This window comes from Pseudomonas sp. LF-5 (assembly GCF_037626295.1).
Classification (GTDB): Bacteria; Pseudomonadota; Gammaproteobacteria; order Pseudomonadales; family Pseudomonadaceae; genus Aquipseudomonas; species Aquipseudomonas monsensis.
Genome location: NZ_JARKMT010000001.1, coordinates 1 through 53777 on the forward strand (window position 1 = coordinate 1; position 53777 = coordinate 53777).

Genomic DNA, 53777 nt, shown 5'->3' on the forward strand with positions numbered 1-53777 from the left:
ATTTGAGTCAATCAATAAGGGCGACAGGTAGCCTGACACGGAGGGAAACGCCTAAAAAAAGTAAGCAAAAAAACGCTTGCTCCTACGTGCGGCCCGCTCGCTGGGGCTCGGGGTTCCTTCGCTCCGGGATTGATCCGGGCGCAGCGCCTACGGTTTGCTTCGCTGCACCTCCTCTCGCTGTGTTTGGCTGCGCCAAACGGTCGCTGCGCTCCCACCCCCGGATCAATCCCTCCACTCAGCCTTCCGATGTCGCCCGTGGATCAAGATCAAAAGCAGGCGAGCTGACACTCGGCCTATTGAGTGGTGAAGAGCGGGTGTTTGGCTTTGGATTTGTGGTGGATTTACCCCTCACCCCAGCCCTCTCCCTAGGGAGAGGGAGCCGATTTGTGGGCTTTTCAAAATCTGAGTTCGACTCGATATCGCACGTCGGCGTAGCTCTCCCAAACACTTCGATCAGTCCTTTCTCTGGGAGGGTGAGGGGCCGATTTGTTTGCTTTTTAGAGCCTGAGTTCAACGCGGTATCGCACGTCGGCGCAGCTCCCCCAAACACCACGGTCAGTCCCCTCTCCCTCCGGGAGAGGGCTAGGGTGAGGGGCTCTTGATCCGGCTTTTGATCTGGCTTCGGCTTTTGATCTTTTGCCCCATCGGCAGGCCGAGCGTAGGTGTTCATCCGGGGGTAGGCGCGCAGCGCCGTGCGGCGAAGCCGCATTCATCGAGAGGAGGTGCAGCGAAGCAAACCGTAGGCGATGCCCCCGGATGGACTCCGTAGCGAGGGAACACTGAGTCTCAGCGAAGTGCCGTACGCCGGGGCAAAGCCTTTTGGGTTACCTTTTCGGCGTTTGGAAAAGGTGACTCGCTGTAAGAGCGAAACCGCCAGCGGCAGCACCCGCAGCTACGGATATGCCCACAAAACCCAAATCCCAGACAAACAAAAACGCCCGGCATAAACCGGGCGTTCTGTATTGACTTGATTAACGAGCGCGGTAAGTAATGCGCCCTTTGCTCAAGTCATAGGGCGTCAGCTCGACGCGCACTTTGTCACCGGTAAGAATACGAATGTAGTTCTTGCGCATCTTGCCGGAAATATGCGCGGTTACGACGTGCCCATTTTCCAACTCCACGCGAAACATGGTGTTGGGCAGGGTGTCGACGACAGTGCCTTCCATTTCGAAGCTGTCTTCTTTCGACATGCAGTAAAGCCCTCGGTATCCAATGAATGGCCCGGTGCAACTGCGCCAGGCAAAAGCGGCGTGCATTGTGCCCGAAAAATGGGGTTTACGCCAAGGGGTTTAGGGCTTGGGTTTAGTTCAGGACAACCCAGCGCTGATTAATCAGCAATTCGATGGGGCGATATTGCGTCTTGTAGTTCATCTTTTTGCAGTTTTTGATCCAGTAACCGAGGTACACCGCCTCAAGCCCGAGGCGATGGCTTTCGGCGATCTGCCACAAGATGGCAAAACGGCCAAGGCTGCGGCGTTCTTCGGCGGGTTCGTAGAAGGTGTACACCGCCGACAAGCCGTTTGGCAGTAAATCGGTGACCGCCACGGCGAGCAACCGTCCGTCGAGACGGAACTCGTAAAAGCGCGAGAAGGGCAGGTCGCGGACCAGAAATGTCGAGAATTGATCACGGCTGGGCGGGTACATGTCGCCGTCGGCGTGACGTTGTTCGATATAGCGCTGGTACAGATCGAAATATTCTTCGCTGAACTTGGGCTTGGCCGGACGCACCTGCAGGTCGGCGTTGCGTTTGAAAATGCGCTTCTGCTGACGATTGGGGATGAACTGCGCCACCGGAATGCGCGCAGGCACGCACGCATTGCAGTTCTGGCAATGCGGCCGATACAGATGATCGCCACTGCGACGAAAGCCCATTTCCGACAGGTCTGCGTAGACATGCACATCCATGGGCTGGCTCGGGTCGAGAAACAGGGTCGTCGCCTGCTCCTCGGGCAGATAACTGCAAGAGTGGGGCTGAGTGGCATAGAACTTGAGGCGTGCCAACTCGGTCATGATCAACCCTCGGGATAAGCTGGTGAATTAAGTGTAAGCCACGCGCGCAAAAGTCGCTCAGCAAACCCAGGTGGCACGTTGAGGTTGATCCAGATGATTGGCCAGATAGCGCGCGAATTCACTGCGGGGAATCGCCCGGGCGCCGAGGCTGTGCAGATGATCGGTCGGCATCTGGCAGTCGATCAGCACAAAACCCGAATCTTTCAAGTGTCGCACCAGTGTGGCAAAGCCATATTTGGAGGCGTTGTCGGCGCGGCTGAACATTGATTCGCCGAAAAACAGTTGGCCCATCGCCAGGCCATACAGGCCACCGACCAGTTCGCCCTGATCCCAGACCTCCACCGAATGGGCAAAGCCGCGGCGGTGCAATTCAATGTAGGCATCCTGCATGGCTTGCGTGATCCAGGTGCCATCGGCGTAATCCCGTGGCGCGGCGCAGGCGCGGATGACGGCATCAAAATCCTGGTCGAAGGTCACCTGATAGCGCGTCTTGCGCAGTAATTTGCCGAGACTGCGCGAGACATGCAGTTCGTCGGGAAATAGCACCGTGCGCGGATCCGGCGACCACCAGAGAATCGGCTGGCCTTCGGAAAACCACGGAAAGCAGCCATGGCGATAAGCCTGAATCAAACGATCGGCGGACAGGTCGCCGCCGGCGGCGAGTAATCCGTTGGGGTCGCGCATGGCCTTTTCCAGCGGCGGAAAAGTCAGTGAGTTGCGTTGTAACCAAGTCAGCATGGCATCCAGGCTTGCAGAAGGGGAGGGCGGTGCGGGCCGTGTGGCCCGCGATAAAGTGTGCCGTTAAATGACAGGAATGTCGTCCAGATACTTCTCCGCATCGAGCGCAGCCATGCAACCGGCGCCGGCGGACGTCACCGCTTGCCGGTAGACGTGGTCGGCCACGTCGCCTGCGGCAAACACGCCGGGGATCGCGGTGGCTGTGGCATCGCCCTCGCTGCCGCCCTTGATCACCAGATAGCCATCGCGCATCGGCAGCTGACCCTGAAACAGGTCGGTGTTGGGTTTGTGGCCAATGGCAATGAACACGCCCGCCAACGACAGTTCGCGGGTTTCGCCGGTGTGGCTGTCGCGCAGGCGGGCGCCGGTTACGCCGCTGGCGTCGCCGAGCACTTCGTCAAGGTTCTCGTTCCAGTGCAGGCGCACGTTACCGCTGGCGGCTTTGTCGAACAGCTTGTCCTGAAGGATTTTCTCCGAGCGCAACTTGTCGCGACGGTGGATCAAGTGCACTTCTTTGGCGATGTTGGAGAGGTACAGCGCTTCCTCGACGGCGGTGTTGCCGCCACCGACCACCGCCACCACCTGATTGCGATAAAAGAAGCCATCACAGGTCGCACAGGCGGAAACACCCTTGCCGGCGAAGGCTTCCTCCGAGGGCAGGCCCAGATACTGCGCCGACGCGCCGGTGGCGATAATCAGTGCGTCGCAAGTGTAAGTGCCGCTGTCGCCGATGAGTTCAAACGGGCGCTGCTGCAACTTGGCCGTGTGGATGTGGTCGTAAACGATCTCTGTGGCAAAGCGTTCGGCGTGCTTTTGCATGCGCTCCATCAGCACCGGGCCGGTCAGGCCTTCGACGTCGCCGGGCCAGTTGTCGACCTCGACCGTGGTGGTGAGCTGGCCACCGGCCTGCAATCCGGTAATCACGACGGGTTTGAGGTTGGCGCGGGCGGCGTAGACGGCGGCGCTGTAGCCGGCCGGGCCGGAGCCGAGAATGATCAGGCGTGAATGCTTCGCTGCGTTCATCAAATACACCTCATAAGCCTTTGTCACAAAAGACAATGCATGCTCAAATTGAACCGCAGGTTTCGTGCGCTTGGCTATGCTCAATGCTGGGCTTTGAAGCATGGCATCAGACGCACAAACCCGTACAATGCCGGGCTGTAACAGAATATTCGCTGCGCACCGTGTTTATAAAAGCCGCAGCGCAGTGTTAAAAGTAGTCTCAGTTGTGCCCGTTCACTTTTTCACCTGCCTGGATTGGGCAGTTTTTTATCGTCATTCAATAGATGGACGCGCCTCGGGCGCAGGAAAAGAAGCGTTTTGAAGAAATCCACCGCAGCACCAAAAACAGTCGTTCCGCTCTGGCGCCAACAGTTGCACTACCGGCTCAAGGAAGGTGCATTGATCGCCATCGGTGCCTTGTGCCTGTTCCTGATGATGGCTTTGCTGACCTACGGCAAGGACGATCCGGGCTGGAGCCACAACAGCAAGATCGACGACGTGCAGAATTTCGGCGGCCCGGCGGGTTCCTACAGCGCCGACATCCTGTTCATGGTGCTCGGTTATTTCGCGTACATCTTCCCGTTGCTGCTGGCGATCAAGGCGTATCAGATCTTCCGTCAGCGTCACGAACCGTGGCAGTGGAGCGGCTGGCTGTTCTCCTGGCGCCTGATCGGCCTGGTGTTTCTGGTGCTGTCCGGCGCGGCACTGGCGCATATCCATTTCCATGCCCCGACCGGTCTGCCGGCGGGCGCCGGTGGCGCATTGGGCGAGAGCCTCGGCGATCTGGCGAAGAACGCGCTGAACATTCAGGGCAGCACGCTGCTGTTCATCGCCCTGTTCCTGTTCGGCCTGACGGTGTTCACCGACCTGTCGTGGTTCAAGGTGATGGACATCACCGGCAAGATCACCCTCGACTTGTTCGAGCTGTTCCAGGGCGCGCTCAACCGCTGGTGGTCGGCCCGCACCGAGCGCAAACAACTGGTCGCGCAACTGCGTGAAGTCGACGATCGCGTACATGACGTGGTGGCGCCGACGGTCACCGACAAGCGTGAACAAGCCAAGGTCAAGGAACGCCTGATCGAGCGTGAGCAAGCCCTGAGCAAGCACATGTCCGACCGTGAGAAGCAGGTGCCGCCGGTCATCGCCCCGGCCCCGGCCAAGGCCCCGGAACCGAGCAAGCGCGTGCAGAAAGAGAAACAGGCGCCGTTGTTCGTCGACAGCGCCGTGGAAGGCACCTTGCCGCCGATCTCGATTCTCGATCCGGCGGAAAAGAAACAGCTCAATTACTCGCCGGAGTCCCTGGCAGCGGTCGGCCACTTGCTGGAGATCAAGCTCAAGGAGTTCGGGGTCGAGGTCACGGTGGACTCGATCCATCCGGGCCCGGTGATTACCCGTTACGAGATCCAGCCCGCTGCAGGCGTGAAAGTCAGCCGCATCGCCAACCTGGCGAAAGACCTGGCGCGTTCGCTGGCCGTGACCAGCGTGCGCGTGGTCGAGGTGATTCCGGGCAAGACCACCGTGGGTATCGAGATTCCCAACGAAGACCGGCAGATCGTGCGCTTCTCCGAAGTGCTGTCGACCCCCGAGTACGACAACTTCAAATCGCCGGTCACCCTGGCCCTGGGCCACGACATTGGCGGCAAACCGGTCATCACCGACCTGGCGAAGATGCCGCACCTGCTGGTAGCCGGTACCACCGGTTCCGGTAAGTCGGTGGGGGTGAACGCGATGATCCTGTCGATCCTGTTCAAGTCCGGCCCGGAAGACGCCAAGCTGATCATGATCGACCCGAAAATGCTTGAGCTGTCGATCTACGAAGGCATTCCGCACCTGTTGTGCCCGGTGGTTACCGACATGAAGGACGCCGCCAACGCCTTGCGCTGGAGCGTTGCCGAGATGGAACGCCGCTACAAGCTGATGGCGAAGATGGGCGTGCGTAACCTGTCCGGCTTCAACGCCAAGGTCAAGGAAGCCCAGGATGCCGGCGAGCCGTTGAGCGATCCGCTGTACAAGCGTGAAAGCATTCACGATGAAGCGCCGCTGCTGCAGAAGCTGCCGACCATCGTCGTGGTGGTCGACGAATTCGCCGACATGATGATGATCGTCGGCAAGAAGGTCGAAGAGCTGATCGCGCGTATCGCGCAGAAGGCCCGTGCGGCAGGTATTCACTTGATCCTCGCGACCCAGCGGCCGTCGGTGGACGTGATCACCGGTCTGATCAAGGCCAACATCCCGACCCGTATGGCGTTCCAGGTTTCGAGCAAGATCGACTCGCGGACCATCATCGACCAGGGCGGCGCCGAACAATTGCTCGGCCACGGTGACATGCTCTACATGCCGCCGGGCACCAGCCTGCCGATTCGGGTTCACGGCGCATTCGTGTCCGACGATGAAGTCCACCGTGTCGTCGAAGCGTGGAAACTGCGTGGCGCACCGGAATACAACGATGACATCCTCAACGGTGTCGAAGAAGCAGGCAGCGGTTTTGAAGGCAGCAGCGGTGGCGGCGACGGCGATGATCCGGAAGCGGACGCACTGTACGACGAAGCCGTGCAGTTTGTGCTGGAAAGCCGCCGCGCCTCGATTTCCGCTGTACAGCGCAAGTTGAAGATCGGCTACAACCGTGCCGCGCGGATGATCGAAGCCATGGAAATGGCCGGCGTCGTCACCTCCATGAACACCAACGGTTCGCGTGAAGTGCTGGCCCCGGGCCCGGTACGCGACTGATCCCAGAAGCAAGAGGTGGCACAATGACGTGCCGCCGCTCTCCCACGAGTATTCAAGAGGACTCCCATGCGTCTGATCCGCATGCTGTTGCCAGTACTGGCACTGACCACATTCACGGCCCACGCCGATGACAAGGACGTGGCTCGTCTGACCCAATTGCTGGAAACGTCCAAGACCCTGAGCGCGAACTTCTCGCAGTTGACCCTCGACGGCAGCGGCACGCAGTTGCAGGAAACCACCGGCGACATGACCCTGCAGCGTCCGGGCCTGTTCTACTGGCACACCAATGCGCCGGCCGAGCAGACCATGGTCTCCGACGGCAAGAAAGTCACCTTGTGGGACCCGGATCTGGAACAGGCGACGATCAAGAAGCTCGACGAGCGTCTGACCCAGACCCCGGCGTTGTTGTTGTCCGGTGATGTGTCGAAGATCAGCCAGAGTTTCGACATCACGGCGAAAGAGGCAGGCGGCGTGATCGACTTCACTCTGAAGCCGAAAACCAAGGACACGTTGTTCGACAACCTGCGCCTGTCGTTCCGCAACGGTCTGCTCAATGACATGCAACTGATCGACAGCGTCGGCCAGCGCACCAACATCCTGTTCACCGGGGTCAAGGCCAACGAGCCAGTGCCGGCCTCCAAGTTCAAGTTCGACATCCCCAAGGGTGCCGACGTGATCCAGGAATAAACCCCGGATCCTGAACTGGGCCTTTGTGGTTTGGAGCTTTTGTGGCGAGGGGATTTATCCCCGTTCGGCTGCGCAGCAGCCGCCAAAACCATTGCACTTGGTAGGCCTGATACAACGAAATTGCTGGTTTAAGGGCCGCTCCTCAGCCCAACGGGGATGAATCCCCTCGCCACAGGGTCACCCACAGAGTTCAGAAAATTCGAGGTTTCAACGCTACGTGATGGATCTGTTTCGCAGTGCACCGATTGCCCAGCCACTGGCCGCGCGTTTGCGCGCGACCAATCTGGATGAGTACGTCGGTCAGGAGCACGTGCTCGCTCGCGGCAAGCCTCTGCGTGAAGCGCTGGAGCAGGGTGCCCTGCATTCGATGATTTTCTGGGGCCCGCCTGGCGTGGGTAAAACCACCCTCGCGCGATTGCTCGCGGAAGTCTCGGACGCGCACTTCGAAACGGTCTCGGCGGTGCTTGCCGGGGTCAAGGAAATCCGTCAGGCGGTTGAAATCGCCAAACAGCAGGCCGGCCAGTACGGCAAGCGCACGATTCTGTTCGTCGATGAAGTGCACCGGTTCAACAAGTCGCAGCAGGATGCGTTCCTGCCTTATGTTGAAGACGGCACACTGATCTTCATCGGCGCCACCACCGAAAATCCTTCGTTCGAACTGAACAACGCCTTGTTGTCGCGGGCCCGCGTCTATGTGCTGAAAAGCCTCGACGAAGCGGCGCTGCGCAAACTGGTGCATCGCGCACTCACCGAGGAGCGTGGGCTGGGCAAGCGCAACCTGACGCTCAACGATGAAGGCTTCCAGATGTTGCTGTCCGCCGCCGATGGCGATGGTCGACGGCTGCTCAACTTGCTGGAAAATGCCTCGGACCTCGCCGAAGACAACAGTGAGATCGGCACCGAACTGCTGCAAAGCCTGCTCGGCGACACCCGTCGGCGCTTCGACAAAGGCGGCGAAGCCTTTTACGACCAGATATCCGCGTTGCACAAATCGGTGCGCGGCTCCAATCCCGACGGCGCGCTGTACTGGTTTGCGCGGATGATCGACGGCGGTTGTGATCCGCTGTACCTGGCCCGGCGCGTGGTGCGCATGGCCAGCGAAGACATCGGCAACGCCGACCCGCGTGCCCTCAGCCTGTGCCTGGCGGCGTGGGAAGTGCAGGAACGCCTCGGCAGCCCGGAAGGCGAACTGGCCGTGGCCCAGGCCATTACCTACCTGGCCTGCGCCCCGAAAAGCAATGCGGTGTACATGGGGTTCAAGACCGCCCTGCGCGCCGCCGCTGAAAACGGTTCGCTGGAAGTGCCGCTGCACCTGCGCAACGCGCCGACCAAACTGATGAAACAATTGGGCTACGGCGATGAGTATCGCTACGCCCACGATGAGCCGGACGCCTATGCCGCCGGCGAAGACTATTTCCCTGAGGAGCTTGAGCCGATCCCGTTCTACCAACCGGTGCCCCGAGGCCTGGAATTGAAGATCGGCGAGAAGCTCAATCACCTCGCTCAACTCGATCGTTTAAGTCCAAGACAGCGGAGAAAATAGTGCTTCCATTGATTGTTGCAGTCTCCGCCGGCGGGATTGCCGGCACCCTGTTGCGCTTCGCCACCGGCAATTGGGTCAATGCCAATTGGCCGCGGCACTTCTATACCGCGACGCTGGCCGTTAATATCGTGGGCTGTTTGCTGATTGGCGTGTTGTACGGCCTGTTTTTGATACGCCCGGAGGTGCCGATCGAGGTGCGCGCCGGGTTGATGGTCGGCTTCCTCGGGGGGCTGACGACTTTTTCATCCTTTTCACTGGATACGGTGCGCCTGCTGGAAAGTGGGCAAGTGCCGCTGGCCCTGGGCTATGCGGCACTCAGCGTATTCGGCGGGCTGCTCGCGACGTGGGCCGGCCTGTCCTTGACCAAACTTTGATAACGAGAAACCGACATGCTCGATTCCAAACTGTTACGTAGCAACCTTCAGGACGTAGCGGACCGCCTGGCTTCCCGTGGCTTTGCCCTGGATACCGCGCGCATCGAAGCGCTGGAAGAACAGCGCAAGACCGTCCAGACCCGCACCGAAGCACTGCAGGCTGAGCGTAACGCGCGTTCCAAATCCATCGGTCAGGCCAAGCAGCGCGGCGAAGACATCGCACCGTTGATGGCGGACGTCGAGCGCATGGCGGGCGAGTTGAGTGCCGGCAAGGTCGAGCTGGACGCGATCCAGACCGAACTGGACTCGATCCTGCTGGGTATCCCGAATCTGCCGCACGAATCGGTGCCGGTCGGCAAAGACGAAGACGACAACGTCGAAGTGCGCCGCTGGGGCACCCCGACCGCCTTCGACTTTGAAGTGAAAGACCACGTTGCCCTGGGCGAGAAGTTCGGCTGGCTCGACTTTGAAACGGCCGCCAAACTGTCCGGCGCGCGTTTCGCTCTGCTGCGCGGGCCGATCGCTCGTCTGCACCGCGCCCTGGCGCAATTCATGATCAACCTGCACGTCAACGAGCACGGCTACGAAGAGGCTTACACGCCTTATCTGGTTCAGGCTCCAGCGCTGCAAGGCACCGGGCAACTGCCGAAGTTCGAAGAGGACCTGTTCAAGATCGCTCGCGAAGGCGAGGCCGATTTGTACCTGATCCCGACCGCCGAAGTGTCGCTGACCAACATCGTGGCCGGTGAAATCGTCGACTCGAAGCAACTGCCGATCAAATTCGTCGCCCACACCCCGTGCTTCCGCAGCGAAGCCGGCGCATCGGGTCGCGACACTCGCGGCATGATCCGTCAGCACCAGTTCGACAAAGTCGAAATGGTCCAGATCGTCGAGCCGTCGACGTCGATGGAAGCGCTGGAAGGCCTGACTGCCAACGCCGAGAAAGTCCTGCAACTGCTGGGTCTGCCTTACCGCACTCTGGCGCTGTGCACCGGCGACATGGGCTTCAGTGCCGTGAAGACCTACGACCTGGAAGTGTGGATCCCGAGCCAGGACAAATACCGGGAAATTTCGTCGTGCTCCAACTGCGGCGACTTCCAGGCCCGCCGCATGCAGGCGCGTTTCCGCAACCCGGAAACCGGCAAGCCTGAGCTGGTGCACACCCTGAACGGCTCGGGTCTGGCTGTCGGTCGTACCCTGGTGGCCGTGCTGGAAAACTACCAGCAGGCTGACGGCTCGATCCGCGTACCGGACGTGCTGAAACCGTACATGGGTGGCCTTGAGGTCATCGGCTAAATGAAATATCTGCCGCTGTTTCACAACCTGCGCGGCAGTCGTGTGTTGGTTGTCGGTGGGGGGGAAATTGCCTTGCGCAAATCCCGCCTGCTGGCCGATGCCGGTGCGCTGCTGCGGGTGGTCGCACCTGAAATCGAACCGCAACTGCGTGAACTGATCACCGCCTCGGGTGGTGATTGCCTGTTGCGCGGTTACGGCGAGGCGGATCTGGACGGTTGCGTGCTGATCATCGCCGCCACCGACGACGAGGCGCTCAATGCCCAAGTGTCCAGCGATGCCCATCGGCGCTGCGTACCGGTCAACGTGGTGGATGCGCCGCAATTGTGCAGCGTGATCTTCCCGGCGATCGTCGATCGTTCGCCGTTGATCATCGCAGTGTCCAGCGGCGGCGATGCGCCGGTACTGGCGCGGTTGATTCGCGCCAAGATCGAAACCTGGATTCCCTCGACCTACGGCCAGTTGGCCGGACTGGCCGCGCGTTTCCGCAATCAGGTGAAGAACCTGTTTCCGGATGTGCAGCAACGTCGCGGTTTCTGGGAAGACGTGTTTCAGGGGCCGATTGCCGACCGGCAACTGGCCGGGCAGGGCGGCGAGGCCGAGCGTCTGCTGCAAGCCAAGATTGATGGCGAAGCGGACATCACCACCGGTGAGGTGTATCTGGTGGGTGCCGGGCCGGGCGATCCGGACCTGCTGACCTTCCGCGCTCTGCGTCTGATGCAGCAAGCCGATGTGGTGCTGTACGACCGTCTGGTGGCGCCGGCGATTCTTGAGCTGTGCCGTCGCGATGCCGAGCGGATCTACGTCGGCAAGCGTCGCGCCGATCACGCCGTGCCGCAGGATCAGATCAATCAGCAACTGGTCGATCTGGCCAAGGCCGGCAAGCGTGTGGTGCGGTTGAAGGGCGGTGATCCGTTCATCTTCGGCCGTGGCGGTGAAGAGATCGAAGAACTCGCGGCTCACGGTATTCCGTTCCAGGTGGTACCGGGGATCACGGCGGCCAGCGGTTGCGCGGCGTATGCCGGGATTCCGCTGACCCATCGCGATTACGCGCAGTCAGTGCGCTTCGTCACCGGGCACCTGAAGGACGGCTCCACCGATCTGCTTTGGGCCGACCTGGTTGCCCCGGCGCAGACCCTGGTGTTCTACATGGGCCTGGTCGGGTTGCCGGTGATCTGCGAGCAGTTGATCAAACACGGTCGCTCGGCCGATACCCCGGCGGCGTTGATCCAGCAGGGCACCACGGTCAATCAGCGGGTGTTTACCGGCACCTTGGCTGATTTGCCGCGCCTGGTGGCGGAGCATGAAGTGCATGCACCGACGCTGGTGATCGTGGGTGAAGTGGTGCAACTGCGCGAGAAACTGGCGTGGTTCGAGGGTGCTCAGGCGCAGGTTTGAAAACCGCGTCGCCTCTATCCCTGGCAAGCCAGCTCCCACGGGTTTTGTATTGAAGCTGCAATTTTCAGCTTCATACAGATCCCTGTGGGAGATGGCTTGCCAGCGATGGCGTCCTCAACATCAGCGAATCAATCAGCCCCTGCGCCAAACCCCTTTCCCGCTCAGCCGCGCCCGATCATGGGCCACACTGAAATCCTGCGCCGGCCCCTTCGGCACAACTCCTGTCGGGTTGATCGTCTTGTGACTGCCGTAGTAGTGATGTTTGATGTGCTGAAAGTCCACGGTCTCGGCAATCCCCGGCCACTGATACAGCTCACGCAACCAGTTCGACAGGTTCGGGTAGTCGGCAATCCGCCGCAAATTGCACTTGAAGTGGCCGTGATACACCGCGTCGAAGCGAATCATCGTAGTAAACAGACGCACATCCGCTTCAGTCAGGAACTCACCGCTCAGGTAGCGGTTGGCGCCCAGCAACTGCTCCAGATGATCCAGCTCGGCAAACACCTCATCGAACGCCGCTTCATAGGCCTGTTGCGAGGTGGCGAAGCCGGCGCGATACACGCCGTTGTTCACTGCCGGGTAGATCCGCTCGTTCAGCGCGTCGATCTCGCCGCGTAACGGTGCCGGGTAGAAGTCCAGGTCGTTGCCGGTGAGGTTGTCGAAGGCGCTGTTGAACATGCGGATAATTTCCGCCGACTCATTGCTGACAATGCACTTGAGCTGCTTGTCCCACAGCACCGGCACCGTGACGCGCCCGGTGTAGTCTGGGGTGTCGGCGGTGTAGCGCTGGTGCATGAAGTCGAAGTGATCGAGTTTGTCGCCGGTCGAGCCGAGAGCCTTGTCGAAGGTCCAGCCGTTTTCCAGCATCAGCCAACTGACCACCGAGACGTCGATCAGCTTTTCCAGACCCTTGAGTTTGCGCAGGATCAGCGTGCGGTGTGCCCACGGGCAGGCGAGGGACACGTAGAGGTGGTAGCGTCCGGCTTCAGCGGCAAAACCGCCTTCACCGTTCGGCCCCGGCTGGCCGTCAGCGGTGACCCAGTGACGCCGCTGCGCCTGTTCGCGCTGGAACGCGCCGTCCTTGCTGCTTTCGTACCACTTGTCCTGCCAGTGGCCATCGACGAGTAAACCCATGATCAAGACTCCATAAACCAATAAACGTTGGAGCCGAGTCTATTCCGATGAGTTCGAACAAAAAGCGCAAAGATCGGGCGCGAATGATCGGTTAAATCGATTTGTTCCGCGCGGCCCAGTAGCGTTCGGCGGTTTCGAAGGCTTGCTCGCGGCTTTGGCCAAGGCCGCGCAGGGCCAGGGCCATGGTCGAGATCAGGGCCAATTGCGGATAGCTGTCGACCGCCTCGCCGCGCCACACCGCTTTCAGATGCTCGATGTCCAGCGCGGCCGGTTTGACGTGGCGCTGGCTCGACAGCTGCGGCCATTCCTCGTCCCAGCTCTCGCCGCCGGCGGTGCCGTACAAGTGGCTGTCGGCGTCCGGATTGATCTCGATTTCACCGCCGTCGCCCTTGACCACAATCGCCGTGTCGCCGAGCAGGCCGCTGGCCTCTCGGTGCACGGCTTGATAACCCGGGTGGAAAATACTCTGCAGACCACAACGCGCGCGCAGCGGATTGAGAATCCGTGCCAGCGAGTGGATCGGCGAGCGCAGGCCCATGGTATTGCGCAGGTCGATCATCTTCTGCAGCTGCGGCGCCCAGTCCATCAGCGGCATGAACGCCAGGCCGCCGTTATCCAGTGCGCTGCCGACTTGTTGCCAGGTGCGGCACAACGGGATCTGCAGTTCACCGAGCAGTTGCTCGGTATACAGGCGCCCGGCGGTGTGGGCGCCGCCGCCATGCATGAAAATCCGCACACCGTTTTGCGCCAGGCATTTGGCCGCCAGCAGGTACCACGGCAGATGACGTTTCTTGCCAGCGTAGGTCGGCCAGTCGAGGTCGACGTTCAGCGCCGGCGTCTGCAAGCGCTCGCGCAAGGCTTCGGTGAAACCGGCCATTTCCTCGGCGCTTTCTTCCTTGTGCCGAAGCAGCATCAGAAAGGCGCCGAGCTGGGTGTCTTCGACCTTATCGTCGAGCACCATGCCCATCGCCTCTCGGGCTTCCTCGCGGGTCAGGTCGCGGGCGCCGCGCTTGCCCTTGCCGAGGATCCGCACAAATTGAGCGAACGGGTGTTCGGCGGGTGTTTCGAGGGTCAGCGCTGGAAAGTCGGTCATAAGCAATTCGTCGGTTTGGGCAGGCCCGCCAGTTTCGCGGCGAGTTTGGCAGGGGTGCCTTTGAACAGTCGGTTCAGGTGCAGGCTGTTGCCTTTTTCCGCGCCGAGTTTCAACGCGGTGTACTTGATCAGCGGGCGCGTGGCCGGCGACAGCTGGAATTCGGCGTAAAAGCTGCGCAACAGTTCGAGGACTTCCCAGTGTTCGGCGGTCAGTTCGATGTCTTCGGCGGCGGCGAGGGCGCCCGCGACATCGTGGGACCAGTCTGCGAGGTCAACCAGAAAGCCATCCTTGTCCAGTTCGATGGCGCGGGTGCCGACGGTCAGGGAATTCATAGCCAGCTGTTGACCTTGTCGTGGTGGATCGACAATTCGACGAAGGCCGGGTAGTCGATGGCTTCGGCCCAATCCGGAATCTGCTGGGCGCGGGCCTGGGCGTCTTCGGTGAGGACGAACAGTTGCAGCTGACGGCTTTGCAGCGCCGTGAATGGCGCGGTGCCGGATTGCAAGGCATACACGGCGTCGCCGCACAGCAGCAAGGCGTCGGCCTTGCCGATCACGCGCAGGCAACTGGTCAGGCGCTCGTCGCCGAACGGGGAATGAGACAACACATGCAAGGTCGACATCAGAGGGTGATCACCTGGTCGTAACGGTCAATAAGGGCGGTGATTTGTTCGGCGGCGAGTGGCTGCGCCTCGTCCAGCGACAGATCGCTCAGCCCACGCAGGCTGGCGCTGTCGGCGCAATAGAACAGTTCTTCAACACCGAACATCGGCAGCGCCTGCAGGTTGGCGCTCAGGTCCTTCTGCTGCAAGGCTTTGGCGTTTTGCCCGGCGGCCAGTTGCAGCACGCCGTCGTCGAGAAACAGCAGGCCGATCGGCAGGTCGAAGGCGCCACCTGCCAGCACGATATCCAGTGCTTCGCGGGCGCCGGGGCCGGACCAAGGCGATTGGCGGCTGATGATCAACAGGGATTTGGCCATGTCATGCGCCTCCGAAACAGATCAAGCGGTCGGCATCTTGCGCGGCGTCGTGCAACTGGCCAAGACCGGACAGCTCCCACGGCGCGCTGACGGACACGGCGTCACGCTGATAGCGTTTGGCTTCTTCGCCGTTCAAGGCACCACGGCGCAGGGCGGCGGCGATGCACACCACGCCATCGAGTTGCTGCTCGGTGATGAACGCACGCCATTGTTTGGGCAGGTCGAGTTCGTCCTGCGGGGTGACCACCGCGTCGGAAGCGTTGTAGACGCCATCCTGGTAGAAAAACAGCCGGACAATCTCATGCCCCCCGGCCAGTGCCGCCTGGGCAAACAGCAGGGCGCGGCGCGAGGAGGGCGCATGGGCGGCGGAAAACAGCGCAATGGCGAACTTCATGACGGACTCGATCAGCGAAACTGCGGCCATGATAAAGCTTTATGAAGTCATCCGCGAAACCGAAGTCATGCACATGACCCCACAGGGGCGCATTTCAGCGGGGCATATAGCCCAACTGCCAACGACGCGGAATGGCCAGGGACAGCACGCCCAGCATCGCGGCCAGTACACCACTGGCCAACATCGCCTTGAGGCCAAAATGGTGTTCCAGCACCGCGCCAAGAATCGCGCCGATAAACATCCCGCTCCACGGCACCAGTTGCACCCGCCAGCCATTACGGCGTTCGCCGAGCAACCAGCGGCCCAGGCCACGGCCGAAACGTGACAGGGCGCCGGTGACATAGGTCAGCCCGACCGGGAGGCCATTCACTTCCTCGACTGACGCGTTGAGCATGCCCATCGCAATGATCGCCGCCAGCAGCGCCGGCAATTGTGCGTCATACGGCCAGATCGCCGCCGCGCAGAGCAGGGTGGCGATACACAGCAGCAGCGGCAGCGCCCGGCGGCCGCCGAGGCGAGCAACGAGCACGCCCAAGGCGTTACCGACAATGAAGGTCGCGACGAGGATCACCAGGCGCACGGTCAGCCCGAAATCACCATCGCTGATCGCCACGGCCAGGCGTGTGGTATTGCCACTCATGAACGACACAAAGTCGCCGCTGGCCATGAAGCCGATCGCATCGGTCATGCCCGCGAGTACCGATAGGCTGGCCACCAGCGCCAGGCCCACACGCCCGCGCCACTTTTGCGTGTGCAGGTGGCCGGGGCTGGCGCGGTGAGTCGAGGCGGATGGCAGCATGGGTGCAGGTGTCCTTGCGCAGCGATTAAGGTTCTATGCCATACAGGTCGCAATATTCCAGCCAGTCCATGCCAGCCATTTCTGCGACTTCGCGATGCACCTCCAGGCGCTGCGTGCGATATTCCTGCGGCGAATCGGTGGTCAGTTGCAGGGTCAATTCCCAGGCAAACAGGCCCTTGCTCTCGGCCTCCGCCTCAAATGCTTCGTGCAGACGCTCTTCGCGATACTGGGCCTGGGTTTCGCCTTTGGCCTGGGCCAGCAGTGGGTTGAGGTTGTCGAGGGTTTCGCGCAAGTCAGGTCGCGCGTCGAGAAACAGTTGCAGGGCATGTTCATGTCGCTGGTCGGTAGGCGCCATGGGTTTTCCTTGTGAGGCTGATGACCGTAGGTTGCCGTAGCTGTCGGCGTGTGTCGCGTGATAAATGCAGTAAAGCAGAACGATTCCTGCCGCTGCGGTGCTACAGTCCGCTTTTTTCTGACTGAGCGAAAACAATGCGAATTCTGATGGTAGCGCTGGCGGCAACACTGCTGGCCGGGTGCGCGGGTTCGGTGATGGATGATGCTCGCACGAGAACGCCGTACAAAGTCATGACCTCGGACAAGCCCGAGAAAATCGTGGCCCAGTGCGTGCAATTCGGCTGGCAGGACGAAGCGGTGTTCGGCGTGGATGCCGCCGCCTATCTGGAACCGCGCAAACAGGGTGGTACGACGGTATACACGCGTTCCGCCGAGTCGTTTGTCGATGTGACAACCGGGCCTTCGGGCACGACGCTGAGTTACTACGTGCAAAAGGATGATTTTGTCGCCAAGCGGCGCTTGGCGGCGTTGGCGACCTGCCTTTGATCATGCATTGATGCGGCCAGCCTCAGCGCGGGCAAGCCCACAGGATTTTGTGTGTCGCTGAAGATTTCAGCCTCACCACAAAACCTGTGGGAGCAGGCTTGCCCGCGAAGGGGCCGGCCCATTCAAACGATCAAGCGCTTCTGGAAAAAATGCCGTTTATGTCCCGGCGGGTAGTCGTCGATTTCCCCAAACTGGCTATACCCGAGCTTTTCGTAGAACGCCGGCGCCTGAAAGTCGAAGGTGTCGAGCCATGCCCCGATGCAGCCTTTCTCCCGCGCCAGGTCTTCGGCCATGCGCATCAGCTTCGATCCAACACCCTGACCGCGGCCAGCCTCGGGCACTGACAGCAAATCGATGAACAGCCACTGGCACACCAGCCGCCCATACAGCCCGCCAAGGATCTGGTTGTCATCGTCGCGCACCAGCAGGGTGAGCGGCTCCGATACCGCGATCCCGGCCTTGGCGACGTTGTAGGCATGCAGGGGCGCCAGAATGGCCTGGCGTTCTTCTTCGGTGTTGTTCTGCGACTGCTCGATGCGCAACTTCATGCGTGACGTCCTTGTAGTGTGAACCCGCAGCCTAGCCTGTCTAGGGGGCATCTTCAAAGCCCTTGCCCCAACCGTTTGGAACCGCCGCTCCCGCGTTGCGGTCTAGCCTTTACAGCGTCATTCCAGCACGCGGTTGATGAGGACCCCCCATGAATATTTTTGAAGCCCTTCGTGAAAGCCATGACCGCCAGCGTACCTACGCCAAAGCCCTGATCGCGACCAGCGGCGATACGCCGGAGCGCGTTGAAGCCTACAAGCAGCTCAAGGCCGAACTGCAGGCCCATGAAACCGCTGAAGAGCGCCACTTCTATATCCCGCTGATGGAATTCGACAACGGTGTCGATCTCAGCCGCCACGCCATTTCCGAACACCATGAGATGGACGAAATGATGGAAGAGCTCGACGAGACGGAGATGTCCAGTCCGGCGTGGCTCGCGACCGCGAAAAAACTCTCGGACAAGGTGCACCATCACCTCAAGGAAGAGGAACAGAAGTTCTTCCAGATGGCCGGGAAACTGCTCGACGACAAACAGAAAGAACAGCTGGCCGGGCAATACGAAAAGGAGTTCCAGGCGCAACTGCCGTGACGCGTGAATGCGCGATTTCGTAACCTTGACGTGTAGGTCTTTGCCTATGCGTCGAGTGAGATTCGCCGCACTTAACTGTACATATATCCAGTGTTTTCGCTGTTTTACCGATTGTGTCCCGGCAGGCTGCGACAAAACCGCCGATGGACAAAAAAATCACCTCCGTTAGCTTGAAGGCCTCTCCTCGGAATGGAGAGTTCTTAAATCAACGGAGTGAAAAACATGAATCAACCACAAGCACAAACCCAACTGCGACACGGTCGCGTCATCTCCCCGGCCAGCCGCGGTGCGGTGGCGATCGAGCAAGGATTGCTCGGCGCCTGGCAGGTCAACGAAATGGAAGGCGGCAAGAATTTCCCGGCGCTGGCTGCCGGGCCTTTTCCGGCGCCTTACCAGACTGACTCCGACAGTGTCACGCCGCCTGCCGATGGCTACATCCTCAGCGGTGGCAAGACCGATGCCCGTGACTGCGTGAACTTCACCCAGGAAGAGATGAGCAAAAAACTCGGCCGCCCGTTCACCTGGCCGCTGCTCAATGTCACCCCGGGGCAGACCCTCGACATCCAATGGGAATACACCGCGCCACACACCACTCGTGGCTATCGCTGGCTGATCACCAAGGATGGCTGGGACCCGAAACAACGCATCACCCGTGCGCAACTGGAAGCCCAGCCGTTCTTCGAGGATTTTTACACGCAGGTGCCTTACTACAGCTATCCGAATGAGCTGAAGGCCAAGGTCAATCACGCGGTGAAACTGCCGGCCAACAAAAAGGGCCACCACGTCATCGTGCTGATGTGGATCGTCGCCAACACCGGTAACGCCTTCTATCAGGCCTTCGACGTCGACTTCAAATAAGTCGTCATCACCCTGAACCCACACGTTCTGAAGGATTAGAACATGTCAAAGATCGACTTTTCTTTAATGCAAAACACCGCGAGCGATGCCGCCTCGCTGATGCCAAGCATCGCCGGTAAAAAGATCCTCATGGGCTTCTGGCACAACTGGCCCGCGGGGCCGAGCGACGGCTACCGTCAGGGGCGCTTCGCCGAGCTCGCTCTGGAAGCGGTGCCCAAGGAATACAACGTGGTTGCCGTGGCGTTCATGAAGGGCAGCGGGATTCCAACCTTCAGGCCGTATAACCTGTCCGACGCCGAGTTCCGCCGCCAGGTCGGCGTTCTCAACAGTCAGGGCCGGGCGGTGCTGATTTCCCTCGGTGGCGCCGATGCGCAGATCGAGTTGCGCGCGGGGCAGGAACAGCCACTGGCCAACGAAATCATCCGTCTGGTGGAAACCTACGGTTTCGACGGGCTGGACATTGATCTTGAACAGAGCGCGATTGATTCCGCTGCCAACAAGACCGTCCTGCCGGCTGCGCTGAAACTGGTCAAGGATCACTACGCAGGCCAGGGCAAGCACTTCATCATCAGCATGGCACCGGAGTTTCCGTACCTGACCAGCACCGGCAAATATGTCGGTTACCTGCAAGCGCTGGAAGGCTACTACGACTTCATCGCCCCGCAGTTCTACAACCAGGGCGGCGATGGCATCTGGGTGCCGGAGGCCAACAGCGGCGCTGGCGCGTGGATCGCCCAGAACAACGATGCGCTGAAGGAGGACTTCCTGTATTACCTGACCGAAAGCCTGGTGACCGGCACTCGCGGGTTCACCAGGATTCCTGCCGAGAAGTTCGTCATCGGCTTGCCGGCCAACGTCGATGCGGCGGCGACCGGTTACGTGATCGACAAAGCGGCGGTGGGCAATGCGCTCAAGCGTCTGGCAATCAAGGGGCATCCGATCAAGGGGCTGATGACCTGGTCGGTGAACTGGGACAACGGCAGCAGCAAGGATCATGTGCCGTACAACTGGGAGTTCAGCCAGCGTTATGGTCCGCTGATCAACGGAGTGAAGCTGGCTGAGTAATTGAGCCAAAGGGCCCGGTAGCGCTGCCGGGCTCTTTGCTGAGCGATCAAAAGAGCACCTCCATTGAATTTCAGTCTCCTGGAGGCGCTGCCGAAGGCTGCGAACTTTTCTTTAAAAACCCTCCAGCCGCCCCGTGCCGGGCCGCTGCCCACCTTCAAGCACCAGCAAGCGCTCCTTGGCCTCCAGCCCCCCGGCGAACCCGGTCAATTTTCCCGAGGCACCAATCACCCGATGACACGGCGCAACAATCGAAAGCGGATTTTTCCCATTGGCCGCACCGACGGCCCGCACGGCAGCGGGATGGCCGATCTGCTCGGCAATCTGGCTATAGGTTCGCGTCTCGCCAAACGGAATGGTCAGCAGCGCCGCCCAGACTTTTTTCTGGAAGTCGGTGCCGACAAAGTCCAGCTCCAGATCGAAGCAATGCCTTTGTCCGGCAAAATATTCTGCAAGTTGCCGAGCGGTTTTCATCAGCAGCGGATTGTCCGGCGCCTCGCTCATCGGCCCGAGACGCACGCGATTGGGTTTGTCGTTTTCCCAGAGGATGGCCACCAGTCGTGAACCGTTCGCGACCAGCTTCAGCTCACCGACCGGTGAGGGCAGGGTGATGAACGTGTACGACATGGTGACCAGCTCCGGATCAGAGGATGAACAGCGCTCAGCATACTGCCTGATCGGGGAGGCGCAATACGCAAAGCCGACCATACTGCTTGTTGCTCTTGAAGCGTTCCCCTCTGTTTTGCACAGCCCCTAAAACAAAAAAGAGATCGACTCATGAAGTACGAACCTTTGGCCAAATCGCTGATCGCGACCTCGCTGGCACTCAGTTGCCTTATGGCTCACGCTGCTTCGGTGGCCCCGGTTGCCGCCGAGAACGGTATGGTCGTCACGGCGCAACATCTGGCCACGCATGTCGGTGTCGATGTACTGAAAAGCGGCGGTAACGCGGTAGATGCGGCGGTTGCCGTCGGTTATGCGCTGGCGGTGGTTTATCCTGCGGCGGGCAACCTCGGTGGCGGCGGTTTCATGACGATTCAATTGGCGGACGGGCGCAAGACCTTCCTCGATTTCCGTGAAAAAGCCCCGCTGGCGGCGACCGCCAATATGTACCTCGACAAGGACGGCAACGTCGTGCCCGATCTGAGCACCCGAGGCCACCTGGCGGTCGGCGTGCCGGGCACCGTTTCGGGCATGGAACTGGCGCTGAGCAAATACGGCACCAAGCCGCGCAAGGAAATGATCGCTCCGGCCATCAAACTGGCCGAAGACGGGTTTGAACTGCAGCAGGGCGACGTCGAACTGCTGGAGTACGCCACCGACGTGTTCAAGAAGGACATGCGCGATTCCGGCTCGATTTTCCTGCACAACGGCGAACCGATGCAGGTCGGGCAGAAACTGGTGCAGAAGGACCTGGGCAAAACCCTGCGCACCATTTCCGAGAAGGGCACTGACGGTTTCTATAAAGGCTGGGTGGCCGACGCGATTGTCACGTCCAGTCAGGCCAACAAGGGCATCATCACTCAGGCCGACCTCGACAAATACAAGACCCGGGAACTGGCCCCGGTGGAATGCGATTACCGTGGCTACCACGTGGTGTCGGCGCCACCACCGAGTTCCGGCGGCGTGGTGATCTGCCAGATCATGAATATCCTCGAAGGTTATCCGATGAAGGATCTGGGCTTTCACTCGGCCCAGGGCATGCACTACCAGATCGAAGCGATGCGCCACGCTTACGTGGATCGCAACAGCTACCTCGGCGATCCGGATTTCGTGAAGAACCCGCTCGAACATCTGCTCGACAAGAACTACGCGACCAAACTGCGCAACGCGATCCAGCCGCAGAAGGCCGGTGTTTCGGCGGAGCTGAAGCCTGGCGTGGCCCCTCATGAAGGCAGCAACACCACTCACTATTCGATCGTCGACAAGTGGGGCAACGCGGTGTCGGTCACTTACACCCTCAATGACTGGTTCGGCGCCGGCGTGATGGCGAGCAAGACCGGAGTGATCCTCAACGATGAAATGGACGACTTCACCTCCAAGGTCGGCGTGCCGAACATGTATGGACTGGTGCAGGGCGAGGCCAATGCCATCGCTCCCGGCAAGGCACCGCTGTCCTCGATGAGTCCGACCATCGTCACCAAGGACGGCAAAGTGGTCATGGTGGTCGGCACGCCGGGCGGCAGCCGGATCATCACCGCGACCTTGCTGACCATGCTCAACGTCATCGACTACGGCATGGGCCTGCAGGAAGCGGTCGACGCGCCGCGCTTCCACCAGCAATGGATGCCGGAGGAAACCAACCTCGAAGACTTCGCGGCCAGTCCGGATACGAAGAAAATCCTCGAGAGCTGGGGCCACAAGTTCGCCGGCCCGCAGGATGCCAACCATATCGCGGCGATTCTGGTCGGTGCGCCTTCGCTGGGCGGCAAACCGGTAGGGAAGAACCGCTTCTACGGCGCCAACGATCCACGGCGCAATACCGGCTTGTCACTGGGGTACTGAGCGGCGTAAAAAAGGGGGCGGCCGGCGTTCCGCCCCCGTCTCAAGGATTGATCAAGGAAGGCTCATCATGACCACCGCATTACTGATCATCGATGTTCAGCGGGCTCTCTGCTCGGGCCAATACCAGTGCCACGACATTCACCGCGTGATCGACACGATCAACGCCCTCGGCGCACGTGCGCGCAAGGCCGGCGTGCCGGTCGTGCTGATCCAGCATGAGGAAAAGGACAGCCCGTTGGCCTACGGTGCCGAGGGCTGGCAACTGGCCGAAGGACTGGCAACGTCCGCCAGCGATCTGCGGGTACGCAAGACTGCCCCGGATTCGTTTTATCAGACCGAACTGCGCAAACTGCTGCCCAGTGAAGATTTCGAACAACTGGTGATCTGCGGTCTGCAGACCGACTACTGCGTCAACGCCACCGTGCGTCAGGCGCATCAACTGGGTTACGACGTGGTGCTCGTTTCCGATGGCCATTCCACCCTCGACAACGGCAACATGAGCGCCGAGGACATCATCGCCGAGCACAACAAGGATCTGGCGCACCTGACCGGCTCCGTGGCGCGGATCGATGTCAAACCGGCTGCTGAAATCAGGTTCTGACCGACACATCCAATTCCCCTGTGGGAGCAGGCCCGCTCCCACAGGATTTCTGTCAGCGTCACTGGCATACTGCGCGCCGTCTGAAGAATGGAATCTACCGATGTTCGCGCTCAAGCTCCGCCACCTCCTGATGCTCTCAGCGTTCGCTGTTGCCCCCGGCGTCCACGCCAGCAGTTTCGATTGCGCCAGTGCCGGCACCCCGACTGAAAAAACCATTTGTGCCGATCCGGATCTCTCCAATCTTGACCAGAGGCTGGGTTCGGCATGGCAGTCCGCTGTGGCAAAGGTCGCCGACCCGAAAGCCCTGAAAGCGGATCAGCGAGGATGGCTCAAGCAACGTAATCAATGTAACGAACAGGTCCCCTGTTTACGCCGGCAGTACCTGATGCGGCTCACGGCCCTTGAATACATGGTCAAGCCGTTTTCCTGGAATAGCACCTGGCAGCTGATTCCCTGGGGTGTTTCAGAAGGGGCAGAGCTGAAAACACAGCGCAAGGGGGCCTCACAGATCACCTTCGATATTTCAGCGGCGAACGGTAGTCACTCGGGTGAACTGGAGGGGGTCGCCACTGTGGACGGTACGCAGGCCCGTTACGCAGAAGGAGACTGCGTTTTGACGTTCACGGCGCTCAATGGACTCATGGACGTGACACAGACTGGCGATGCTTCCGACTGCGGTGCCGGGATGGGTGTTTACTACGGCGGTCGGTATGTGGCATCGAAGCAAACGGTCGCGGTGGGTTATGACTTGCTCACACTGGGCGTGGTACAGACTCGACGAGAAAACGAGATCGTGCACACGCTTCTCAGCGGCGACTATCAGGTGCTTCTGCAAAACTGTGGCATTACACAGACAGGTGATGCCTCTGTCGATGTACCTAATGGTGAAGTCAGCAAATACTGGGTCCGGGGGCTGCCATCGAGCAATGCAGCGATTGTGATGCGTGCACCGGATGAGCGTATCTGGCTGGTGGTGTTGGTATTTGACCCGCAGGGTAAATCCCGTGCGCGCTACTACACCAACGTTGCCGAGTGGAAAGGGCGTTTGCCTGACGCCTTGCGCGCCTGGCACAGGGACCTGGGGGGTGAATTGGTTCTGCCTCTGGACTTCATGCCCTGACCGGGTTGCGCGGCTGCCTCTTCAAGTCGCAAACAAAACCCCACGAATCGCCCCCGTCCGCGGCGGCATCATCACGCCCTCCAGCACCATCCGCGTGATCGTCTGCGCTGCCGTCTGGTAGTCCTCATCCTGCGGCTCGGGTCGGCCAGTGATGCAACCCATCTGCCAGCCAATATTGGTGTACGTGCGCGTCGCCGACCAGATGAACAGCATCAAATGCTCCGGATCCACCGGGGCCAGCAAACCGCGCTCGATCCAGCTGCGCAAACATTCAACATTGCGTCGCGCCTCAGCGTGCAAGAGGTCGCGGCACTCAGCGGGCAGTTGGCGACCACCCAGCAGCAATTCGCCGCTGAACACCTTGGCAGCCGCCGGATGTTCACGGGCGATGCGAATTCTGGCGGCGACGTAGGCACGCAGGCCAATCAGCGGGTCATCGCTTTCACGCAACACCGCCGAGGCTTCCAGCAGTGGCTCGACAAAACCCAGCAGCACTTTGCAGTACAGGTTTTCCTTGGTCTGGAAGTAGTAATACAGGTTGGCCTTGGGCACCCCGGCGCGGGCCGCGATGTCACGGGTCTGGGTCGCGTCGAAGCCGTTGGCGGCGAATGCCTCGCTGGCGGCGGCCAGAATCGACTGTTCGTTGCGAACGCGGATGGCGCTCATGGATACACGGTAAGAATGGACGGCATGGGAAGGTTCTGGCGAAATCGATTTCGTAATATACAAAACTATATAGCGATGAAGCCAGCGCACTCGACACGCAGCGCTATGCTGGTTCGAACATTCAAACGAAGGGGGAAGGGCAAATGACCATCAAGGCGCGGCGAGCGGACGCAACACATCTGGATGCGGTGGCACCGTTGTTCGACGCCTACCGGGGGTTTTATCAGCAACCGGCGAACCTGGCGCAATCGCGGGCGTTCATTGCCGAACGCCTGGCTAACGACGAATCGGTGATCTTTTTCGCAGAGGATGACAGCGGCGAAGCGCTCGGTTTTGTGCAGTTGTACCCGACGTTTTCCTCCATTGATGCTCACCGCACCTGGCTGCTCAGCGATCTGTTTACCACGCCTGCCGCTCGTGGCCGCGGCGTGGGCCGACTGCTGATGAACAGCGCCCGCGACTTTGCCCTGCAAACCGGCGCCAAGGGCCTGGTACTGGAAACCGCCACCGATAACCTCACCGCGCAGAGCTTGTACGAATCGCTGGGTTATGTGCGTGACACCGGTTACTACACCTATCTGCTGGATTTGCGTCAGGCTTGAGTGCAGGCCTTCAGCAACCGCTCGAGCTGCGCCAATTCCCAGGTACTGAGCAAACTCACAGGATCAGTGCCGTAGCGCTGCCAGGTATCGAGCGCACCTTCCTGGCCATCGGCACTGCGAGCGTATTCACAGTGATGTAACTGCGCGTCTGCAAAATCCAGCAGCAGTCGCCAGCCTTCGATATCGACGGCAATCAGTGCGGATTCGCCCGGCGCTGCGCACACTTCAACTGTCAGTAAGCCCAGTGCGGCTTCACGCAGACGCTGGCTCACTTCGCGGGCAGTCAGAAAACACGGCATGTTCTGCACTCATTCAAAGCACGAGCGCGCAGCATAAAGGTCAGGTTGATCAGTGTCAGCGTTCACTGGCCCGCGGCGGAACAATTCCGTACCATCCGCAACCCTCTTTTTCCGCGAACACCCGCGGCCGTGCTCATCGGCCGCCCAGTCAGGTAAACCATGAAACCGATTCGTCTGCGCGCCGATGTCCTGGCCGGACTCACCACCTCGTTTGCCCTGTTGCCCGAGTGCATTGCGTTTGCGCTGGTGGCTCACCTCAACCCGCTGATGGGCCTGTATGGCGCGTTCATCATTTGTACGCTGACCGCTTTGTTTGGCGGCCGGCCGGGCATGGTCTCCGGTGCAGCGGGTTCGATGGCGGTGGTCATCGTCGCGCTGGTGGTGCAACACGGCGTGCAATACCTGCTGGCGACGGTGTTGCTCGGCGGCCTGATCATGATGGCGTTCGGGCTGCTGCGTCTGGGTAAACTGGTGCGCATGGTGCCGCACCCGGTGATGCTCGGTTTCGTCAACGGTCTGGCGATCATCATTGCGCTGGCGCAACTGGAGCATTTCAAGAACGGTGAAGCCTGGCTCAGCGGCACGCCGTTGTACCTGATGACCGGGCTGGTGCTGTTGACCATGGCCATCGTCTATCTCCTGCCGCGCCTGACCCGCGCGGTGCCGCCGGCCCTGGTGGCAATCCTCGGCGTCGGCCTGCTGGTCTACCTGTTTGGCCTGCCGACCCGCACTTTGGGCGACATGGCACACATCGCCGGTGGCCTGCCGACTTTCGCGCTGCCGGACATTGCATGGAATCTCGAAACCCTGCGCATCATCGCGCCGTACGCAATCCTGATGGCGCTGGTCGGGTTGCTGGAAACCCTGCTGACCCTCAACCTCACCGATGAAATCACCGAGACCCGAGGCTATCCGGATCGCGAATGCGTGGCGCTGGGCGCGGCGAATATGGTCAGCGGCGCATTCGGCGGCATGGGCGGTTGCGCGATGATTGGCCAGACGGTGATCAACCTCAGTTCCGGCGGGCGGGGGCGTCTGTCGGGTGTGGTGGCGGGGGTGTTGATTCTGTTGTTTATCCTGTTTCTGTCGCCGCTGATCGAGCGTATTCCGCTGGCGGCGCTGGTCGGGGTGATGTTCGTGGTGTCGCAGCAGACCTTCGCCTGGGCCTCGTTGCGGGTGCTGAATAAAGTGCCGCTCAACGATGTGCTGGTGATCATTGCGGTGACAACCATCACCGTGTTCACCGATCTGGCCACGGCGGTGCTGTGCGGCATCATCATCGCCGCGCTCAATTTCGCCTGGCAGCAGGCTCGCGAGTTGTACGCCGATGAACATCTGGAGGCCGATGGCAGCAAACTCTATCGCCTGCATGGCACGTTGTTTTTTGCTTCGACCACGCCGTTCCTCAATCAATTCGATCCGGCCAACGATCCGGCGAAGGTGACGCTGGATTGCCGGCATTTGAGCTTCGTCGATTATTCGGCGATCGCCGCGCTGAAAACCTTGCGCGAGCGCTACGCCAAGGCGGGCAAGGAATTGCAGGTGTTTCACCTCTCCGAGCGCTGCAAGAAACTGCTCAAGCGTGCCGGCGTCGAGCACCACTGATCCTGTATGGGAGCGGGCTTGCTCGCGAAGGCGTCGTGTCATTCAACGCTGAAGTTGAGTGATCCATCGCCTTCGCGAGCAAGCCCGCGCCCACATTGGTTTTTGCGTTTAAGCGATGGCCGGGAAGTCGATGTCGGTCAGCGCGGTGTTGTTCAGATAGTTGGTCAGGGTCTGCACGGCCACCAGCGCGATCACTTCTATGATCTTCACGTCGTTGATGCCGGCAGCGCGTGCGGCGGCGATCTGTTCGTCGTTCAAGTGGCCGCGGCTTTCGGTCAACTGCCGGGCGAGCGTGGCGTAGGCGTTGAGTTCACCCTGACGCGCGGCGACGATGTCTTCGGCCGACAGCCCGGCCTTGCCGGCAAACAGCGTGTGTGCTGCCAGGCAATAATCGCACCCGTTGACCTGCGACGTGGCGAGGTACACCGCTTCCTTTTCCTTGGCGCTGAGCGAGGTTTTGCCGAGGATCGCCGAGGCTTGCACGTAGGTTTCCAGCGCCACCGGCGCCTGGGCCAGGGTGGCGAACAGATTCGGCAGGAAACCGATCTTCTTTTTCACGCCTTCCAGTACCGGGCGAGTGGCGTCAGTGGCGGTGTCGAGGCTGATAGCGTTGATGCGGCTCATGGTGATTCTCCGAAAATCCGCGGCGAAGTGCAGCGGGGATGGAGGCCATGTTAGGCAGCGCAACTGGCGCCTTGGCGGCAAATCGTCGAGGATATGCGGCAGATCGTCCAGAATTGCCGGCCAAGCGCCTTCGCGACACGGCGTCAGCGGTGCAACCAAAAAAGCAGTAGATTTGCCTCGGAGTCGCCCATGGATCGCCTTTCCACCTTGCTCAGCCATTTCGGCGTAAACGCCGGGACCTTTCACAGCGGCACGTTTTGCGGCCTCAGCGTGCATGCCGACGAACCGTGTGGCCATGTGCACCTGTTGCAAGCGGGCGAGTTGCTGCTCAAACCCGGCAACGCGCGCGAAATCAGACTCGATGAGCCCTCGCTGATTTTCTTTCCCGGCCCCTTTGCCCATCGGATGTTCGCCGACGAGGCCATGAACCCCCGGATCGTCTGCGCGACGCTGACATTTGACGGCGGTTCCGGTAATGCCCTGGCGGCAGCCTTGCCGGATTATCTGGTGCTCAAACTTACGGAGATACCGGAGCTGGGCAGCACGCTGGAGTGGTTGTTCAAGGAGGCTTTCGAAGCGCATTGCGGGCGGGTGGCAGTGATGGACCGGTTGTTCGAATTGCTGGTGATTCTGTTGTTGCGCCACCTTATCGAGCGTCGCGAACAGCAGCCGGGGATGATGGCCGGGCTGGCCGATCCACGGCTGTCATGTGCACTGAACCTGATCCACGAACAACCGGAAAAACCGTGGAGCGTGGCCGAACTTGCCGCCGCCGCCAACCTGTCCCGCGCAGGATTTGCCGAACACTTTCGCCGCGTCGTCGGGCAGCCACCGGCGGATTATCTGCTGAGCTGGCGAGTCAGTCTGGCGCAAAAACGTCTGCGCGAAGGCAAGCCGATTGCGTTGATTGCCGAAGAAGTCGGCTATGAAAGTCCGTCGGCGCTGGCCCGGGCGTTTCGACGCAAGACCGGGCTCAGTCCTCGAGCGTGGAAGGCAGCCAACTGAAGTCATTTGGCGAATTTCTTCGCTCCGACCACGCATGAAATCACGCCCAGCGTCACTGCCAGCATGCCGAGGCTGACGTGTTCATGCAGCAGTGTCGCGGCCAGGGCCAGGCCGAAAAACGGTTGCAGCAACTGCAACTGACCGACCGCCGCGATCCCGCCCTGAGCCAGGCCGCGATACCAGAAAACGAAGCCGATCAACATGCTGAACAACGCGACGTAGGCCAGGCAAAGCCACGCTGACAGACTGATGTCGTGGAACGAGGCGGGCGCCAGCCACAGACTCAGCAGCGCCATCACCGGCAGCGCCAACACCAGGGCCCAGCAGATCACCTGCCAGCCACCGAGGCTTCGTGACAGTTTTGCGCCTTCGGCGTAACCGAGGCCGCAGGCCAGAATGGCGGCGAGCATCAGCAGGTCGCCGGTGGGCGAAGCGGTCAGCCCCTGGGCCAGGGCGAATCCGACCACCAGCGCACTGCCAAGTATCGAGAAGATCCAGAACACCGGTCGTGGCCGTTCACCGCCGCGCAACACGCCGAAAATCGCGGTGGCCAGCGGCAGTAGTCCGACGAACACAATCGAATGCGCCGAGGTCACGTGTTGCAAGGCCAACGCGGTCAGCAACGGAAAACCGAGCACCACGCCGAGCGCGACAATCAACAGCGACCACCACTGCTCGCGCGCCGGACGTGGTTCGCGAAACAGCCACAACAGCGCCACCGCACACAACCCGGCAATGGCTGCGCGTGCCACGGTGAGAAACACCGGATCGAATTCCAGCACGGCCAGACGCGTGGCCGGCAATGAGCCGCTGAAGATCACCACGCCGATAAAGCCGTTGATCCAGCCGCTGGTTTTGTCCAGGGTCGGGTGGGGCAGATTCGAGGTTTGTTCCATACGCCTTCATGCTCGGAGAGGGGGTTGTGTTTCGGTCATGCTAGGGCCGAGAATCAGCACAATCAAAGAATTGTCATGGATACATCCAGCGATGCCGCGATCCCGCTACAAGACACTGGTCGACGCTTACGCCGGCGACATCCGCGCCGGGCATCTGGCGCCGGGCACACGATTGCCGACCCACCGGGAACTGGCGGCCAGCGCCGGGCTGGCGCTGGCCACCGCGTCGCGGGTGTACGCCGAGCTGGAGGCGATGGGGCTGGTCAGCGGCGAAACCGGACGCGGCACTTTTGTGCGGGAGACCTCGTTGGCGCCGGGGCAGGGCATTGATCAGAAAGACGTGGCGGTCGGCATGATCGACCTCAATTTCAACTACCCGTCGTTGCCCGATCAGGCCGACCTGTTGCGCACGGCGCTGCGCCAGTTGGCACTGTCCGGCGACCTTGAAGCGCTGTTGCGTTATCAGCCCCACGCCGGTCGCCAGCACGAACGCGCTTCGGTGGCGCGCCATCTGACGGCGCGCGGGGTCAACGTCGACGCCGCGCAAGTGTTGATCGTCAATGGCGCTCAGCAAGGGCTGGCGGTGACGCTGATGGCGTTGCTCAAGCCCGGCGATGTCATCGCGGCCGACGCGCTGACCTATTCCGGTTTCAAAGTGCTGGCCGAAGCGTTGCATCTGGAGGTAGTGGCGATCCCGTGTGGCGAGCACGGGCCGGATCTGTCGGCACTCGACGCGCTGTGCCGCCAGCGCCCGGTGCGCGCGGTGTACAGCATGCCGACGCTGCACAATCCACTGGGTTGGGTGATGCCGATCGAGCAGCGCGAGCAACTGGTCATGCTTGCCCGCCAACATGACCTGATCCTGATCGAAGACGCGGCCTACGCCTTTCTGGTGGACAACCCGCCACGGACCTTGATCGACATGGCACCGGAGCGCACGGTGTACGTGTCCGGGCTGTCAAAGAACATTGCGACCGGTCTGCGCGTCGGTTTTATTGCGGCGCCCGACACGAGGGTGCCGGCACTGGAGCGGATCATCCGCGCCACCACTTGGAACACCCCCGGGGTGATGACCGCGATGGCATGCGGCTGGCTCGATGACGGCACCGTCACGCTGCTCGAGGCGCAAAAGCGTCACGATGCCAGGGCGCGCCAGACACTGGCCGCCGAGTTGTTGAAGGGCCTGCGCTGCATTGGCCATCCGTCCTCGTACTTCCTGTGGCTGCCGCTGCCGGAAGACGTGCGCGCCGATCAGATCGTCGTGGCGTTGATGCACGAACAGATTTCGGTCACCACGGCGGAGCCGTTTTCGGTGTCGACGCAGGTGCCCCACGCGATTCGGCTGGCGTTGGGGTCGGTGGACATGGACGTCTTGCGTCAAGCGTTGATCACCGTCAGAAAGGTCATCGGCGCGTATCTGTAAGCTTTCGCTGGCGAGAAAACCGTGGCGAGGGAGCTTGTTCCCGCTGGACTGCGCAGCAGTCCTGTGTTTGCGGCCGCTTCGCCACCCGGCGCGAGCAAGCTCGCTCGCCACAAAATGTTAGCCTTGGCGCACTTGCACGACACTGCTTTGGATCGTTTGATGAAAAACAGCGCTTTCCTGTCCCTGACCTTGATCCTTGCCGCAGGCCTTTTCGGCACCTCCGCGCACGCCGCCGGCGACCCTGAGGCCGGCGCCAGGATCTTCCCGCGCCTGTGCGGCGGCTGCCATCAGGTCGGCGAATCCGCCCGGCCGGGCTTCGGTCCGCAACTCAACGGCATCATTGGCCGCAAGGCCGGGACCTCGGCGAACTACGTTTATTCCGACGCGATGAAAAATGCCGGCCTGACTTGGGACCGCGACACGCTGACGGCGTACCTGAAAGATCCGAAAGGCGTGGTGCCTGGCACGCGGATGATTTTTTGGGGGCTGAGCGACCAGGAAAAACTCGACAACCTGCTGGCCTACCTCCAGACCTTCGCGCAATAAGGGCCGGCGTTTGATTTCTGATCGCCGCCACGCTTGGCGTGGGAGTGCCTCACGGACTGCGTACCCACGTAGCGCGTGGTTACGATCAGAGAGGCGAGGTGATGATTGCGTGATGCGCCACTCGGTTGCGTCCCGCCGCTTTCGCCTGGTACAGCTGTTGATCGGCGCGTTTGATCAGGGCGGTGGGGCTGTTGTCCGCCGGGTCCGCCAGGCCCACGCCGATGCTCACCGTGACGTGTTCGACCACCGGGAAGTGCGTGTCGGCAATCGCCGCGCGGATTTTCTCGGCGACCACTTCCGGGGTGTCGGGCTGGGCGATTTCCGGCAACAGGACAGCGAACTCTTCACCGCCGTAACGGGCGACGAAATCGGTGGTGCGCAGGCTGGCGCCGATCAATTGGGCCAATTGCCTGAGCACGTCATCGCCCACCGCATGGCCGTGGGTATCGTTGATGCGTTTGAAATGGTCGGCGTCGATCAACAGCAGCGCAAACGGGCGCCCGGTGCGGCGCGACAGCAGCGTGTATTCGGTGAGTTTTTCGTCGAAGCGGCGACGGTTGTAGGCGCCGGTCAGCGCGTCGTGGGTCGCCAGGCTCAGCAGCTCGGCGTTGGCCTGGCGCAGATCGGCCGTGCGCTGCGCCACGATGGCTTCCAGCGATGCATTGGCCTCCTGCAGTTCGCGTTCCTTGCCGAGCAGCGACTGCGTCATTGCATCGATCGACTGGCCAAGCTGGGCGATTTCCCGCACCGGGTGCTGCAACGGAAAGTGCGCACCGGGCTGGTTGTCCTGCACCTGTTTGGCCGAACGCGCCAGCTGTTCGATCGGACGACTCAGGTACAGCGCCAGATAATAGGCCACCACGCCAAACAGTACGGCAGCGACCACCCCCAGCAAGAGCAATTTATACAGCAGCATATGCGCCGGTTGCAGCGCGGTTTCCAGGGGCTGGCGCACGGCAATCGACCACGACAGTGCACTGCTCGACGGTGTTGGTACTTTAACCATACTGGTCAGGTAGCCATCGCCCACCGACCAGCCCGGCGCGCGTGAATCACTCGTCGACAATCGCTGGCCCATCAAGGCTTCGGGGTAGAGCACTTTGCCGTCGTGATCGATGATCAGCGCTTCGATGTCCGGTGCCGAGTTCTTGTGGGAGAACGCCGCCGATTCGACAATGCGCGTCACCCAGTTCCAGTGCGCGTGCGCGCCCAGCACACCAATCACCTGATCGGCGGCGTTACGGATCGGCGCCGCGAAGTCGATGAAACGCAACGGTTCGCCGCTGGGCGACCCCGGCAGCAGTTTGGCCAGCAGCACCGCTTCATGAGGATTGCCGGTGTATTCGCCGCGCAGTCCGGCCTGAAACCACGGCCGTTGTTGCACCGATTGGCCGACCAGCAAGCCGTTCACCGCTTGATGCACGTTGCCTGCGGCATCGGTCACGCCCATCCACGCATATTCGGCGCGGGCCTGAGTGCGCAGTTGCAACGATTTGAGAATGGCCGGGTTGTCCAGATCACCGCGTTCCAGATGCGGCGCCCGGCTGAGCAGATACACCTCCAACTGCCGCTCGCGCAGTTGTTCACCCAGCAACGACGCGGCCGAACGTGCCGTATTGAGCAGCGCGCTGCCACTGGCCTGCTTCATCTGCTCGGTGGCGATATGGCCCACATAAAAGCCCACGCTCAATAACGTCAGCAGGGACAAACCGGTAAACCAGAGAGTGAGATGGCTACGCAGACTGGCTTTGAGCATGGGCGGTGTCTGTCTTCATTGGAGTGGCGCCATGGTATGCGACATCGGCGATCAGCTGCCAGCGAAGCGGTTCACGAACCGGGACGAAACCGCCGACACGAAAAAGCCCGGCTGATCAGGCCGGGCTTTCAATGGGGACAGCGGCAGTGCTTTGGGCTCAAGCGTTGCGGCTTTCGATCAGACGATCAGAGCCACCTTCGGCAACGCGGCGTTCGAGCAGACGATCAGAGCCGCCTTCGGCAACGCGGCGTTCGAGCAGACGATCAGAGCCACCTTCGGCAACGCGGCGGTCGATCAGACGATCAGAGCCGCCTTCGGCAACGCGGCGGTCGATCAGACGATCCGAACCGCCTTCGGCAACGCGGCGTTCGAGCAGACGATCGGAGCCACCTTCGGCAACGCGGCGTTCGAGCAAACGATCCGAACCGCCTTCAGCCACACGGCTTTCAATCAACTTGTCCGAGCCGCCTTCGGCGATCAGGGTGTGCGCCGGGGTTGCGGCGAAAGCGTTAACTGCAAAAACCGAGAAAGCGATGCTGAGAAGGGTCTGGCGTTTCATGATCGTGTGCTCCGGGGTGTTTTGGGTTGGTATGGAGCGGATGTTACGCCGCAGAATTTTTATGAGAACTTCATTGCCGTGATGGTAAACATCGACGGCAATGATGGTCCCCCAAACCCCACACCAACCACTTGTAGGTGCTGGCGCCGGCTGCGATCTTTTGATCCTGACGTCGCTCAGCGTGAGTTCCCGGCCCGAACACACAACTCCCCGGTAGCTCTGACCAACGCCAGCTCATGCAGCGCATCCCGCGCCAGCCCCTTGCGCGCCTCCATCACCCAGGCTGGACAATCCGCAGCCTGGCGATACGGCGCAAACGCTGCATATTGCTGCAACAGCCGGCTCTGCAACTCATCCAGTCGCGGGCGGATCTGCTGGCCCAGGTCCGGCCGCGGTGTGTCCGGCGCCGCCCCGGCCGCCTGCCATTGCGCGAGCAAGCCGTACTGCACCAGCTTGTTGGCTTCCATCTGCGCCGCGAGCAACTGTGCAACGTCTTCAGGATCCAGCTTGCGTTCAACGGCCAGCGCGCGGGCGTTGGCAATGACCTGCGCTTCACGCGGGCTGTCCTGAATCGGCTTGCCGCTGTCCCATTTGGTCAACGCCACCTGATCGCCGATGTTCAGGCGTTCGTTCAGGGTCATCAACAAGGGTTTCAACGACTCGGGCGCTGCGGCTGAGGCGGCGTGGGCGGTGCCGGCGAACAGAGCCAGCAAGGCACAGGAGAGCAGGCGTGACGGCGGGAGCATGGGCATGGCCTCGATTGAAATATAAACACGGGGCTCAAATGTTAATTGCACCCCGCTTGCAAGTCACCGAAGCTATCCTGCATCAGTCTTCCCGTGTCGAGATGGACCTCCAGTCAATGCAAACCCCTAGCGCCATCAAACCTCTCTGGCAAACCTACTTGCTGTTTCTGGCGCCGATGGTGTTGTCCAATTTCCTGCAATCGATGTCCGGCACCGTCAACAGCATCTACATCGGTCAGATGCTCGGCACGCAGGCCTTGGCGGCGGTGTCGGGGATGTTCCCCATCGTGTTCTTTTTCATTGCCCTGGTGATCGGCCTCGGTGCCGGCGCCGGTGTACTGATCGGTCAGGCGTGGGGCGCGCGTGAGCCGCACATGGTCAAGGCGATTGCCGGGGCGACGCTGCTGTTGGGGGTATTGATCGGTCTGGTCGCGGCGGTACTCGGCAGCGTTTTTGCGCGGCAGGCGTTGGCCGGGTTGGGCACGCCGGCGGATGTGCTCGACGATGCGGTGGCGTATGCCCACGTGATGATGTGGATTCTGCCGTCGATGCTGGTGTTCGTGTTGTTCACACAGTTGCTGCGCGGGGTCAGCGATACGCTGTCGCCGTTGCTGGCGTTGATGGTATCGACCTGCGTCGGGCTGGCGCTGACGCCAGCGCTGATACGGGGCTGGTTCGGCTTGCCGCAGATGGGCATTCAGAGCGCGGCCTATGCGGGACTGGCGGGTAACCTGTCGGCGATGGCGTGGTTGGCGTGGCGCCTGATTCGCAAGAGGCATCCGCTGGCGCCGGATCGCGAGTTCTTCGCCGCGTTGCGCCTGGACGCGGCAATTCTCGGCAAGGTCCTGCGCATCGGTCTGCCGACCGGGGTGCAGATGATCGTGCTGTCGTTGTCCGAGCTGGTGATTCTGGCGCTGGTCAACCAGCATGGTTCACAGGCGACGGCGGCCTATGGCGCGGTGACCCAGATCGTCAACTACGTGCAGTTCCCGGCGTTGTCGATTGCGATCACCGCGTCGATCCTCGGCGCCCAGGCCATCGGGGCCGGACGGCTGGAACGCATGGGGCCGATCCTGCGCACCGGGCTGCTGATCAACGTGTGCCTGACCGGCGGATTGATTGTGCTGGGCTATTTGCTGTCGCACTGGTTGCTGGGTTTGTTCCTGACCGAGGACAGCACCCGCGCCATGGCCGAACATCTGCTGCACATCATGTTGTGGAGCCTGCTGGTGTTTGGCTTCCAGGCGATCATCGGCGGGATCATGCGTGCCAGCGGTACGGTGCTGGTGCCTGTGGCGATCGCAATCATCTGCGTGGTCGGTGTGCAGTTGCCGGCGGCGTACTGGCTGGACGGGCAATATGGTTTGCAGGGCGTGTGGATGGCGTTCCCGGTCGCGTATCTGGGGATGCTGGTGCTGCAGACCCTGTATTACAAGCTGGTCTGGCAGCATCAGAAGATCGAACGCCTGGTTTGAATACAGCCAAATGCAGAAGCTGCCGCAGGGGCGTGGGTGGTGTAACCGGCCGATGTTTGCTTAAGTCAATCGAGCCCCCGACGACAACGCGCTGCCCGGAGAATCCCATGTCGATTCGTTTGTTGCTGGTTGCCGCGTTGTTCCTGTGCGCCATTCCCGCCGTGCAGGCGGTGGAATACACCCGGGTCAACACCGCCGCCAGCCAGATCAGTTTCACGTACAACCAGATGGGTTCGCGGATATACGGCACGTTCGCCAAGTTCGACGCGACGCTGAAGCTCGACACCGACAACCTCGCCAACGCCCAGACCACCTTGCACATTGACCTCACCAGCATCGACGCCGGCAGTGAAGATGCCAATACCGAACTGGTGAAACCGGCGTGGTTCGATACTGCGAAATTCCCCGTGGCGGTGTTCGAGTCCAGCCAATTCACTCGGGTTTCCGCAAACCACTATCTGATCGCCGGCCGTCTCACCCTCAAGGGCATCACCCGTGATGTGAAGGTGCCGGTGGAACTGAAACCAGACAGTGACATCGGCATTTTCGACGGTGAACTGTTGCTCGACCGCGACAGGTTCGGCTTGGGTGCGGGGGAGTGGGCGGACACTGTGGTGTCCAGGGAAATTGCCATCAAGTTCAGAGTGGTGGCGCCACAGCAGTGACGCCACCTGCCCGGATCAATAGGCGCGCCAGTGCCCCGGCACCCAGCGCCACTCATTGCCGCCCCAGCGATAATGGCCCGCGACCCAGTGATAGCCCGGTGCAGGCATCACCGGCACCACTTCCACCGGTGGCGGTGGCCGGTGCGGACGCGCCGGTGCAATCACGCAACCGGACAGGGTGATCGCCACCAGCGTAGCGGCGAGGAGCGATTTAACGGTGTTTGACATGGTGAAGTTCCCGATAGATGAGGTGTACAGCGTGTCGGGCGATCAACGCACCCAATGCCCTTCAATCCAGACCCAGTTAGGCCCGCGAGCCTGCCAGTGCCCCGGTTTCCAGCGCGCGCCGTAGCGCACCGGTTGCCAGTGACCGGGCACCCAGACATAACCGCGTCCTTGCCAGCGCCAATGGCCCTGATCCCAGACATAACCGGGACGCGCGCCCGGCATCACTTCCATGCGCATCGGCGGCGGTGCTTGCTGAACGATCACCACCGGTTGCGCGAACACCGGCGCGCTGCCCAGCGCGGCCAGGGTGAGCGGCACCAGCAGCAGGGTTTTTCGCCATTTGGACAGGGAACGCAAAACGCTCATGACAACTCCTCAAGGCCTGCGTGGAAAAGTGAACGCAGTTGAGGAATTGGACGCCGAATCGGCAAAAGATCCTGTGCGCGGCAGATGAAATTTTATTCAGAGAGGAGGGCGGCGCGAGGCTGACAGGTGGCGCGCCAGCAAGGTATGCCGCACGCGCCGAGGCCGGGAGGTGAACCTGGGTTCAATAGAACCGGTCTTGTTCTTTCATCGCCTGAATCTGCCAGAACGTCCTGCCCGAGATCAGCAGAAACAGCAGGGCGAGCAACACACCACCGGTCATGATGTAGAACCCGGTCTTGTAGCTTTGCAGCTGGCTGGCGATGCAGCTTTTGTCAGGCATCCAGCGCGAAACCAGCAGCGGGATGGGGCCATCGACTTCGTACTGGGTGTGTTCGGCGTAGCGCTCGTCGGCATGCTGCCCCTCATGAACCTGGCCTTGCTCATCGGCATAGCGATAGTGGATGACCTTGCCATTTTTGTTCATCGGGATGTTTTCCAGCTGCGTGACAGTGCCACGGGTGTCCACGCCGTTGAGATTCAACACGCCATACAGGATGCCCTGATTGCGGGCCATACCGGCCAGAAGCAAGACCACGCAGCAGGCGACGGTCAACATGACGATGCGGTTATAGAGGTGATCCTTGGCAGCTTCGCGCGTGTAATACATGGCCCGATCCTTGGTCTTGGCGGAGAGAGAGGTCGTTACATCGGCGCGCGCAAAGGGATCTTTAGGCGGTAGCCGGTCGCGTCACGGTATGATGTCGCGGTTCGTCGACCGCCGCGGTTGTCGGCGACGCTTTTTACCGTCGGAGTTCGCCATGCCACGCATCACCCATTACAAAACCCCATGCCCGGAAAGCGTCAACAGCCAGATCCTGCAGATGGTCGTCGACTACTTGACCGACATCAGCGCGGTCGGACTCGGCCCGAGCAACCTGCTGTACAACGTTTATCAGTACGTGGTCGGTTATGAGGTGCATTTGTATCTGGAAGCGCTGAACGGCGAGAAGGGCACCGAGGTGGAGTTGCTGGTGGCGACCGATGACGATGACCCGCAACAGCTGATCGGTTTTCTGCTGTACCTGCCGGTGCAGGGCGATTGGGAAGCCTGCAGCGTGGCGTACATGGCCGTGCGTGAAGGGCATCGGCGCCAAGGGGTGGCACGGGCGATGATCGCTGAAATGGTCGGGCGTTACCCTCACGCCGAACTGGCCTGTAGCGTCGGCAAAGTCCCGTATTTCGAGGCGCTGGGTTTTGACGTGATCGGGCAGCGCGAGACACAGGTGCTGATGAGCACCCGGCATTACCGCAGCAACGGTCTGCGCGGTTTCATCGACACCACGCCGATCTACCGGTCACTGGAAGTGCAGCAGATTCACACCTATCTGCTGCAGAAGAACGGCAAGCGCGCCATGCTCGATGCGGAGAAACAACGCGACCGGCATCTGGATCAAGTCACCCGTCACACCGAAGCATTCGTACGCCAGCGTCTCACCGTGCACTGATTGCGTACCCGGCCAATTCCCGCAGACAAAAAAAGAGCCTCAAAGCTCTTTGATGGGGAGGAAGTAGAGCCCGTGAGGCTCAAGATGCGCATGAAGCCAGGCACGGGCTTGATTTGGGGTTCAGAGCACCCGCGCCTACGCAGCGCTGGATGAGCCAAGTCACTGCGTCATTCCATTCTGTGAGCGTGGCAGGGCGGGCTCAAGTACCGCCAGTCGCGCGGATTGCGGCGCGAGGCAGCGCCACGGTAGCGCCGCTCCTCCAGGCAACAGTGATGTTAGCGGGCGCCGGGCCAGCCTGCTTGGGCGAGGGCGGCGAGCAGGGTCTCGGCATCCAGTCCCGGCACCGAGTGGCCGTTGCCGTCGGTGCTGTCGCTGGCGAGCAGGGCGTTGATGATCGCTTCTTCCACCGCTTCGGTTGCCGCCAGAAACAGCTCGCTGATGTGGTCGTTATTGACCATGCGCAATCCGTCGCAGGTCGGCGCGCCTTTGCCTTCGTAGGCGGCGGGTGGCACCTGAGCGTTACCGGTGGCGAAGGCGATGAAAATGTCGCCGCTGTGGTCTTCGTTACCACCGCCGGTCCGCGCCAGACCCAGGCTGGCACGCTGTGCCAGACGCGTGCATTGATGCGGCAACAACGGTGCATCGGTGGCCAGGCAGACGACGATCGAGCCCATGCCCGGATGCGGCAGCGAGGCACGCAAAAACGGCGAGTCCTTTTGCTCCATGTAACGCCCGACCGGATAACCATCGACCCGCAGCTCACTGCGAATGCCGTGGTTGGCTTGGACGATGGCGCCCACGGTCCAGCCGCCCTGGGCAGCGCTCAAACGCCGCGATGCGGTGCCGATGCCACCCTTGAGTTCATGGCAGATCATGCCACTGCCACCCCCCACGGCGCCTTCTTCGACCGGGCCGTCCACCGCACTGTTCATTGCTTCGGCAACATGCTCGGGCTGCACGTGGAAACCGTTGATGTCATTGAGCAAGCCATCGAAGGTTTCCAGCACCACCGGCATGTTCCAGTAGAGCCGGCCGTCATCCGGTTGTTGCTGACGATCCAGGGCAATCATCGCATCACGCACCACACCGAGGCTGTGGGTGTTGGTGAAGGCGATCGGGCTGGTCAGCAGGCCGGCCTCGCGAATCCATTCCAGCCCCGTGGCATCGCCGTTGCCGTTGAGCACATGCACACCGGCGAAACACGGCTGCTGGTTGGTTGACCCCGGACGCGGTTCGATCAGCGTGACGCCAGTGCAGATGTCCCGGCCGGCGCTGCTGCGCCCGCGCACATTGCTGTGGCCGACGCGGATGCCGGGCACGTCGGTGATGGCGTTGAGCGGGCCGGGCGGTAACTGGCCGATGCGGATATTGAGGTCGCGGGCACGAGGTTTCATTGAGGTTGGTCTCTCTATAAAAAGTCTGAACAAGTCACGATTGCTGTGAGAGCGGGCTTGCCCGCGAAGGCGGCGTGTCAGGCGACAACGATACTGGCTGACCGGACGCTATCGCTGGCAAGCCAGCTCCCCCAGGGGTTTGTGGTCTACAGGAGGGTTACTGGCCGTTCTTGACCTTGCTCCACACCCGCGTGCGCACCCGCTCGGTGGCTTTGGGCAGCGGCTCGAGGGTGTACAGCGTGGCCATGGCGCTGGCAGACGGATACACCGCCGTGTTGTCGCGCGTGGCTGCGGCCACCAACGGCGTGGCCGCGCGATTGCCGTTCGGATAGGACAGATGCTCACTGACCGGCGCGATCACTTCAGGGCGCAGCAGGTAGTCGATGAAGGCCAGGCCTTGCGTGCGGTTCGGTGCGTCCTTGAGCAACACCAGGGTGTCGAACCACACCGGCGCACCTTCCTTGGGCAGGCTGTAGGCGATCTTCACGCCGTTGCCTGCCTGCTCGGCGTTGGTCTTGGCTTCGAGCATCGCCCCCGACCAGCCCACTGCCACGCAGATGTTGCCGTTGGACAGGTCGCTGATGAATTTCGACGAGTTGAAGTAAGCGATGTGCGGGCGCAGTTTGAGCAGCAGCGCCTCGGCTTTCTTGTAGTCCTCGGGATCGGTGCTGTTCGGCGGCAGCCCCAGATAGTGCAGGGCCACCGGCAGCATTTCCGAGGGTGAATCGAGCATCGCCACGCCGCACTGGCCGAGTCTGGCAAGGTTGTCTTCGTTGAACACCAGGTCCCAGGAGTCCACCGGCGCCTTGTCGCCCAGGGCTGCGCCCACCTTGTCGACGTTGTAGCCGATACCATTGGTGCCCCACAGATACGGCACGGCGTACTGGTTGCCGGGATCGTTGTTGGCGAGTTTTTTCAGCAGATCGTTGTCGAGGTTTTTCCAGCCCGGCAGTTGCTCACGGGGCAGCGGGGCGAGGGCGCCGGCCTTGATCAGCGTCGGCAGGCTGTAGTTGCTCGCCACTACCACGTCGTAGCCACTGCGGCTGGTCATCAGTTTGCCTTCGAGCACTTCGGCGCTGTCGAAGGTGTCGTAGACCGGTTGAATGCCGCTGTCGCGCTGAAAGTCGTGCAGGGTGTTCGGGCCGATGTAGTCGTACCAGTTGTAAACGTGCACGCTCGGCGCATCGGCGGCCATCGCGCTCAAGGTGACACTGATACAGGCCAGCAGACCCAGGTTGATGCCCAAGTTGATATAGCCACGGTGACGACGCATGATGCGGCACTCCTGGCCTGTGCAGGCCGGTGATGAACAGGAGTGCTCAGCCTATCGGGGCGGTCACGCCTGACCCATTCCCATCATGGGTTACTCAAAAGGGGTAGTGCGTGGACGCGTTGTTGCAGGAGTTGCCGGTGCATCAGAGCCTGGCGCGGGTGTTCAGCAGCGTCGGCGAAGACGGTTTCTGGCGGGCGCTGGTCGACACTCTGCGCCTGCTGGTGCCGCTGGACAACGCGCTGGTCGCGGTCATGAAAGCCGCTCAGGCACCGCAATTGTTGATCGACTTCGACAGCAAGGGCGGCGCCGATGAGCAACAGGAACTTGCCGGTTACAGCGCCGGAATGTATCTGCTCGATCCGTTTTATCAAGCCGCGTCGAATGGCATCGCCGACGGTTTGCATAGCCTGGCCTCGGTGGCGCCGGACCAGTTTCTGCACAGCGAGTATTACCAGAGCTATTTTCGCTCGGTGGTGGGCGAGGATGAGCTGCAGTTCATGATCAACGTCGAAGGCGGCGTGCTCGGTTTGTCACTCGGTCGGGCGACGAGGTTCGACCTGGCCGAGCAGGGCCGGTTGTTATGCGTACGTGATTGGGTCCTGGCAGCGATGCGTCGGCATGTGCAGTTGTTGCCGCCGCAGGGCGTGCCGGTTGAGGCGGTGATCGGCGATCTGGCGACGTTGCTCGATCGTTTTGACGCGCGGCTGACGGTGCGCGAAATCGACACGGCGCGCCTGATTCTGCAGGGCTTTTCCAGCAAGGCGATGGCCCGGCAGCTGGGCATTTCACCGGAAACCGTCAAGGTCCACCGGCGCAATCTCTATCACAAGCTCAATGTGAACGGGCATGGCGAGCTGTTTGCGCTGGTGTTGCGTCCACCCACTGCCTGATGCACCACAGTCCCTGTAGGCGTGAGCCTGCAGGGCTTTTCGGGGGTGTCAGCCGTGGCGCTGGAAGACCAAGGCCTTGAGGCCGCTTTGCGGGTCGATATCGGGGAATTCCGGTGGATTCTCCAGCCGCTGTTCAAAGCGCAGGCTCGGGGCCTCCTGCATCACCCCGTCGATCAGGAAGTCCGCCCCGAACGACGGATCGTTCATGCACGCCAGCACCGTCCCTTGCGCTGTCAGCAACTCCGGCAGACGCCGCAGCACGCGCTGGTAATCCTTGGTCAGCAGAAAACTGCCTTTCTGAAACGACGGCGGGTCGATGATCACCAGGTCATACGGGCCGCTGTTGATCACCTTGCCCCAGGACTTGAACAGGTCATGCCCGAGGAAGCTGACCTTGCTCAGGTCATGGCCGTTCAGGCGATGGTTGTCGCGACCGCGGCTCAGTGCCGCGCGAGACATGTCGAGGTTGACCACATGGCTGGCGCCACCCGCGATGGCCGCCACGGAGAAACCGCAGGTGTAGGCGAAGAGGTTGAGCACCCGTTTGCCGCTGGCCTGCTCGCGCACCCAGTTGCGCCCGTAACGCATGTCGAGAAACAGCCCGGCGTTCTGCTTGCGCCCCAGATCGACGCGATACTGCAAGCCGCCTTCGACGATGGTCATTTCCTCGATCTCCTCGCCCAGCAGCCACTCGGCGGTGCTCTGCGGCAGGTAACGATGCTGGATCAGCAAGGTCTGCGCGCCAGACTGCAGCCACTGCGGCGAACGGCTGATCTGCAGCAACAAGTCCTTGAGTGCTGCGAGTTGTTCGGGCGCCGGCTCCTTGAACAGCGACACCAGCACCACGCCCTGCAACCAGTCCACGGTCACCTGCTCAAGCCCCGGCCAGCAGCGCCCGCGTCCGTGAAACAGGCGACGGGTTTCGCTCGGTGCCGCCGCCAGCGCGGGCAGCAAATGGGCGTGAAGGGTGGCGAGGGCTTCAGGGTTCATCGGTCAGGGTCGGCAAGCAAAAGGGCCGGCATTTTAACCACAAACGGGCGGCGGCGGACGTCTGTCTGCGCCGGTCTTGGGCGTTCTTTCGGAAAAGACCTGTATCAAAAGTGAATTTCTGTAGAAGCCGCTGCTCATACCAGTTAAGCAGCGGATTCACGCCGCTAAATCGTTAATGCAATTCAGGGAGTGCTGTTCCATGTGCCCAACACCAACGGCGAACGCGCACCTTCCTGGCGGGTTGATTCTGGTGGTTGAGGATGACCCGTTGATTCTGGAGTTTCTTTGCGAAATTCTTCAGGAGGAAGGTTTCAAGGTCGAACCGCAAACCAGTGCCGATGCGGCGTCGCTTTACCTGGAAAAGCACGCGCAGCAAGTGGCGCTGTTGCTGACCGACATCACCATGCCCGGCACCCTCAACGGTGCTGATCTGGCCAACCTCGTCGGCGACCGCTGGCCGGAGAAGCCGGTGATGGTCATGTCCGGTTATGAAACCCCGGAAACCTCGGGGGTCAAGCATCCGGTCGCGTTCATCAAAAAGCCGTGGGCCATCGGCCAGTTGCTCGATTGCGTGGACAGCGCATTCAAGTCCAAGGCTCCGCGCCTGCACTGACAAGTGCTACATTGCCGGGCCTATTGTGCCCGGCACCTTGCCAGAGGAAGCGACCCTTGCCTGTTCACGACGCTGTATTCAATCGCGCATTCGGCGCCTTTCTGTTCGACATGGACGGCACCGTCCTCAACTCCATCGCCGCCGCCGAACGCATTTGGTCCGCCTGGGCGGTGCGCCACGGCGTCGATGTCGAGGCGTTTTTGCCGACCATTCATGGCGTGCGGGCCATCGACACGATCAATCGCCTGAACCTGCCCGGGGTGGACGCTGAAGCACAAGCGGCGTTTATCACCGAAGCGGAAATCGAAGACGTCGAAGGCATTGTCGAGATTCCCGGTGCGGCGGCATTTCTCAACGGTCTGCCCGGGGATCGCTGGGCCATGGTGACCTCGGCGCCGCGGGATCTGGCATTGCGGCGGATGGCGGCGGCGGGGATACCCGAACCGGCGGTGATGATCACCGCAGAAGATGTGCAGGCCGGCAAACCTGATCCGGCCGGCTACCTGCTGGCGGCCCGACGCCTGGGCCTCGAGCCGCGTGATTGCCTGATCTTCGAGGACGCCGCCGTCGGTATCCAGGCCGCTGAAGCGGCTGGCGCGGCGCTGGTGATCATCACCACCACGCATCAGCATCCGCTGCACACAGCTCATGCAACGCTGGCCGGTTATGACGCGGTCCAGGTCAACGTCGACAGTGCTGGCAAGCTGCGCCTGCTAGCCGACTGATTCAACTCAATCCCTGGGGGAGCGTGTTGTCAGTAAACCCCCGGCAGCAAGCGCCAGCTGCGCGCGCAATAAGCGTCGTACTCGGCGCCAAACTGCCCGCGCAGCAGCGCCTCTTCGGAATGAATGCGGGCGATCAACGGGATCAGGGTCAGTGCGGCGAGCAGCAGCCCGACCAGCGAACGAAACGCCAGCGCCCAGCCTACAGCGTTGATCACCAGCCCCAGATAACTGGGATTGCGCAACCGTTGGTAGATGCCATCGGTGACCAGCCGATGCCCCGGCTGGATCGCCACCAGTCCGCTGAAGCGCCGCCCGAGCACAAACACCGGCCACAAGCGCAGCGCGCCGCCGATGATAAACAGCAGCGCGCCGAACCAGCGGATGCCTTCGCCACCCAGCGTGAGGATATTCAGGCGGTCGCAGTAGGCCGGCAGAAAACCGCTGATCAAACCAATCACGCCGAATGCGGGAATCACCCAGCGATTGGCCCGGTCCTCGCGTTCGCCCGAACTCAGGTTCACTTCGGTGAACAGCGAGGCGATCACCATCGCCAACGTCGCCAGGGCCACGATCACCAGCGAGCCATGGGAAAAGAACACCGCCACACCACCAATGCCCCACATCGCCAGCGCCAGGTAAGCGAGCGTGGCGAGTATCGCGACGACGGTCATTTGCGCAGACATTTTCATGGCGGCCTCACGGCAAAAGGCTGATCCGTTCAGTGTAGATCGCCAGTGTTTTTCTGGAGGAGTGAGCCTGCTCGCGATGGCGATGCTTCATTCAACGGCTGCTCGGGCAAGGCCGGCAGCATCGGATCGTCGAGCACCTGAACACCCGGCAGGTCGGAGTCGTCATCGGTCGGCGGCTTACTCACCAACGCGATATCGAGGCTACGCTGACGCAGGCCTTCGAGTTGCTCGGCGGCGCTCAAGTTGTACCGCGCCACATGCGCTTGCCGAGGATGTCGCGGCGTCGGCGGCGGTGATACCGGCCGGGTTCTGGCAGGTGTTGCGTGAGGCAAAACTGGTTTCTGAACGGGCGCCGTTGCCGGATCAACAGATCGCAGCCTGCGGCAGCTCCTACCTGGGAGGTGTGTGATGAAAATTGATTTGAGCGGTAAGTTGGCCATTGTCAGTGGCAGCACGGCGGGTATTGGCCTGGGCATCAGCCAGTCGCTGGCCGAAGCCGGCGCCACGGTCGTGGTGATCGGTCGCGACACGGCCAAGGTTGACGCGGCGCTGGCGAGCATTCGGCAGAAGGTGCCGGGCGCGCAATTACGCGGTCTGACGGCTGATCTGGGCAGCGCCGAAGGCGCCGAAAAACTGTTCGCTGCACAAACGCGGGCGGACATCCTGGTGAACAACCTCGGCATCTTCGACGCGGTGGATTTCTTCGACACCCCGGACAGCGAGTGGACACGGTTCTACGAGGTCAACGTGATTTCCGGCGTGCGCCTGTCGCGGCACTACGTGCCGGCGATGGTCGAGCAGGGCTGGGGTCGGGTGATTTTCCTGTCTTCTGAATCCGGTGTGGCGACGCCGGCCGACATGCTCAACTATGGCGTGACCAAAAGCGCTAACCTCGCGGTGTCGCATGGCCTGGCCAAGCGCCTGGCTGGCACTGGCGTCACGGTCAATGCGATCCTGCCGGGCCCGACGTTCACCGACGGTCTGGAGCAGATGCTCAAGGACGCCGCTGCCGAGTCCGGTCGCAGCCTGCGCGATGAGGCCGACGCCTTTGTGCAAAAGGCTCGACCCACCTCGATCATCCAGCGCGTGGCCGATGTCGAAGAAGTCGCGCATCTGGTCACCTACATCGCTTCGCCGCTGTCCTCGGCCACGACCGGCGCGGCCCTGCGGGTTGATGGCGGTGTCGTCGACAGCATGGCGATCTGAAACCGAAGTCTTCTGGAGAAACCTTTATTTATGGCAACTGCATCAGCAACGATCGACATCCCGGCCCCGGCCGATCAGGTCTGGCAATTGATCGGCGGCTTCAACACGCTGCCGGACTGGCTGCCGTTCATTCCCAAGAGTGAGCTGAGCGCGGGCGGGCGCGTGCGCACCCTGCAAACCGCTGACGGCGCAGTGGTGATCGAACGCCTGCAAACGTTCGATAACGCAGCGAAGACTTACAGCTATTCAATCGAACAGGCGCCGTTCCCGGCCACGGATTATCTGGCGACGATCAAGGTCGAGGCGCACGGGCAGGGCGCGCGGGTGACGTGGTCGGGACGCTTCACGGCCAACGGCGTAAGTGAGGAGGAGGTGGTGGCGTTGTTCAGCGGCATCTACCAGGGCGGCCTCGAAGCCCTGCGGGCCAATTACCCTGCCTGATTGAACACCACAAAAACCCTTGCAGGCGTGAGCCTGCTCGCGATAGCGGTCGATCATTCAACAAACATGTTGGCTGACCCACCGACATCGCGAGCAGGCTCACGCCTACATTGCATCGCGGTGATTTTCAGGATTGTGAAATCAGACTCTGCCGACAATCAAGCATCAGTTTCGCCCCGCCAAGATCGCTCTGGCCCACTTCAAGACTGAAGCCATGCAGGCTGACAATCGCCGCCACAATCGACAGGCCGAGGCCAAAGCCACTTTGCGGTTGCCCACCCTCGGCCCGGTAGAATCGCTGAAACACCGCCTCACGCTCGGCCTCGGGAATCCCCGGCCCGGAATCGTGGACTTCGATCCGCGTATGCCCGCCGTCATTCACGCCGCGCAGGATCACCGTGCCGCCAGCCGGGGTGAACTTGATCGAGTTGCTCAACAGATTCGCCAGCGCCTCGAATAACAGTGCCCGATCACCGTTCAGGCGTGGCAGGGTTTCCGGCATGTTCAGTACAAACAGCAGTTCGCCTTCCTCGGCCAGCGGCAGGTAAAACTCGTGCAGTTCTTGCAGCAATTGCACCGGATCGAGCTCGACAAAACCCGAGCGGCGCTGCCGGTCTTCCAGTTCGGAAATCCGCAACAACCCGCGAAACCGCGCCATCAGCGTATCCGCTTCCGCCAGCACCAGATCCAGTTGCGCCGCTTCCTGCGAGCCTTCACCGGCCTGTTGTTGCATGCGGTACAACTGCGCGCGCAGGCGGGTCAGCGGGGTGCGCAGATCGTGAGCGATGTTGTCGCACACGCCTTTGACCTCATGCATCAACCGTTCGATGCGCTCAAGCATGGCGTTGACGATGGCGGCGAGCATGTCCAGTTCATCGCGGCGATTGGACAGCGGCAGGCGGTGGGTCAAATCGCCCGCGACGATGGCCTGGGCACTGGCCTGAATCGCTCGAATCCGCCGCAAGGGCCGACGGCGTAACAAATGCCAGCCGGCAATCCCCGGCAAAATCGTCAGCGACACGCCCCAGAACAACGCGTGCAGGATGATCCGCGTCACCGCGAACAGCGAGCCGTTGTCGCGCAACAACACCAGCCAGCGTCCGTCACGCGTTTGCGTGGCAACGGCGTCGCAACTGTCGGCGGGCAGGGTCGGATCGTCGGAGTCGGCGCAGTCGACGAGCGTGTGGATCTTGCCGTCCAGCGGCAGGCCTTCGGGGATCCGTTGCAGCGCGCCACCGAGGTAGGTGCCTTCGGCATCGAACAGGCCATAGGCGTCGATGCCGCGGATGTCGAAGGTCATGCTCGCGGCGAGGGCTTCTTCCAGTTGCTCGCCACGAAAGTGCGAAAACAGGTGCTGACGCTGCATCAGCGAATGTTTGGCAAGGTTGTCGAGGTAGCCGGACACCTCGAAATACATGACCCCCATGAGGATCGCGCTCCATGCCACGAACAGCGAACTGTACAGCGCAAGCAAACGGCTGCTGGAGGAGCGCCAGCCGTCAGACGGGTTCGGCAATGACATAACCCGAGCCCCGTACCGTGCGGATCAGCGGAACGTTGCCGGCAGCGTCGATTTTCTTGCGCAGGCGGCCGATGTGTACGTCGATCAGGTTGGTGCCCGGGTCGAAGTGATAACCCCAGACCTCTTCGAAAATCATCATGCGCGAGAGGATCTGGCCGCTGTTGCGCATCAGGAATTCCAGCAGTTTGTATTCGGTCGGCAACAGCGTCAGGACTTGTTCGGCGCGACGCGCTTCGTGGCTGATCAAGTCCAGCTGCAGATCCGCGACCTGCAAGGTCGTCGCCTGGGTGGCGCCGCTGTTCTGCCGGCGCAACAACACTTCGACCCGCGCCGCCATCTCGTCGGTGGCGAACGGTTTGGTCAGGTAGTCATCGCCACCGGCCCGCAGGCCGCGTACGCGCTCGTCGACATCGGACAGGGCGCTGATCATCAGGATCGGCGTGGCCACGCCCATGGTACGCAGGGTGGTGACGATGGCCAAGCCATCCAGTTCGGGCAACATGCGGTCGAGGGTGATCAGGTCGTAATTGCCGCTCACCGCCCGGTCGAGGCCTTCGCGGCCATTGTCGACCCAGTCGACGTCGAGGCCGTGGCTGCTCAATTCGGCGACGATTTCCCGGGCGGTCACGGCGTCGTCTTCGATGGTCAAAATACGCGTCATAGGGCTGGCCTTGATCGATTCAACGGAATGGCTGCATTTTGCCAAGAAATTTCCGTGACGCTTTAAATTAACTTTCATGTTGTAGCTGCCATTGAGCGGGCTTGGGGAAATATTTTCCTGAACGTTGATATCATCTGGCCACAATCTCAATAAGGAGTGGTTTCGGTGCGTACGTTGATTCGCCGTGGCTGGATGCCAATAACCGGGTTGGTGCTGACGCTGTTGAGTGCTTCGGCGATCGCCGCCAATACCCCTTGTTCCGGGAAGAAGGGCGGAATTGATCGTTGCGACGGCGACCTGTTCCTGTGCAATGACGGCTCTATCAGCGGCTCGAAGAAAAGCTGTGCCGCCCTGTTCGGCGAACGCCAGCAGGCGCGCCCGCAAAACTTTCTGCAGAGCGATGATGGCTGTGCTTGCGGCACAGGCTCGTTTTGCACGGGGCCGCGCGGAGGCGTGTATTGCCTGACGCCTAGTGGTAACAAAAGCTACAAGCGCAAATAACGTGCCTCGCCGCCAATGCATAAAACCCGCTGTTGTCGGGCATTTGTTGCAAGTTGCATGGTCCGGGGAAGTTCATTTTTTATAACTGATTGAAACCAAAGGATTTATTTAATTTCTGCGACTGGCACGGTCACTGCAATTCGTCTGATGACGAGTTGTAACACTATTTTTCATGCCTGGAGCGGTACAACAATGAATAGATCCTCAGATGGGTTTTATCCTGCTTACGAAGACTCGAGCAGCGTGTCAGGCGTTTCCTGGGGCGCGATTTTCGCCGGTGCGGCGGCTGCCGCTGCATTGTCGATGATTCTCGTGCTGCTCGGTTTCGGTTTGGGTTTCTCTGCCGTTTCACCGTGGGCCGGAGAGGGCATCAGCGCCAAGGGCCTGGGCATTTCCACGATTGTCTGGCTGGCGGCGACGCAAATCATCGCTTCGGGCATGGGGGGTTACATCGCCGGTCGTCTCCGGGTGAAGTGGGCGAACATGCACGGTGACGAAGTGTATTTCCGCGACACCGCCCACGGCTTCCTCGCCTGGTGTGTGGCCACGCTCGTTACCGCAGTGCTGGTGGTGGGCTCGGTCAGCAGCGTGATCAGTGGTGGCGTGCAGGCGGGTGCCAGTGTCGCCGGCGGTGCCGCCAGCGCCATTACCCAGGCAGCCGGTACGGCTGCGGCAAACACCGACAGCAATCAGTACGGTTACTTCGTCGACAGCCTGTTCCGTGATGACCGTCCTGCAGCCGTCAGCGATGACGCCGCCCGTGGCACCGTGACTCGTATCTTTGCGCAAAGCCTGGCCAATGGTCAGCTCAGCGCCGAAGACCGTACTTACCTTGCGCAACTCGTCGCTCAACGGACCAACCTGACCCAGGCCGATGCCGAACGTCGCGTCGATGAAATCTACGCACGTACCCAGAAAGCCATCGCCGACGCCAAAGTCAAAGCTCAAGAAGCCGCCGACACCGCTGCCAAAGTCGCTGCCTGGACGTCGCTGTGGATGTTCATCTCGCTGCTGGCCGGTGCGTTCTTCGCCAGCTTCGCCGCCACCTTCGGCGGTCGTCGTCGCGATGCGGTCGAGTACGTTGAAGTCGACACTTACACCACGACCACCCCGGTCCGTTAATCAAGGAGAACCACCATGCGCTCACTACTGCTGTTTTTCCTCGGCGTACCGATCCCGATCATCATTCTGATCGCCCTGTTCGTGCACTGATTGCTCTATAGGGGGTCATTGCCTCGGCCGCTTCCACTTCACGGTGAAAGCGGCTTTTTCATTGTTGCCGCTGACCTGCGCAGGGGCTGTCGAAGGCTGTGATCCTTTGACCTTGATTTTTTAAAACAGGATCAAGAGATCGCAACCCGCAGCAGCGCCTGCAGGGAGAGATGTTTTAACGATCTGGATCAATATTCCCTTGGGCGAGATCACCTAACTTAAAAGATCCAGGCCCTTGTCGCGGTATCGACTACAGTGCTCCGGTGCGCAATTTGCTGCGCTCATGGAGTCGCCCGGCAGATCCCACCAAAAACCACAACGGGTCGCCAGGCAGAGTGCAGCAAGGAGCTGACGTAGAACTCCCCTGAACCTTTTCACGGATGAACATTGCAATGCACTGCCTAGAACGAACCTTCGATATTCAGCCTTTGACCCAGGCGGATATGACCGTCCACATCAACGGCCAACCGGTGACCGCCGCCATCGGCGAAACCGTGCTCAGCGTCATTCAATCCCTTGGCGTTCGCCAGATTGCCCGCAACGATCATGACCAGATCAGCGGCGCCTACTGCGGCATGGGCGTGTGCCAGTGTTGCCTGGTCAAAATCAACGGCCGGCACAAGCGCCGCGCCTGCCAGACCGTGGTGCGCGACGGCATGCGCATCGAGACCCAGGTCAACCGCGTCGCCGCGCAGGAGGTCGTATGAGTCAGCAACCGTTGATCGTCGGCGGCGGCCCGGCGGGCATGGCAGCGGCCATCGAACTGGCCCGGCACGGCGTGCGTTGTACCCTGCTCGAAGAAGCGTCGCGCCTTGGCGGGGTGGTCTATCGCGGGCCGCTGCGCGATGGCGTGCAACTGGATTATCTGGGGCCGCGTTACGCTGAAGTGCTGGGCAAACTGCACGGTGATTTTCAGGCGCAGGCCGGGTTGATCGACGTGCGTCTGAACCATCGCGTGATCGGCGCCGAGGGCTCGCGGGCACTGGTGGTGCTGGACGGCGACGAGCAACTGCACTCGATCGAGTACCCGCAAGTGCTGCTGGCTGCCGGTTGCCACGAACGCAGTGTGCCGTTTCCCGGCTGGACGCTGCCGGGGGTCATCATGCTGGGCGGTCTGCAACTGCAAATCAAAAGCGGCGTGGTCAAGCCGCAAGGGCCAGTGATCATTGCCGGCACCGGGCCGTTGTTGCCGCTGGTAGCGACCCAGCTGCACGCCTCGGGCGTGCGTGTGGCGGGGGTGTATGAGGCCTGCGTGTTCAGCAAGATCGCCCGCGAGAGTCTGGCGCTGTTGAACAAGCCGCAGTTGTTCCTCGATGGCCTGAGCATGCTCGCGTACCTGAAACTGCACGGCATCCCGATGAATTACGGCTGGGGCGTGGTCGAAGCCCACGGCGAAGGCGAACTGAAAAGTGTCAGCGTCGCGCCCTATTCGGCGACGTGGGAACCGGACCTGTCCCGTGTCGAACGCTTCGAAGCGCAGACGCTGGCGGTCGGTTATGGCTTCATCCCGCGCACCCAACTCAGCCAGCAGATGGGCCTCGATCACGGCTTCAGCGACGACGGCTATCTGCGCGCCAACGCCAATATCTGGCAGCAAAGCAGCGAACCCCATGTGCACCTGGCCGGCGACATGGGCGGGATTCGCGGCGGGGAAGCGGCGATGCTCGCCGGCAAGATCGCTGCGACGTCGATCCTGTTGCAACGCGGCGTGCTCGAAGAGGAGCTGGCGCGAGTCCGCCGTGACCGCTACCTGAGCAAACTCAAAGCCATCGTGCGCTTTCGCGCTGCCGTGGATCGCTACACCGAGCGCGGCGTCGGCCAGACCGCGTTGCCGGCCGCCGACACGGTGATCTGCCGCTGCGAACACACGACCCGCGCCGATATCGACCGCGCGCTGGAGCAGGGCGTGCAAGACATCGCCAGCCTGAAAATGCGCACCCGGGTGAGCATGGGCGACTGTCAGGGGCGGATGTGCGTCGGCTATTGCAGCGACCGTCTGCGCCAGGCCACCGGACGCAAGGACGTCGGCTGGCTGCGTCCGCGTTTCCCGATTGATCCGATTCCATTTTCCGCGTTCCAGTCCGTCGGCACGGAGGCCGCTGCCCATGAGTAAGTTCTATGACGTGATCATTGCCGGTGGCGGCGTGATCGGGGCGTCCTGCGCCTATCAATTGTCCAAGCGCCAGGGCCTCAAGGTCGCGCTGATTGATGCCAAGCGGCCGGGCAACGCGACCCGTGCTTCGGCCGGTGGTTTGTGGGCGATCGGTGAATCGGTCGGCCTCGGCTGCGGGGTGATTTTCTTCCGCATGATGTCGGCCAATCGCAAGCGCGAAACCCAGGGCGCGGCAGTGGCGGTAGACGCCAGCACACCGCATATCCTGCCGGCGTCGTTCTTCGATTTCG

At 61.3% G+C, this 53777-nt stretch carries 60 protein-coding genes and 3 pseudogenes (1 of these 63 running past the window's edge); 32 read left to right on the plus strand and 31 right to left on the minus strand.

Features of this window, described 5'->3' with window-relative positions:
* Positions 1-971: 971 nt before the first annotated feature.
* The 4 genes from infA to trxB all read right to left on the minus strand — a co-directional run bounded on the left by infA (position 972) and on the right by trxB (position 3771).
* Complete coding sequence (gene infA / locus PseuLF5_RS00005; protein WP_002553999.1) at positions 972-1190, minus strand: translation initiation factor IF-1; 219 nt, start codon at positions 1188-1190, stop codon at positions 972-974.
* 112 nt (positions 1191-1302) lie between these two features.
* Positions 1303-2010: an arginyltransferase gene (locus tag PseuLF5_RS00010; protein WP_123462480.1), complete on the minus strand. Its 708-nt coding sequence runs from the start codon at positions 2008-2010 to the stop codon at positions 1303-1305.
* 57 nt (positions 2011-2067) lie between these two features.
* The gene (aat, locus tag PseuLF5_RS00015) at positions 2068-2748 is read right to left on the minus strand and encodes a leucyl/phenylalanyl-tRNA--protein transferase (RefSeq protein ID WP_340132586.1); all 681 of its coding nucleotides are present in this window, start codon (positions 2746-2748) and stop codon (positions 2068-2070) included.
* 63 nt (positions 2749-2811) lie between these two features.
* Positions 2812-3771, minus strand: coding sequence for a thioredoxin-disulfide reductase (gene trxB, locus PseuLF5_RS00020; RefSeq protein WP_340132587.1), 960 nt, complete (start codon positions 3769-3771; stop codon positions 2812-2814).
* Positions 3772-4068: 297 nt separating this feature from the next.
* Here trxB and PseuLF5_RS00025 point away from each other — a divergent pair, with 297 nt between their 5' ends.
* The 6 genes from PseuLF5_RS00025 to cysG all read left to right on the plus strand — a co-directional run bounded on the left by PseuLF5_RS00025 (position 4069) and on the right by cysG (position 11772).
* Complete coding sequence (locus PseuLF5_RS00025) at positions 4069-6477, plus strand: DNA translocase FtsK (RefSeq protein WP_123462486.1); 2409 nt, start codon at positions 4069-4071, stop codon at positions 6475-6477.
* Between the two features lie 66 nt (positions 6478-6543).
* On the plus strand, positions 6544-7164 hold the full coding sequence (gene lolA, locus PseuLF5_RS00030; protein ID WP_123462488.1) for an outer membrane lipoprotein chaperone LolA: 621 nt from the start codon (positions 6544-6546) through the stop codon (positions 7162-7164).
* Positions 7165-7384: 220 nt separating this feature from the next.
* The gene (locus PseuLF5_RS00035) at positions 7385-8707 is read left to right on the plus strand and encodes a replication-associated recombination protein A (RefSeq protein WP_064587012.1); all 1323 of its coding nucleotides are present in this window, start codon (positions 7385-7387) and stop codon (positions 8705-8707) included.
* The gene (gene crcB / locus PseuLF5_RS00040; protein WP_123462490.1) at positions 8707-9081 is read left to right on the plus strand and encodes a fluoride efflux transporter CrcB; all 375 of its coding nucleotides are present in this window, start codon (positions 8707-8709) and stop codon (positions 9079-9081) included. The genes PseuLF5_RS00035 and crcB overlap by 1 nt, the downstream gene beginning before the upstream one ends.
* A 15-nt stretch (positions 9082-9096) precedes the next feature.
* Positions 9097-10377, plus strand: coding sequence for a serine--tRNA ligase (gene serS, locus PseuLF5_RS00045; RefSeq protein WP_123462492.1), 1281 nt, complete (start codon positions 9097-9099; stop codon positions 10375-10377).
* The gene (gene cysG, locus PseuLF5_RS00050) at positions 10378-11772 is read left to right on the plus strand and encodes a siroheme synthase CysG (protein WP_123462494.1); all 1395 of its coding nucleotides are present in this window, start codon (positions 10378-10380) and stop codon (positions 11770-11772) included.
* A 132-nt stretch (positions 11773-11904) separates the two neighbouring features.
* On the opposite strand, the gene PseuLF5_RS00055 is transcribed toward cysG, so the two are convergent.
* From PseuLF5_RS00055 to PseuLF5_RS00090, 8 genes are all read right to left on the minus strand, one after another.
* Positions 11905-12906, minus strand: a complete 1002-nt coding sequence (locus PseuLF5_RS00055) for a glutathione S-transferase family protein (RefSeq protein WP_340132589.1) — start codon at positions 12904-12906, stop codon at positions 11905-11907.
* Positions 12907-12997: 91 nt separating this feature from the next.
* The gene (locus tag PseuLF5_RS00060) at positions 12998-13999 is read right to left on the minus strand and encodes a glycosyl transferase family protein (protein WP_340132590.1); all 1002 of its coding nucleotides are present in this window, start codon (positions 13997-13999) and stop codon (positions 12998-13000) included.
* Positions 13996-14331, minus strand: a complete 336-nt coding sequence (locus PseuLF5_RS00065; protein WP_123462500.1) for a TusE/DsrC/DsvC family sulfur relay protein — start codon at positions 14329-14331, stop codon at positions 13996-13998. The genes PseuLF5_RS00060 and PseuLF5_RS00065 overlap by 4 nt, the downstream gene beginning before the upstream one ends.
* Positions 14328-14621 (minus strand): sulfurtransferase complex subunit TusB, encoded by a 294-nt coding sequence (tusB, locus tag PseuLF5_RS00070; protein WP_340132592.1) that lies wholly within the window; start codon positions 14619-14621, stop codon positions 14328-14330. Before tusB ends, PseuLF5_RS00065 begins: the two co-directional genes overlap by 4 nt.
* Positions 14621-14977, minus strand: a complete 357-nt coding sequence (gene tusC / locus PseuLF5_RS00075) for a sulfurtransferase complex subunit TusC (protein ID WP_123462504.1) — start codon at positions 14975-14977, stop codon at positions 14621-14623. Before tusC ends, tusB begins: the two co-directional genes overlap by 1 nt.
* A 1-nt stretch (position 14978) precedes the next feature.
* Positions 14979-15371: a sulfurtransferase complex subunit TusD gene (gene tusD, locus PseuLF5_RS00080; protein ID WP_128614206.1), complete on the minus strand. Its 393-nt coding sequence runs from the start codon at positions 15369-15371 to the stop codon at positions 14979-14981.
* 94 nt (positions 15372-15465) lie between these two features.
* Positions 15466-16170 (minus strand): YoaK family protein, encoded by a 705-nt coding sequence (locus PseuLF5_RS00085; RefSeq protein ID WP_322374967.1) that lies wholly within the window; start codon positions 16168-16170, stop codon positions 15466-15468.
* A gap of 25 nt (positions 16171-16195) precedes the next feature.
* Complete coding sequence (locus PseuLF5_RS00090; RefSeq protein WP_340132597.1) at positions 16196-16525, minus strand: DUF6388 family protein; 330 nt, start codon at positions 16523-16525, stop codon at positions 16196-16198.
* A gap of 134 nt (positions 16526-16659) precedes the next feature.
* On the opposite strand from PseuLF5_RS00090, the gene PseuLF5_RS00095 reads away from it, so the two are divergent.
* The gene (locus tag PseuLF5_RS00095) at positions 16660-17010 is read left to right on the plus strand and encodes a hypothetical protein (protein ID WP_222832573.1); all 351 of its coding nucleotides are present in this window, start codon (positions 16660-16662) and stop codon (positions 17008-17010) included.
* A 122-nt stretch (positions 17011-17132) separates the two neighbouring features.
* Here PseuLF5_RS00095 and PseuLF5_RS00100 read toward each other — a convergent pair whose 3' ends face one another.
* The gene (locus PseuLF5_RS00100) at positions 17133-17558 is read right to left on the minus strand and encodes a GNAT family N-acetyltransferase (protein WP_123462510.1); all 426 of its coding nucleotides are present in this window, start codon (positions 17556-17558) and stop codon (positions 17133-17135) included.
* Between the two features lie 149 nt (positions 17559-17707).
* On the opposite strand from PseuLF5_RS00100, the gene PseuLF5_RS00105 reads away from it, so the two are divergent.
* The 3 genes and pseudogenes from PseuLF5_RS00105 to PseuLF5_RS00115 form a co-directional block, all read left to right on the plus strand.
* On the plus strand, positions 17708-18145 hold the full coding sequence (locus PseuLF5_RS00105; protein WP_123462512.1) for a hemerythrin domain-containing protein: 438 nt from the start codon (positions 17708-17710) through the stop codon (positions 18143-18145).
* 222 nt (positions 18146-18367) lie between these two features.
* Complete coding sequence (locus PseuLF5_RS00110; protein WP_123462513.1) at positions 18368-19003, plus strand: lytic polysaccharide monooxygenase auxiliary activity family 9 protein; 636 nt, start codon at positions 18368-18370, stop codon at positions 19001-19003.
* A 42-nt stretch (positions 19004-19045) separates the two neighbouring features.
* A pseudogene (locus PseuLF5_RS00115) lies at positions 19046-20047 on the plus strand (chitinase); the annotation flags it as partial.
* 132 nt (positions 20048-20179) lie between these two features.
* Here the strand turns inward: PseuLF5_RS00115 and PseuLF5_RS00120 are convergent.
* Positions 20180-20692, minus strand: coding sequence for a methylated-DNA--[protein]-cysteine S-methyltransferase (locus PseuLF5_RS00120; protein WP_123462517.1), 513 nt, complete (start codon positions 20690-20692; stop codon positions 20180-20182).
* 150 nt (positions 20693-20842) lie between these two features.
* On the opposite strand from PseuLF5_RS00120, the gene ggt reads away from it, so the two are divergent.
* The 3 genes from ggt (at position 20843) to PseuLF5_RS00135 (ending at position 24291) form a co-directional block, all read left to right on the plus strand.
* Positions 20843-22570 carry a gamma-glutamyltransferase gene (gene ggt / locus PseuLF5_RS00125; protein WP_340132600.1) on the plus strand — a complete coding sequence of 576 codons (1728 nt, stop codon included), beginning with the start codon at positions 20843-20845 and terminating at the stop codon, positions 22568-22570.
* 67 nt (positions 22571-22637) lie between these two features.
* A complete protein-coding gene (locus tag PseuLF5_RS00130) occupies positions 22638-23171 on the plus strand; it encodes a cysteine hydrolase family protein (RefSeq protein WP_123462521.1) in 534 nt (177 codons plus the stop codon).
* 100 nt (positions 23172-23271) lie between these two features.
* Positions 23272-24291, plus strand: coding sequence for a lysozyme inhibitor LprI family protein (locus tag PseuLF5_RS00135; RefSeq protein WP_340132604.1), 1020 nt, complete (start codon positions 23272-23274; stop codon positions 24289-24291).
* A gap of 21 nt (positions 24292-24312) precedes the next feature.
* Here PseuLF5_RS00135 and PseuLF5_RS00140 read toward each other — a convergent pair whose 3' ends face one another.
* Positions 24313-24957, minus strand: coding sequence for a TetR/AcrR family transcriptional regulator (locus PseuLF5_RS00140; protein WP_340132605.1), 645 nt, complete (start codon positions 24955-24957; stop codon positions 24313-24315).
* Positions 24958-25100: 143 nt separating this feature from the next.
* On the opposite strand from PseuLF5_RS00140, the gene PseuLF5_RS00145 reads away from it, so the two are divergent.
* Positions 25101-25559 carry a GNAT family N-acetyltransferase gene (locus tag PseuLF5_RS00145; RefSeq protein WP_123462527.1) on the plus strand — a complete coding sequence of 153 codons (459 nt, stop codon included), beginning with the start codon at positions 25101-25103 and terminating at the stop codon, positions 25557-25559.
* Here PseuLF5_RS00145 and PseuLF5_RS00150 read toward each other — a convergent pair.
* Positions 25550-25858 (minus strand): DUF7693 family protein, encoded by a 309-nt coding sequence (locus PseuLF5_RS00150; RefSeq protein ID WP_340132606.1) that lies wholly within the window; start codon positions 25856-25858, stop codon positions 25550-25552. The two genes, PseuLF5_RS00145 and PseuLF5_RS00150, sit on opposite strands and share 10 nt — an antisense overlap.
* 159 nt (positions 25859-26017) lie before the next feature.
* Here PseuLF5_RS00150 and PseuLF5_RS00155 point away from each other — a divergent pair, with 159 nt between their 5' ends.
* Positions 26018-27463 (plus strand): SulP family inorganic anion transporter, encoded by a 1446-nt coding sequence (locus tag PseuLF5_RS00155; RefSeq protein ID WP_123462531.1) that lies wholly within the window; start codon positions 26018-26020, stop codon positions 27461-27463.
* Positions 27464-27571: 108 nt separating this feature from the next.
* Here the strand turns inward: PseuLF5_RS00155 and PseuLF5_RS00160 are convergent, their stop codons facing one another.
* Positions 27572-28087 carry a carboxymuconolactone decarboxylase family protein gene (locus PseuLF5_RS00160; protein WP_128614197.1) on the minus strand — a complete coding sequence of 172 codons (516 nt, stop codon included), beginning with the start codon at positions 28085-28087 and terminating at the stop codon, positions 27572-27574.
* Positions 28088-28276: 189 nt separating this feature from the next.
* On the opposite strand from PseuLF5_RS00160, the gene PseuLF5_RS00165 reads away from it, so the two are divergent.
* Positions 28277-29092 (plus strand): AraC family transcriptional regulator, encoded by an 816-nt coding sequence (locus PseuLF5_RS00165; protein WP_340132607.1) that lies wholly within the window; start codon positions 28277-28279, stop codon positions 29090-29092.
* Between the two features lie 2 nt (positions 29093-29094).
* On the opposite strand, the gene PseuLF5_RS00170 is transcribed toward PseuLF5_RS00165, so the two are convergent.
* Positions 29095-29988 carry a DMT family transporter gene (locus PseuLF5_RS00170; protein ID WP_128614196.1) on the minus strand — a complete coding sequence of 298 codons (894 nt, stop codon included), beginning with the start codon at positions 29986-29988 and terminating at the stop codon, positions 29095-29097.
* A gap of 91 nt (positions 29989-30079) precedes the next feature.
* Between PseuLF5_RS00170 and PseuLF5_RS00175 the strand changes: the two genes are divergently transcribed.
* Both PseuLF5_RS00175 and PseuLF5_RS00180 read left to right on the plus strand, forming a co-directional pair.
* The gene (locus PseuLF5_RS00175; protein WP_340132608.1) at positions 30080-31411 is read left to right on the plus strand and encodes an aminotransferase-like domain-containing protein; all 1332 of its coding nucleotides are present in this window, start codon (positions 30080-30082) and stop codon (positions 31409-31411) included.
* 159 nt (positions 31412-31570) lie between these two features.
* A complete protein-coding gene (locus PseuLF5_RS00180) occupies positions 31571-31957 on the plus strand; it encodes a c-type cytochrome (protein WP_340132609.1) in 387 nt (128 codons plus the stop codon).
* 85 nt (positions 31958-32042) lie between these two features.
* Here PseuLF5_RS00180 and PseuLF5_RS00185 read toward each other — a convergent pair whose 3' ends face one another.
* From PseuLF5_RS00185 to PseuLF5_RS00195, 3 genes are all read right to left on the minus strand, one after another.
* Positions 32043-33713 (minus strand): sensor domain-containing diguanylate cyclase, encoded by a 1671-nt coding sequence (locus PseuLF5_RS00185; RefSeq protein ID WP_340132610.1) that lies wholly within the window; start codon positions 33711-33713, stop codon positions 32043-32045.
* Positions 33714-33870: 157 nt separating this feature from the next.
* Positions 33871-34272, minus strand: a complete 402-nt coding sequence (locus PseuLF5_RS00190) for a hypothetical protein (protein ID WP_340132611.1) — start codon at positions 34270-34272, stop codon at positions 33871-33873.
* A gap of 176 nt (positions 34273-34448) precedes the next feature.
* Positions 34449-35024 (minus strand): chorismate mutase, encoded by a 576-nt coding sequence (locus PseuLF5_RS00195; RefSeq protein WP_340132612.1) that lies wholly within the window; start codon positions 35022-35024, stop codon positions 34449-34451.
* 110 nt (positions 35025-35134) lie between these two features.
* Here PseuLF5_RS00195 and PseuLF5_RS00200 point away from each other — a divergent pair, with 110 nt between their 5' ends.
* Complete coding sequence (locus PseuLF5_RS00200; protein ID WP_123462543.1) at positions 35135-36493, plus strand: MATE family efflux transporter; 1359 nt, start codon at positions 35135-35137, stop codon at positions 36491-36493.
* Between the two features lie 107 nt (positions 36494-36600).
* On the plus strand, positions 36601-37158 hold the full coding sequence (locus tag PseuLF5_RS00205) for a YceI family protein (RefSeq protein ID WP_340132614.1): 558 nt from the start codon (positions 36601-36603) through the stop codon (positions 37156-37158).
* Between the two features lie 15 nt (positions 37159-37173).
* On the opposite strand, the gene PseuLF5_RS00210 is transcribed toward PseuLF5_RS00205, so the two are convergent.
* The 3 genes from PseuLF5_RS00210 to PseuLF5_RS00220 all read right to left on the minus strand — a co-directional run bounded on the left by PseuLF5_RS00210 (position 37174) and on the right by PseuLF5_RS00220 (position 38419).
* Positions 37174-37386 carry a YXWGXW repeat-containing protein gene (locus PseuLF5_RS00210; RefSeq protein WP_123462545.1) on the minus strand — a complete coding sequence of 71 codons (213 nt, stop codon included), beginning with the start codon at positions 37384-37386 and terminating at the stop codon, positions 37174-37176.
* A gap of 42 nt (positions 37387-37428) precedes the next feature.
* Positions 37429-37752, minus strand: coding sequence for a YXWGXW repeat-containing protein (locus tag PseuLF5_RS00215; protein WP_340132615.1), 324 nt, complete (start codon positions 37750-37752; stop codon positions 37429-37431).
* A 181-nt stretch (positions 37753-37933) separates the two neighbouring features.
* Positions 37934-38419 carry a DUF3592 domain-containing protein gene (locus PseuLF5_RS00220; RefSeq protein ID WP_340132616.1) on the minus strand — a complete coding sequence of 162 codons (486 nt, stop codon included), beginning with the start codon at positions 38417-38419 and terminating at the stop codon, positions 37934-37936.
* A 151-nt stretch (positions 38420-38570) separates the two neighbouring features.
* Between PseuLF5_RS00220 and PseuLF5_RS00225 the strand changes: the two genes are divergently transcribed.
* Positions 38571-39257 (plus strand): GNAT family N-acetyltransferase, encoded by a 687-nt coding sequence (locus PseuLF5_RS00225; RefSeq protein WP_128613685.1) that lies wholly within the window; start codon positions 38571-38573, stop codon positions 39255-39257.
* A 275-nt stretch (positions 39258-39532) separates the two neighbouring features.
* Here PseuLF5_RS00225 and PseuLF5_RS00230 read toward each other — a convergent pair whose 3' ends face one another.
* On the minus strand, positions 39533-40651 hold the full coding sequence (locus tag PseuLF5_RS00230) for a DmpA family aminopeptidase (RefSeq protein WP_340132619.1): 1119 nt from the start codon (positions 40649-40651) through the stop codon (positions 39533-39535).
* 157 nt (positions 40652-40808) lie between these two features.
* Positions 40809-41924 (minus strand): extracellular solute-binding protein, encoded by a 1116-nt coding sequence (locus PseuLF5_RS00235; RefSeq protein WP_340132621.1) that lies wholly within the window; start codon positions 41922-41924, stop codon positions 40809-40811.
* Positions 41925-42034: 110 nt separating this feature from the next.
* On the opposite strand from PseuLF5_RS00235, the gene PseuLF5_RS00240 reads away from it, so the two are divergent.
* On the plus strand, positions 42035-42814 hold the full coding sequence (locus tag PseuLF5_RS00240) for a helix-turn-helix transcriptional regulator (RefSeq protein ID WP_340132622.1): 780 nt from the start codon (positions 42035-42037) through the stop codon (positions 42812-42814).
* 48 nt (positions 42815-42862) lie between these two features.
* Here PseuLF5_RS00240 and PseuLF5_RS00245 read toward each other — a convergent pair whose 3' ends face one another.
* Positions 42863-43804: a class I SAM-dependent methyltransferase gene (locus PseuLF5_RS00245; RefSeq protein WP_322374959.1), complete on the minus strand. Its 942-nt coding sequence runs from the start codon at positions 43802-43804 to the stop codon at positions 42863-42865.
* A gap of 199 nt (positions 43805-44003) precedes the next feature.
* Here PseuLF5_RS00245 and PseuLF5_RS00250 point away from each other — a divergent pair, with 199 nt between their 5' ends.
* Complete coding sequence (locus tag PseuLF5_RS00250; protein WP_123462561.1) at positions 44004-44417, plus strand: response regulator; 414 nt, start codon at positions 44004-44006, stop codon at positions 44415-44417.
* 56 nt (positions 44418-44473) lie between these two features.
* Positions 44474-45142: an HAD-IA family hydrolase gene (locus PseuLF5_RS00255; RefSeq protein ID WP_340132625.1), complete on the plus strand. Its 669-nt coding sequence runs from the start codon at positions 44474-44476 to the stop codon at positions 45140-45142.
* A 29-nt stretch (positions 45143-45171) separates the two neighbouring features.
* On the opposite strand, the gene PseuLF5_RS00260 is transcribed toward PseuLF5_RS00255, so the two are convergent.
* Together PseuLF5_RS00260 and PseuLF5_RS00265 are read right to left on the minus strand one after the other, a co-directional pair.
* Entirely contained in the window at positions 45172-45831 is a 660-nt protein-coding gene (locus PseuLF5_RS00260; RefSeq protein ID WP_340132626.1) for a methyltransferase family protein, read from the minus strand.
* Positions 45832-45929: 98 nt separating this feature from the next.
* Positions 45930-46091, minus strand: a pseudogene (locus PseuLF5_RS00265) (LysR family transcriptional regulator); the annotation flags it as partial.
* Between PseuLF5_RS00265 and PseuLF5_RS00270 the strand changes: the two are divergent.
* The 3 genes and pseudogenes from PseuLF5_RS00270 to PseuLF5_RS00280 form a co-directional block, all read left to right on the plus strand.
* Positions 46085-46240: pseudogene (locus tag PseuLF5_RS00270) on the plus strand (aldo/keto reductase); the annotation flags it as partial. The pseudogenes PseuLF5_RS00265 and PseuLF5_RS00270 sit on opposite strands and share 7 nt — an antisense overlap.
* Positions 46240-47037 carry an SDR family NAD(P)-dependent oxidoreductase gene (locus PseuLF5_RS00275; RefSeq protein WP_340132627.1) on the plus strand — a complete coding sequence of 266 codons (798 nt, stop codon included), beginning with the start codon at positions 46240-46242 and terminating at the stop codon, positions 47035-47037. The pseudogene PseuLF5_RS00270 and the gene PseuLF5_RS00275, both read left to right, overlap by 1 nt.
* Before the next feature lie 30 nt (positions 47038-47067).
* Positions 47068-47478, plus strand: coding sequence for an SRPBCC family protein (locus PseuLF5_RS00280; RefSeq protein ID WP_340132628.1), 411 nt, complete (start codon positions 47068-47070; stop codon positions 47476-47478).
* A gap of 127 nt (positions 47479-47605) precedes the next feature.
* Here PseuLF5_RS00280 and PseuLF5_RS00285 read toward each other — a convergent pair whose 3' ends face one another.
* Positions 47606-49000 (minus strand): sensor histidine kinase, encoded by a 1395-nt coding sequence (locus PseuLF5_RS00285; protein WP_340132629.1) that lies wholly within the window; start codon positions 48998-49000, stop codon positions 47606-47608.
* Positions 48978-49661 carry a response regulator transcription factor gene (locus PseuLF5_RS00290; protein WP_042559723.1) on the minus strand — a complete coding sequence of 228 codons (684 nt, stop codon included), beginning with the start codon at positions 49659-49661 and terminating at the stop codon, positions 48978-48980. Before PseuLF5_RS00290 ends, PseuLF5_RS00285 begins: the two co-directional genes overlap by 23 nt.
* A 165-nt stretch (positions 49662-49826) precedes the next feature.
* On the opposite strand from PseuLF5_RS00290, the gene PseuLF5_RS00295 reads away from it, so the two are divergent.
* From PseuLF5_RS00295 to hcnC, 5 genes are all read left to right on the plus strand, one after another.
* Entirely contained in the window at positions 49827-50162 is a 336-nt protein-coding gene (locus tag PseuLF5_RS00295) for a YdcA family protein (protein WP_123462572.1), read from the plus strand.
* Between the two features lie 192 nt (positions 50163-50354).
* Positions 50355-51284 carry a hypothetical protein gene (locus PseuLF5_RS00300; RefSeq protein WP_123462574.1) on the plus strand — a complete coding sequence of 310 codons (930 nt, stop codon included), beginning with the start codon at positions 50355-50357 and terminating at the stop codon, positions 51282-51284.
* 482 nt (positions 51285-51766) lie between these two features.
* Positions 51767-52081, plus strand: a complete 315-nt coding sequence (locus PseuLF5_RS00305) for a (2Fe-2S)-binding protein (protein WP_123462962.1) — start codon at positions 51767-51769, stop codon at positions 52079-52081.
* The gene (hcnB, locus tag PseuLF5_RS00310) at positions 52078-53487 is read left to right on the plus strand and encodes a cyanide-forming glycine dehydrogenase subunit HcnB (protein ID WP_123462576.1); all 1410 of its coding nucleotides are present in this window, start codon (positions 52078-52080) and stop codon (positions 53485-53487) included. Before PseuLF5_RS00305 ends, hcnB begins: the two co-directional genes overlap by 4 nt.
* Positions 53480-53777 carry the 5' end (the start) of a cyanide-forming glycine dehydrogenase subunit HcnC gene (hcnC, locus tag PseuLF5_RS00315; protein WP_128615751.1) on the plus strand. It continues 962 nt past the right edge of the window, so 298 of the gene's 1260 nt are visible here — the first part of the coding sequence; it begins with the start codon at positions 53480-53482; its stop codon lies beyond the right edge, outside the window. Before hcnB ends, hcnC begins: the two co-directional genes overlap by 8 nt.

Coding starts and splice junctions, on each gene's coding strand:
- infA (WP_002553999.1), bottom strand. CDS start 1,190: ATGTCGAAAGAAGACAGCTTCGAAATGGAAGGCACTGTCGTCGACACC.
- PseuLF5_RS00010 (WP_123462480.1), bottom strand. CDS start 2,010: ATGACCGAGTTGGCACGCCTCAAGTTCTATGCCACTCAGCCCCACTCT.
- aat (WP_340132586.1), bottom strand. CDS start 2,748: ATGCTGACTTGGTTACAACGCAACTCACTGACTTTTCCGCCGCTGGAA.
- trxB (WP_340132587.1), bottom strand. CDS start 3,771: ATGAACGCAGCGAAGCATTCACGCCTGATCATTCTCGGCTCCGGCCCG.
- lolA (WP_123462488.1), top strand. CDS start 6,544: ATGCGTCTGATCCGCATGCTGTTGCCAGTACTGGCACTGACCACATTC.
- PseuLF5_RS00035 (WP_064587012.1), top strand. CDS start 7,385: ATGGATCTGTTTCGCAGTGCACCGATTGCCCAGCCACTGGCCGCGCGT.
- serS (WP_123462492.1), top strand. CDS start 9,097: ATGCTCGATTCCAAACTGTTACGTAGCAACCTTCAGGACGTAGCGGAC.
- cysG (WP_123462494.1), top strand. CDS start 10,378: ATGAAATATCTGCCGCTGTTTCACAACCTGCGCGGCAGTCGTGTGTTG.
- PseuLF5_RS00055 (WP_340132589.1), bottom strand. CDS start 12,906: ATGGGTTTACTCGTCGATGGCCACTGGCAGGACAAGTGGTACGAAAGC.
- PseuLF5_RS00060 (WP_340132590.1), bottom strand. CDS start 13,999: ATGACCGACTTTCCAGCGCTGACCCTCGAAACACCCGCCGAACACCCG.
- PseuLF5_RS00065 (WP_123462500.1), bottom strand. CDS start 14,331: ATGAATTCCCTGACCGTCGGCACCCGCGCCATCGAACTGGACAAGGAT.
- tusB (WP_340132592.1), bottom strand. CDS start 14,621: ATGTCGACCTTGCATGTGTTGTCTCATTCCCCGTTCGGCGACGAGCGC.
- tusC (WP_123462504.1), bottom strand. CDS start 14,977: ATGGCCAAATCCCTGTTGATCATCAGCCGCCAATCGCCTTGGTCCGGC.
- tusD (WP_128614206.1), bottom strand. CDS start 15,371: ATGAAGTTCGCCATTGCGCTGTTTTCCGCCGCCCATGCGCCCTCCTCG.
- PseuLF5_RS00085 (WP_322374967.1), bottom strand. CDS start 16,170: ATGCTGCCATCCGCCTCGACTCACCGCGCCAGCCCCGGCCACCTGCAC.
- PseuLF5_RS00090 (WP_340132597.1), bottom strand. CDS start 16,525: ATGGCGCCTACCGACCAGCGACATGAACATGCCCTGCAACTGTTTCTC.
- PseuLF5_RS00095 (WP_222832573.1), top strand. CDS start 16,660: ATGCGAATTCTGATGGTAGCGCTGGCGGCAACACTGCTGGCCGGGTGC.
- PseuLF5_RS00100 (WP_123462510.1), bottom strand. CDS start 17,558: ATGAAGTTGCGCATCGAGCAGTCGCAGAACAACACCGAAGAAGAACGC.
- PseuLF5_RS00105 (WP_123462512.1), top strand. CDS start 17,708: ATGAATATTTTTGAAGCCCTTCGTGAAAGCCATGACCGCCAGCGTACC.
- PseuLF5_RS00110 (WP_123462513.1), top strand. CDS start 18,368: ATGAATCAACCACAAGCACAAACCCAACTGCGACACGGTCGCGTCATC.
- PseuLF5_RS00120 (WP_123462517.1), bottom strand. CDS start 20,692: ATGTCGTACACGTTCATCACCCTGCCCTCACCGGTCGGTGAGCTGAAG.
- ggt (WP_340132600.1), top strand. CDS start 20,843: ATGAAGTACGAACCTTTGGCCAAATCGCTGATCGCGACCTCGCTGGCA.
- PseuLF5_RS00130 (WP_123462521.1), top strand. CDS start 22,638: ATGACCACCGCATTACTGATCATCGATGTTCAGCGGGCTCTCTGCTCG.
- PseuLF5_RS00135 (WP_340132604.1), top strand. CDS start 23,272: ATGTTCGCGCTCAAGCTCCGCCACCTCCTGATGCTCTCAGCGTTCGCT.
- PseuLF5_RS00140 (WP_340132605.1), bottom strand. CDS start 24,957: ATGAGCGCCATCCGCGTTCGCAACGAACAGTCGATTCTGGCCGCCGCC.
- PseuLF5_RS00145 (WP_123462527.1), top strand. CDS start 25,101: ATGACCATCAAGGCGCGGCGAGCGGACGCAACACATCTGGATGCGGTG.
- PseuLF5_RS00150 (WP_340132606.1), bottom strand. CDS start 25,858: ATGCCGTGTTTTCTGACTGCCCGCGAAGTGAGCCAGCGTCTGCGTGAA.
- PseuLF5_RS00155 (WP_123462531.1), top strand. CDS start 26,018: ATGAAACCGATTCGTCTGCGCGCCGATGTCCTGGCCGGACTCACCACC.
- PseuLF5_RS00160 (WP_128614197.1), bottom strand. CDS start 28,087: ATGAGCCGCATCAACGCTATCAGCCTCGACACCGCCACTGACGCCACT.
- PseuLF5_RS00165 (WP_340132607.1), top strand. CDS start 28,277: ATGGATCGCCTTTCCACCTTGCTCAGCCATTTCGGCGTAAACGCCGGG.
- PseuLF5_RS00170 (WP_128614196.1), bottom strand. CDS start 29,988: ATGGAACAAACCTCGAATCTGCCCCACCCGACCCTGGACAAAACCAGC.
- PseuLF5_RS00175 (WP_340132608.1), top strand. CDS start 30,080: ATGCCGCGATCCCGCTACAAGACACTGGTCGACGCTTACGCCGGCGAC.
- PseuLF5_RS00180 (WP_340132609.1), top strand. CDS start 31,571: ATGAAAAACAGCGCTTTCCTGTCCCTGACCTTGATCCTTGCCGCAGGC.
- PseuLF5_RS00185 (WP_340132610.1), bottom strand. CDS start 33,713: ATGCTCAAAGCCAGTCTGCGTAGCCATCTCACTCTCTGGTTTACCGGT.
- PseuLF5_RS00190 (WP_340132611.1), bottom strand. CDS start 34,272: ATGAAACGCCAGACCCTTCTCAGCATCGCTTTCTCGGTTTTTGCAGTT.
- PseuLF5_RS00195 (WP_340132612.1), bottom strand. CDS start 35,024: ATGCCCATGCTCCCGCCGTCACGCCTGCTCTCCTGTGCCTTGCTGGCT.
- PseuLF5_RS00200 (WP_123462543.1), top strand. CDS start 35,135: ATGCAAACCCCTAGCGCCATCAAACCTCTCTGGCAAACCTACTTGCTG.
- PseuLF5_RS00205 (WP_340132614.1), top strand. CDS start 36,601: ATGTCGATTCGTTTGTTGCTGGTTGCCGCGTTGTTCCTGTGCGCCATT.
- PseuLF5_RS00210 (WP_123462545.1), bottom strand. CDS start 37,386: ATGTCAAACACCGTTAAATCGCTCCTCGCCGCTACGCTGGTGGCGATC.
- PseuLF5_RS00215 (WP_340132615.1), bottom strand. CDS start 37,752: ATGAGCGTTTTGCGTTCCCTGTCCAAATGGCGAAAAACCCTGCTGCTG.
- PseuLF5_RS00220 (WP_340132616.1), bottom strand. CDS start 38,419: ATGTATTACACGCGCGAAGCTGCCAAGGATCACCTCTATAACCGCATC.
- PseuLF5_RS00225 (WP_128613685.1), top strand. CDS start 38,571: ATGCCACGCATCACCCATTACAAAACCCCATGCCCGGAAAGCGTCAAC.
- PseuLF5_RS00230 (WP_340132619.1), bottom strand. CDS start 40,651: ATGAAACCTCGTGCCCGCGACCTCAATATCCGCATCGGCCAGTTACCG.
- PseuLF5_RS00235 (WP_340132621.1), bottom strand. CDS start 41,924: ATGCGTCGTCACCGTGGCTATATCAACTTGGGCATCAACCTGGGTCTG.
- PseuLF5_RS00245 (WP_322374959.1), bottom strand. CDS start 43,804: ATGAACCCTGAAGCCCTCGCCACCCTTCACGCCCATTTGCTGCCCGCG.
- PseuLF5_RS00250 (WP_123462561.1), top strand. CDS start 44,004: ATGTGCCCAACACCAACGGCGAACGCGCACCTTCCTGGCGGGTTGATT.
- PseuLF5_RS00260 (WP_340132626.1), bottom strand. CDS start 45,831: ATGAAAATGTCTGCGCAAATGACCGTCGTCGCGATACTCGCCACGCTC.
- PseuLF5_RS00275 (WP_340132627.1), top strand. CDS start 46,240: ATGAAAATTGATTTGAGCGGTAAGTTGGCCATTGTCAGTGGCAGCACG.
- PseuLF5_RS00280 (WP_340132628.1), top strand. CDS start 47,068: ATGGCAACTGCATCAGCAACGATCGACATCCCGGCCCCGGCCGATCAG.
- PseuLF5_RS00285 (WP_340132629.1), bottom strand. CDS start 49,000: ATGTCATTGCCGAACCCGTCTGACGGCTGGCGCTCCTCCAGCAGCCGT.
- PseuLF5_RS00290 (WP_042559723.1), bottom strand. CDS start 49,661: ATGACGCGTATTTTGACCATCGAAGACGACGCCGTGACCGCCCGGGAA.
- PseuLF5_RS00300 (WP_123462574.1), top strand. CDS start 50,355: ATGAATAGATCCTCAGATGGGTTTTATCCTGCTTACGAAGACTCGAGC.
- PseuLF5_RS00305 (WP_123462962.1), top strand. CDS start 51,767: ATGCACTGCCTAGAACGAACCTTCGATATTCAGCCTTTGACCCAGGCG.
- hcnB (WP_123462576.1), top strand. CDS start 52,078: ATGAGTCAGCAACCGTTGATCGTCGGCGGCGGCCCGGCGGGCATGGCA.